This window comes from Bacillus sp. JZ109, assembly GCF_053903135.1.
Genome location: NZ_CP096388.1, coordinates 3661895 through 3719565, shown reverse-complemented (window position 1 = coordinate 3719565; position 57671 = coordinate 3661895). Strand labels below are relative to the sequence as shown.

42 protein-coding genes and 2 pseudogenes (2 of these 44 running past the window's edge) are annotated in these 57671 nt (G+C 46.3%); 26 read left to right on the top strand and 18 right to left on the bottom strand.

Annotated elements, in window-relative coordinates; all coding sequences use genetic code 11:
- Nucleotides 1–1039 carry the 5' portion of an amino acid permease gene (locus M1D94_RS19500; RefSeq protein WP_024572720.1) on the bottom strand. Its footprint begins 302 nt before the window's first position, so only the first 1039 of its 1341 coding nucleotides appear in the window; the start codon lies at nucleotides 1037–1039; the stop codon falls past the left edge of the window.
- A 129-nt stretch (nucleotides 1040–1168) separates the two neighbouring features.
- On the opposite strand from M1D94_RS19500, the gene M1D94_RS19495 reads away from it, so the two are divergent.
- Together M1D94_RS19495 and nadE are read left to right on the top strand one after the other, a co-directional pair.
- Nucleotides 1169–1765 (top strand): DUF1989 domain-containing protein, encoded by a 597-nt coding sequence (locus M1D94_RS19495; RefSeq protein ID WP_003246345.1) that lies wholly within the window; start codon nucleotides 1169–1171, stop codon nucleotides 1763–1765.
- Nucleotides 1766–1894: 129 nt separating this feature from the next.
- Complete coding sequence (gene nadE, locus M1D94_RS19490) at nucleotides 1895–2713, top strand: ammonia-dependent NAD(+) synthetase (RefSeq protein ID WP_003246440.1); 819 nt, start codon at nucleotides 1895–1897, stop codon at nucleotides 2711–2713.
- Between the two features lie 49 nt (nucleotides 2714–2762).
- Here nadE and tmrB read toward each other — a convergent pair whose 3' ends face one another.
- Nucleotides 2763–3356: a tunicamycin resistance ATP-binding TmrB gene (gene tmrB / locus M1D94_RS19485; protein ID WP_128740903.1), complete on the bottom strand. Its 594-nt coding sequence runs from the start codon at nucleotides 3354–3356 to the stop codon at nucleotides 2763–2765.
- Between the two features lie 277 nt (nucleotides 3357–3633).
- Between tmrB and M1D94_RS19480 the strand changes: the two genes are divergently transcribed.
- Entirely contained in the window at nucleotides 3634–4194 is a 561-nt protein-coding gene (locus tag M1D94_RS19480) for a shikimate kinase (RefSeq protein ID WP_003246473.1), read from the top strand.
- Nucleotides 4195–4221: 27 nt separating this feature from the next.
- Here the strand turns inward: M1D94_RS19480 and M1D94_RS19475 are convergent, their stop codons facing one another.
- On the bottom strand, nucleotides 4222–4983 hold the full coding sequence (locus tag M1D94_RS19475) for a class I SAM-dependent methyltransferase (RefSeq protein ID WP_101501843.1): 762 nt from the start codon (nucleotides 4981–4983) through the stop codon (nucleotides 4222–4224).
- A 117-nt stretch (nucleotides 4984–5100) separates the two neighbouring features.
- On the opposite strand from M1D94_RS19475, the gene M1D94_RS19470 reads away from it, so the two are divergent.
- The 7 genes from M1D94_RS19470 to putR all read left to right on the top strand — a co-directional run bounded on the left by M1D94_RS19470 (nucleotide 5101) and on the right by putR (nucleotide 13568).
- Nucleotides 5101–6075 (top strand): LysR family transcriptional regulator, encoded by a 975-nt coding sequence (locus M1D94_RS19470; protein ID WP_456270314.1) that lies wholly within the window; start codon nucleotides 5101–5103, stop codon nucleotides 6073–6075.
- A 71-nt stretch (nucleotides 6076–6146) separates the two neighbouring features.
- Nucleotides 6147–7103 (top strand): cephalosporin C deacetylase, encoded by a 957-nt coding sequence (gene cah / locus M1D94_RS19465; protein WP_015715213.1) that lies wholly within the window; start codon nucleotides 6147–6149, stop codon nucleotides 7101–7103.
- 84 nt (nucleotides 7104–7187) lie between these two features.
- Nucleotides 7188–7970, top strand: a complete 783-nt coding sequence (locus M1D94_RS19460; protein ID WP_031315677.1) for a nucleotidyltransferase domain-containing protein — start codon at nucleotides 7188–7190, stop codon at nucleotides 7968–7970.
- Nucleotides 7971–8159: 189 nt separating this feature from the next.
- Nucleotides 8160–9071, top strand: a complete 912-nt coding sequence (gene putB, locus M1D94_RS19455; RefSeq protein WP_003246421.1) for a proline dehydrogenase PutB — start codon at nucleotides 8160–8162, stop codon at nucleotides 9069–9071.
- Between the two features lie 16 nt (nucleotides 9072–9087).
- Complete coding sequence (gene pruA, locus M1D94_RS19450; RefSeq protein WP_003234655.1) at nucleotides 9088–10635, top strand: L-glutamate gamma-semialdehyde dehydrogenase; 1548 nt, start codon at nucleotides 9088–9090, stop codon at nucleotides 10633–10635.
- A 90-nt stretch (nucleotides 10636–10725) separates the two neighbouring features.
- Entirely contained in the window at nucleotides 10726–12180 is a 1455-nt protein-coding gene (putP, locus tag M1D94_RS19445) for a sodium/proline symporter PutP (protein WP_072175235.1), read from the top strand.
- 152 nt (nucleotides 12181–12332) lie between these two features.
- Nucleotides 12333–13568 (top strand): proline utilization transcriptional regulator PutR, encoded by a 1236-nt coding sequence (putR, locus tag M1D94_RS19440; RefSeq protein WP_003234651.1) that lies wholly within the window; start codon nucleotides 12333–12335, stop codon nucleotides 13566–13568.
- Between the two features lie 36 nt (nucleotides 13569–13604).
- Here putR and M1D94_RS19435 read toward each other — a convergent pair whose 3' ends face one another.
- The 3 genes from M1D94_RS19435 to M1D94_RS19425 all read right to left on the bottom strand — a co-directional run bounded on the left by M1D94_RS19435 (nucleotide 13605) and on the right by M1D94_RS19425 (nucleotide 16305).
- Nucleotides 13605–14462 carry a TIGR03943 family putative permease subunit gene (locus M1D94_RS19435; RefSeq protein WP_003234649.1) on the bottom strand — a complete coding sequence of 286 codons (858 nt, stop codon included), beginning with the start codon at nucleotides 14460–14462 and terminating at the stop codon, nucleotides 13605–13607.
- A 4-nt stretch (nucleotides 14463–14466) separates the two neighbouring features.
- The gene (locus M1D94_RS19430; RefSeq protein WP_010886400.1) at nucleotides 14467–15351 is read right to left on the bottom strand and encodes a permease; all 885 of its coding nucleotides are present in this window, start codon (nucleotides 15349–15351) and stop codon (nucleotides 14467–14469) included.
- A gap of 99 nt (nucleotides 15352–15450) precedes the next feature.
- Nucleotides 15451–16305: an alpha/beta fold hydrolase gene (locus M1D94_RS19425; RefSeq protein WP_249849596.1), complete on the bottom strand. Its 855-nt coding sequence runs from the start codon at nucleotides 16303–16305 to the stop codon at nucleotides 15451–15453.
- Between the two features lie 159 nt (nucleotides 16306–16464).
- Here M1D94_RS19425 and ffoR point away from each other — a divergent pair, with 159 nt between their 5' ends.
- Nucleotides 16465–17475, top strand: coding sequence for a ferredoxin--NADP(+) reductase (ffoR, locus tag M1D94_RS19420; RefSeq protein WP_049140231.1), 1011 nt, complete (start codon nucleotides 16465–16467; stop codon nucleotides 17473–17475).
- Between the two features lie 31 nt (nucleotides 17476–17506).
- On the opposite strand, the gene cobA is transcribed toward ffoR, so the two are convergent.
- From cobA to nasB, 5 genes are all read right to left on the bottom strand, one after another.
- On the bottom strand, nucleotides 17507–18958 hold the full coding sequence (gene cobA, locus M1D94_RS19415; RefSeq protein ID WP_456270313.1) for a uroporphyrinogen-III C-methyltransferase: 1452 nt from the start codon (nucleotides 18956–18958) through the stop codon (nucleotides 17507–17509).
- 60 nt (nucleotides 18959–19018) lie between these two features.
- Entirely contained in the window at nucleotides 19019–19339 is a 321-nt protein-coding gene (gene nirD / locus M1D94_RS19410; protein ID WP_003246252.1) for a nitrite reductase small subunit NirD, read from the bottom strand.
- Nucleotides 19340–19370: 31 nt separating this feature from the next.
- Nucleotides 19371–21788 carry an NADPH-nitrite reductase gene (gene nasD / locus M1D94_RS19405; RefSeq protein WP_426842192.1) on the bottom strand — a complete coding sequence of 806 codons (2418 nt, stop codon included), beginning with the start codon at nucleotides 21786–21788 and terminating at the stop codon, nucleotides 19371–19373.
- Between the two features lie 120 nt (nucleotides 21789–21908).
- Nucleotides 21909–24041: an assimilatory nitrate reductase catalytic subunit NasC gene (gene nasC / locus M1D94_RS19400; RefSeq protein WP_321541276.1), complete on the bottom strand. Its 2133-nt coding sequence runs from the start codon at nucleotides 24039–24041 to the stop codon at nucleotides 21909–21911.
- Nucleotides 24042–24047: 6 nt separating this feature from the next.
- Nucleotides 24048–26363 carry an assimilatory nitrate reductase electron transfer subunit NasB gene (nasB, locus tag M1D94_RS19395; protein WP_321541277.1) on the bottom strand — a complete coding sequence of 772 codons (2316 nt, stop codon included), beginning with the start codon at nucleotides 26361–26363 and terminating at the stop codon, nucleotides 24048–24050.
- A gap of 179 nt (nucleotides 26364–26542) precedes the next feature.
- On the opposite strand from nasB, the gene M1D94_RS19390 reads away from it, so the two are divergent.
- From M1D94_RS19390 to zinU, 5 genes and pseudogenes are all read left to right on the top strand, one after another.
- Nucleotides 26543–27748, top strand: coding sequence for an MFS transporter (locus tag M1D94_RS19390; RefSeq protein WP_038828500.1), 1206 nt, complete (start codon nucleotides 26543–26545; stop codon nucleotides 27746–27748).
- 116 nt (nucleotides 27749–27864) lie between these two features.
- Nucleotides 27865–28779, top strand: coding sequence for a GTP cyclohydrolase FolE2 (folE2, locus tag M1D94_RS19385; protein ID WP_116316132.1), 915 nt, complete (start codon nucleotides 27865–27867; stop codon nucleotides 28777–28779).
- Nucleotides 28776–29360 (top strand): L,D-transpeptidase, encoded by a 585-nt coding sequence (locus tag M1D94_RS19380; protein ID WP_321541278.1) that lies wholly within the window; start codon nucleotides 28776–28778, stop codon nucleotides 29358–29360. The genes folE2 and M1D94_RS19380 overlap by 4 nt, the downstream gene beginning before the upstream one ends.
- Before the next feature lie 256 nt (nucleotides 29361–29616).
- Nucleotides 29617–29763: pseudogene (locus M1D94_RS19375) on the top strand (hypothetical protein).
- A 27-nt stretch (nucleotides 29764–29790) separates the two neighbouring features.
- A complete protein-coding gene (zinU, locus tag M1D94_RS19370) occupies nucleotides 29791–30984 on the top strand; it encodes a zinc metallochaperone ZinU (RefSeq protein WP_321541279.1) in 1194 nt (397 codons plus the stop codon).
- 48 nt (nucleotides 30985–31032) lie between these two features.
- On the opposite strand, the gene M1D94_RS19365 is transcribed toward zinU, so the two are convergent.
- Together M1D94_RS19365 and M1D94_RS19360 are read right to left on the bottom strand one after the other, a co-directional pair.
- Nucleotides 31033–31713, bottom strand: coding sequence for an amino acid ABC transporter permease (locus M1D94_RS19365; protein WP_003234624.1), 681 nt, complete (start codon nucleotides 31711–31713; stop codon nucleotides 31033–31035).
- 9 nt (nucleotides 31714–31722) lie between these two features.
- Nucleotides 31723–32586 (bottom strand): transporter substrate-binding domain-containing protein, encoded by an 864-nt coding sequence (locus M1D94_RS19360; RefSeq protein WP_080474532.1) that lies wholly within the window; start codon nucleotides 32584–32586, stop codon nucleotides 31723–31725.
- Between the two features lie 161 nt (nucleotides 32587–32747).
- On the opposite strand from M1D94_RS19360, the pseudogene M1D94_RS19355 reads away from it, so the two are divergent.
- The 7 genes and pseudogenes from M1D94_RS19355 (at nucleotide 32748) to bglC (ending at nucleotide 36962) form a co-directional block, all read left to right on the top strand.
- A pseudogene (locus tag M1D94_RS19355) lies at nucleotides 32748–32944 on the top strand (hypothetical protein).
- 18 nt (nucleotides 32945–32962) lie between these two features.
- Entirely contained in the window at nucleotides 32963–33418 is a 456-nt protein-coding gene (locus M1D94_RS19350) for an RDD family protein (protein WP_064672016.1), read from the top strand.
- Between the two features lie 80 nt (nucleotides 33419–33498).
- Complete coding sequence (locus tag M1D94_RS19345; RefSeq protein ID WP_021481829.1) at nucleotides 33499–33831, top strand: YckD family protein; 333 nt, start codon at nucleotides 33499–33501, stop codon at nucleotides 33829–33831.
- Between the two features lie 126 nt (nucleotides 33832–33957).
- Entirely contained in the window at nucleotides 33958–34380 is a 423-nt protein-coding gene (locus M1D94_RS19340; RefSeq protein ID WP_170939093.1) for a MarR family winged helix-turn-helix transcriptional regulator, read from the top strand.
- Entirely contained in the window at nucleotides 34368–34709 is a 342-nt protein-coding gene (locus M1D94_RS19335) for a DUF3147 family protein (RefSeq protein ID WP_032724911.1), read from the top strand. The genes M1D94_RS19340 and M1D94_RS19335 overlap by 13 nt, the downstream gene beginning before the upstream one ends.
- Nucleotides 34710–34727: 18 nt before the next feature.
- A complete protein-coding gene (locus M1D94_RS19330) occupies nucleotides 34728–35456 on the top strand; it encodes an AAA family ATPase (RefSeq protein WP_021481826.1) in 729 nt (242 codons plus the stop codon).
- Between the two features lie 72 nt (nucleotides 35457–35528).
- Entirely contained in the window at nucleotides 35529–36962 is a 1434-nt protein-coding gene (gene bglC, locus M1D94_RS19325; RefSeq protein ID WP_123373936.1) for a 6-phospho-beta-glucosidase, read from the top strand.
- 36 nt (nucleotides 36963–36998) lie between these two features.
- Here bglC and nin read toward each other — a convergent pair whose 3' ends face one another.
- The 5 genes from nin to hxlA form a co-directional block, all read right to left on the bottom strand.
- Nucleotides 36999–37397 carry a DNA-entry nuclease inhibitor gene (nin, locus tag M1D94_RS19320; RefSeq protein WP_021481824.1) on the bottom strand — a complete coding sequence of 133 codons (399 nt, stop codon included), beginning with the start codon at nucleotides 37395–37397 and terminating at the stop codon, nucleotides 36999–37001.
- Nucleotides 37398–37423: 26 nt separating this feature from the next.
- Complete coding sequence (gene nucA / locus M1D94_RS19315; protein ID WP_070548532.1) at nucleotides 37424–37873, bottom strand: DNA-entry nuclease; 450 nt, start codon at nucleotides 37871–37873, stop codon at nucleotides 37424–37426.
- A gap of 167 nt (nucleotides 37874–38040) precedes the next feature.
- On the bottom strand, nucleotides 38041–39762 hold the full coding sequence (gene tlpC / locus M1D94_RS19310) for a methyl-accepting chemotaxis protein TlpC (protein ID WP_021481821.1): 1722 nt from the start codon (nucleotides 39760–39762) through the stop codon (nucleotides 38041–38043).
- 109 nt (nucleotides 39763–39871) lie between these two features.
- Complete coding sequence (gene hxlB / locus M1D94_RS19305) at nucleotides 39872–40429, bottom strand: 6-phospho-3-hexuloisomerase (protein ID WP_021481820.1); 558 nt, start codon at nucleotides 40427–40429, stop codon at nucleotides 39872–39874.
- 5 nt (nucleotides 40430–40434) lie between these two features.
- Complete coding sequence (hxlA, locus tag M1D94_RS19300) at nucleotides 40435–41067, bottom strand: 3-hexulose-6-phosphate synthase (RefSeq protein WP_021481819.1); 633 nt, start codon at nucleotides 41065–41067, stop codon at nucleotides 40435–40437.
- A gap of 231 nt (nucleotides 41068–41298) precedes the next feature.
- Here hxlA and hxlR point away from each other — a divergent pair, with 231 nt between their 5' ends.
- The 3 genes from hxlR to srfAB all read left to right on the top strand — a co-directional run.
- Complete coding sequence (gene hxlR, locus M1D94_RS19295; protein WP_003246265.1) at nucleotides 41299–41661, top strand: transcriptional activator HxlR; 363 nt, start codon at nucleotides 41299–41301, stop codon at nucleotides 41659–41661.
- A 575-nt stretch (nucleotides 41662–42236) separates the two neighbouring features.
- The gene (gene srfAA, locus M1D94_RS19290; RefSeq protein WP_424935135.1) at nucleotides 42237–53000 is read left to right on the top strand and encodes a surfactin non-ribosomal peptide synthetase SrfAA; all 10764 of its coding nucleotides are present in this window, start codon (nucleotides 42237–42239) and stop codon (nucleotides 52998–53000) included.
- Nucleotides 53001–53012: 12 nt separating this feature from the next.
- Nucleotides 53013–57671, top strand: partial view of a surfactin non-ribosomal peptide synthetase SrfAB gene (gene srfAB, locus M1D94_RS19285; RefSeq protein ID WP_456270312.1) — the start only. It continues 6093 nt past the right edge of the window; only the first 4659 of its 10752 coding nucleotides appear in the window; it begins with the start codon at nucleotides 53013–53015; its stop codon lies beyond the right edge, outside the window.

Here is a 57671-nt window from a genome sequence, read left to right as displayed (position 1 = left end):
GAATAATGGAGAGGACAAGCCCCGCAAACGTCAGCCCAAGTGCCGGCCAGCATATTTTTTTGCCTTCCTTTAGAGTAAAGCATTTCGGCGCGTCGCCGTCATCAGCCATTGTACAAAGCAATGTCGTAACCGCAAATAGCGAAGCGACAAGAGTCGAGAACCCTGCGATGATGAAAATCCCGTTAAATATATCAAGGATGATCTCAAGGTTATATCCTTTTAATGACGTAATGAACGGACTGTCCTGTTCAGTAAACGCGTGTAACGGAACCAAAAGCAGAGCAAGCCCGATTGAAATGATATAAATAATCGCCAGCGTCGCCAGCATCAGTTTCCCTGATTTTGACGCTTCCTCAGGTTTTTTTAAGTGAACCGCCATCAGCCCCATGACCTCAATTCCGCCAAAAGCGTAAAACGCGTAGATTAAACCTGTCCACAGCCCCATGGCGCCGTATGGGAAAAACTCACTCGTCTTATTTGGAACATGTATGCCATGATTTCCGCCGGACAGGATACCGCATAAAGCCAGGATGGCAATGACAATAAACATAAAAATAGCAGCTGTTTTAATGACTGCCAGCACGTTTTCTGTTTTTTCAAAGACGGACAGGCCGGTGAAAATAATAAGGAGCCCCAGTACTGCGTAAATTGAGGCAAACACCCATAGCGGCACTTGAGGAAACCAATGCTTCGTAAAGAGCGAAATGGCTGTCAGCTGGCTTCCGGTAATCAGCATTTCTGATGTCCAGTACACCCAGCCGTTGCTGAAGCCTGCCCATTTGCCGAATGCTTTTCGGGCATACGCACAAAACGAGCCCTTTTCCGGCTGCTTCGCCGACAGCTTGGCGAGCTGTTCAAAGACAAAATACGTACCGATCCCTGCGATCAGAAATGAAAGGAGAACGGAAAAACCGCTTTTTACAATTGCGATGCTGGAACCGAGAAAGAAGCCTGTTCCAATCGTGCAGCCGACTCCGATCAGTGACAGCTGCCACCAAGCCAGATTCCCTTTTGGCTGGTCTTTTTTTGTTTGGCTCATTATTTATTCAACCCCTTTTATCTAAGGTTAGATTGTGATCTGTCCGAAGCTTATATACATCGGATTTTTGCCTCTTTTTACATGGAGAAGGAAGCGGACGCTCATACTAATGAAAAAAGGAGCAAACCAATGACACAGCAATATATTGTGGAGCCGAAAAAAGGGCTTGGGCTGAAGCTGAAAAAGGGGCAGATTTTAAAAGTGGTTGATGTAGAAGGGCAGCAGGTGGCTGATTTTGTCGCATACCATGCCAAGGATTTTTATGAACACCTTGATCAGGGAGCGACGATAGACGCCAATCACTCCATTCATGTGAAGGTCAACGACCATCTCTACTCCAACCTGTATAAGCCGATGTTAACCCTGATTGAAGATACGGTCGGCAAGCATGATCTGCTGCTGCCCGCCTGCCGCCCTGATATGAACAGGCTCTTATATGGGAAGCAAAAGGATGAGTTTCAGGATACGTGCTATGACAATATGAACCGTGCGCTTGAGCAGTTTGGCGTACCGAAGCCTCACATGCATTACCCATTTGCGATTTTTATGAATACTGTCCTTGATGAGAAAGGGAATCTGTCTGTGGAAACGCCGCTTTCGAATGCCGGAGATTATGTAAGGCTCAGGGCGGAGATGGATTTAATTGTCGCGTTTTCTTCCTGCCCGATTGAAAAAGGGAAATGCAATGGCGACAGTGTGACATCCATACGGGTTGAAGTCAGCTGATCTCTCTTGTTCACTGTGAATGAAGACCTGTGCTATATTTAATAGGGATACATAACAGTCATGATTCATTTTCATTGATTTGGGGAAATGATCAGTAATAAGGGAAAATGTACAGGAGGAATGATTGGGATGAGCATGCAGGAAAAGATTATGCGTGAGTTACATGTGAAGCCCTCAATTGATCCAAAGCAAGAAATTGAGGACCGAGTCAATTTTTTAAAACAATATGTAAAGAAAACCGGTGCTAAAGGCTTTGTATTGGGAATCAGCGGCGGCCAGGATTCAACACTTGCGGGAAGACTCGCTCAGCTTGCGGTGGAGAGCATTCGCGAGGAGGGCGGAGACGCTCAATTTATCGCTGTCCGTCTTCCGCATGGCACACAGCAGGATGAAGACGATGCCCAGCTTGCTTTGAAGTTTATTAAGCCGGATAAATCATGGAAGTTTGATATTAAATCAACAGTCAGCGCTTTTTCTGATCAGTATCAGCAGGAAACAGGCGATCAGCTGACTGACTTTAATAAAGGAAACGTAAAAGCAAGAACAAGAATGATCGCGCAATACGCGATCGGCGGCCAGGAAGGCCTTCTTGTGTTAGGAACAGACCATGCTGCTGAAGCAGTGACTGGTTTCTTTACGAAGTACGGTGACGGCGGAGCAGACCTCCTGCCGCTGACAGGCTTGACGAAGCGCCAGGGAAGAACCCTGCTGAAAGAGCTGGGTGCACCGGAACGCTTATACTTAAAAGAGCCGACTGCCGATCTGCTCGACGAAAAACCGCAGCAGTCGGATGAAACAGAGCTTGGCATTTCCTACGACGAGATTGACGATTATCTCGAAGGAAAAGAAGTATCAGCGAAAGTATCAGAAGCGCTGGAAAAACGCTACAGCATGACTGAACATAAACGCCAGGTTCCGGCGTCTATGTTTGATGACTGGTGGAAATAAGTTGAAGAAAGCCCGCTCTCGGAGCGGGCTTTTGTCGTGTACAGAAGCTTTATTTGATACGGATATGATTCAGCTTTATCATTAATCTGTCGGTGAACCTTCGGAGGCTGCCTCTCGTATCAGGATCTAATGGGAGTTCGGCTCTCGCGGCAATGTTCTCTGCCACATCCTGAATCGACAGGTTGTCTGTTTGAATGTGGTCCTCAAAAATGGGTGATGATAAACCTTCAACGCAGCGGTCAATTTGTTTGGCGGCCCATGAGTTTTTTCCTTCTGCTCTGGTGCGCAGCCTTTTTAACAAGGTTTCCTTTGAAGCCATTAATGTAAAGTGGTGAACGATCCTGCCTTCATGTCTGAGCCTGCCGATGATCTCATTGAAGTATTCAGGATGTACAATCGTCATAGGCACAATAATGATGCCGCGGTATGTATCTGTCAGAGAAGCTAGCAAACTGTAATTGAACGCCCGCCATAAAGGATAGCTTTGAAAATCGTCCTTTGCGATCTCCTTCGGCACCATGGAGCGCAGCGCAAAACCCATTTTCTCGGGATCATACACGTAAGATGGGTTCAGCCTTCTGTGCAGTTCGAAGGCTGTTTGTGTTTTTCCGGAACCGAATGCCCCGTTTATCCAAATGATCATCGCCATTTCTCCCTTCCTATTTATCATACAGAAAAAGACCCTTCCATCGAAGAGTCAGCTGGAAAAACAATAAAGGCAGAAGGTTTTAACGCTTTTTTGCGTCGAAGTATTAAAATACCTGCAGAAATGTTGTACAATGAATGTCATTCAGGCAAAAATGGCTAAACAACAAAGCGCACTATAAGCTTGACCGGTAAAGCCGGTATCTATATAAATATTCGCTAAATAAGCATATAATGAATATAAAATTTCATTCCTTAGGAGGATTTCGCCGAAGATGAACGCTAAACGAGCCATCCCAGTAAGAGAAAGAAATATCGTCCTGATCGGATTCATGGGTGTAGGAAAAACAACAATCGGCCAATTGGTCGCTAAAAAATTATATAGAGATTTTATTGATATTGACCAGCAGATCGAAAAGGATTTCAATATGTCAATTCCTGAGATATTTGAGAAAAAGGGAGAAGACTTTTTCCGGAAAACGGAGAAGGAATATATTTTAGACATCTGCCATCATAAACGATTCAAAATCGTATCTCTGGGCGGGGGATCTTTTAAACAAGAAGAAATCAGGAATTGCTGTCTGGAAAACTGTCTCGTGCTTCATCTGGACCTGTCATGGGAGAACTGGAAGCAGCGCGCGGATTTATTGATCGAAAGCCGCCCTGTACTGCATAACCGTTCAATGGATGAAATGGAACAGCTGTTTAACGAAAGAAAAGTCATTTATGACAAGCACAATTCAAAAGTGGCAACAGACAACCTTTCCCCGGAAGAGGTTGCCGATTACATTGTTGAGACATTAAAAATTGGCTGGGATCTTTATCAGCCGATGTAAAAAGCCGTGCGCAGCGCACGGCTTTTTTTATCGTTTTATCCCTTGTATCAAAATCGCTTTTAAACAAAAGGAGATGGGCTGTCCGTTTTGGTTCAATGTAATACAGAACGTGTCGCGTGCTTCGTCTGATGCGTGATTCAAGTGGGTAATGATTTGTTTTTCTCGGTCAGCGGGAGTTCCGCCTCGTTTGATCCAGCTATCGTATTGAATCGGCAAATTCCACTTTTGGATGTCTTGATAGGCCAGTTGATTGGCGCTGAACATCGCCTGCCATTCTGATAATGAGCTTTCTCGAACATGGGAAGGGTCTCGAAGCCGGTTCAAATGATTGACAAACTCATCAAGAACGGGATCTTCAGGCGCGTAATGATCAACTAAGAGAAAACGTCCGTCCTGTTTTAGTACGCGTGCAACCTCTCTGACAGCTTTGCGGACATCTGAAAAATGGTGGGCTGCGTATCGGCAGGTGATGATGTCAAATGATTCGTCGGGGAAGGGGAGTGACTCTGCCGTTCCTTGCTGAAAGCGTACGTTTTCAGATCCTTTTTCTTGCGCGAAGGAGGACGCAACCTCAACCATCTCTTTCGTTGCATCAACACCGATGCACTCCTGTACATAAGGAGAAAATGCCAGGGCCGTATGGCCGGCGCCCGCTCCGATATCCAGCACCCGATGCTCTGCCCGGCATTCCGCTGTTTTGATCATCAACCCCAAATCTTCCCCCTCGGCAAATACCTTTTCATCCCGATACATCTCGGCGTTTTTAGAAAACGGTGTTTCATTTGTCATTTGAACCAGCTCCTTCTTTTCGTAAATGATGATATGGATTATGTTAGCAATTTCTGTTATGATTCGTCCAAGATATAAAAATGATGAAAACGATAGGTTCAACCTATGGAGGCTGAAATGGATATTAAAGTGATGGAATATGCAGCGGAAATTGCCCGGCGCCAAAGCTTTACAAAGGCGGCGGAACATCTTCATATCGCACAGCCGTCTCTCAGCCAGCAAATCAAAAAGCTTGAGGCTGAGCTGGGGCTTACCCTTTTTCACAGATCCCATGGCTCTGTTACACTGACACCCCACGGCAGGCGTTTCATTGAAAAAGCCGAGGACATCATTCGTTCCAGAGATGATTTGCTTCGGGAAATGCAGGAGCGATCACAGGGAATCGGTCATAAATTATCCATCGGGATTCCTGCTGTAACAGGGAGATATCTCTTTCCTCCGCTGCTGAAGCAGTTTTTGGCGCGCTATCCTCATGTGGAGGTTCAGCTTGTTGAAAAAGATCCGGTTTCATTAGAGGAGATGACGGCAAAGGGAGAAGTTGACCTTTCTGTTTTATCCTTGCCGATCGAGGATGAACGGCTCTCCATTACACCCTTGCTCACGGAACCGATTGTTCTCGCAGTACCGAAGGAAAAACAAAGGTGGATGCCGCCGGAAATGGTCGCGCTGATTGAGAAAGCGCTGGAAGGTAAGGAGGGACGCCAGCCGTGTGTGCCGATTGACATGGTAAGGAACGTGCCATTTATTCTGTTAAAAGAAGGCTTCGGCTTTCGCAGGACAGTTCTCGATCTCTGTGCGGAAAGCGGCTTTAAGCCGAATGCCGCCTTTAAGACGAGCCATATTGAAACCGCCCAATCTCTTGTGGCTAACGGATTAGGTGTGACAATGGCGCCGAATATGGTCAGAAGGGATAAAGATCCGGGTGTGATCTATTTATCGATTCAATCCGCGCCATCACGAACCCTCGTCTTCGTCTTTTTAAAGAACCGCTATGTCAGTCTGACCGCCCGGGCCTTTATGGAACTAAGCCGGGAAAGTCTTAAACAAACGTTTGATGAAGGCTGTCTGGGAAACAATGATGAAAATATTTAGAAAACAAAGCCGAAACGTGGTAGTATAGGAATACAAACTATATCTTATAAAACAAAGGGGAATAATCGGAAATGCAACTATTCGATCTGCCGCTCGACCAATTGCAAACATATAAGCCTGAAAAAACAGCACCGAAAGATTTTTCTGAGTTTTGGAAATTGTCTTTGGAGGAACTTGCAAAAGTCCAAGCAGAACCTGATTTACAGCCGGTTGACTATCCTGCTGACGGAGTAAAAGTATACCGTCTCACATATAAAAGTTTCGGAAACGCCCGCATTACCGGATGGTACGCGGTGCCTGACAAGGAAGGCCCGCATCCGGCGATCGTGAAATATCATGGCTACAATGCAAGCTATGATGGTGAAATTCATGAAATGGTAAACTGGGCACTCCATGGCTACGCCGCATTCGGCATGCTTGTCCGCGGCCAGCAGAGCAGCGAGGATACGAGTATTTCACCGCACGGTCACGCTTTGGGCTGGATGACGAAAGGAATTCTGGATAAAGATACATACTATTACCGCGGTGTTTATTTGGACGCCGTCCGCGCGCTTGAGGTCATCAGCAGCTTTGACGAGGTTGATGAAACAAGGATCGGTGTGACAGGAGGAAGCCAAGGCGGAGGTTTAACCATTGCCGCAGCAGCGCTGTCAGACATTCCAAAAGCCGCGGTTGCCGATTATCCTTATTTAAGCAACTTCGAACGGGCCATTGATGTGGCGCTTGAACAGCCGTACCTTGAAATCAATTCCTTCTTCAGAAGAAATGGCAGCCCGGAAACAGAAGTGCAGGCGATGAAGACACTTTCATATTTCGATATTATGAATCTCGCTGACCGAGTGAAGGTGCCTGTCCTGATGTCAATCGGCCTGATTGACAAGGTCACGCCGCCGTCCACCGTGTTTGCCGCCTACAATCATTTGGAAACAGAGAAAGAGCTGAAGGTGTACCGCTACTTCGGACATGAGTATATCCCTGCTTTTCAAACGGAAAAACTTGCTTTCTTTAAGCAGCATCTTAAAGGCTGATAAAATGTGAAAAGCCGCCGCATATCATCAGGCGGTTTTTTTCTGCAAACTGCCGGAATGAGAACAGACTGGAGACGAATAGATATGAAACAAAGAATCATTGATGAATTAAAACGGATCGAGCAGTCATACGGAGTCAAAATCGTGTATGCCGTCGAGTCAGGAAGCCGCGCATGGGGATTTCCCTCGCAGGATAGTGATTACGACGTCCGCTTTATTTATGTGCCGAAAAAGGAGTGGTACTTTTCAATTGAGCAGGAGCGTGATGTCATTGAGGAACCGATTCACGATTTGCTGGATATCAGCGGCTGGGAGCTGAGAAAAACGCTTCGGCTTTTCAAAAAGTCAAACCCTCCGCTCCTTGAATGGCTGTCCTCAGACATTGTGTATTATGAAGCATTTACGACCGCAGAGCAGTTAAGAAAACTGCGCACGGAGGCATTTAAGCCTGAAGCAAGCGTGTATCACTATATCAATATGGCGAGAAGGAACGTCAAGGATTATCTACAAGGACAAGAGGTCAAAATTAAAAAGTACTTCTACGTTCTTCGGCCTATTTTGGCCTGCCAATGGATTGAAAAGCACGGAACCATACCGCCAATGGACTTTACTGTTTTGATGAATGAACTTGTTGCTGAACCCGAACTGAAGGCTGAAATGGAAACCTTGCTTGAACGGAAAAGAAGAGGGGAAGAGCTTGACCTCGAAGCAAGAATCGATGTTATTCACCAATTCATTGAAACGGAAATCGAAAGAATCATGGAAGCGGCAAAAGAACTGAAGGCAGAGAAAAAAGATATGACACCTGAGTTGAACCGTTTGCTTTTGAATACGGTTGAAGAAGTGTGGAAGGATGGAGGAAGCTGATGTTTTTTGTCGCTTCCTTTTCTGCTTTATTCGACAGAATCCCCCCCGACTTTCTAACTATCTGATTGTGGCAAACCCACAAAAATAATCAGAATCTTTGTATTTTGAGAATATTGTGAACGTCGGTTTTGTCCATTTACAATAAACTCATACAAATACTTCTTAGATTGCGGGGTGTTGAGGTTGGAAGTGATCACAAGAGATTTTTTCTTATTTTTATCCAAAAGCGGCTTTCTCAATAAAATGGCGAGGAACTGGGGAAGCCGGGTAGCAGCGGGTAAAATTATCGGCGGGAATGACTTTAACAGTTCAATCCCGACCATTCGACAGCTTAACAGCCAAGGCCTGTCAGTTACTGTCGATCATTTAGGCGAGTTTGTGAACAGCGCCGAGGTCGCACGGGAGCGTACGGAAGAGTGCATTCAAACCATTGCGACCATCGCGGATCAGGAGCTGAACTCACACGTTTCTTTAAAAATGACGTCTTTAGGTTTGGATATAGATATGGATTTGGTGTATGAAAATATGACAAAAATCCTTCAGACGGCCGAGAAACATAAAATCATGGTCACCATTGACATGGAGGACGAAGTCAGATGCCAGAAAACGCTTGATATTTTCAAAGATTTCAGAAAGAAATACGAGCATGTGAGCACAGTGCTGCAAGCCTATCTGTACCGGACGGAAAAAGACATTGACGATTTGGATTCTTTAAACCCGTTCCTTCGCCTTGTAAAAGGAGCTTATAAAGAATCAGAAAAAGTAGCTTTCCCGGAGAAAAGCGATGTCGATGAAAATTACAAAAAAATCATCCGAAAGCAGCTCTTAAACGGTCACTATACAGCGATTGCCACACATGACGACAAAATGATCGACTTTACAAAGCAGCTTGCCAAGGAACATGGCATTGCCAATGACAAGTTTGAATTTCAGATGCTGTACGGCATGCGGTCGCAAACCCAGCTCAGCCTCGTAAAAGAAGGTTATAACATGAGAGTCTACCTGCCATACGGCGAGGATTGGTACGGCTACTTTATGAGACGCCTTGCAGAACGTCCGTCAAACATTGCATTTGCTTTCAAAGGAATGACAAAGAAGTAAAAAAGGAGAGATTATCATGACAACACCTTACAAACACGAGCCATTCACAAATTTCCAAGATCAAAACAACGTGGAAGCGTTTAAAAAAGCGCTTGCGACAGTAAGCGAATATTTAGGAAAAGACTATCCGCTTGTCATTAACGGCGAGAGAGTGGAAACGGAAGCGAAAATCGTTTCAATCAACCCGGCTGATAAAGAAGAAGTCGTCGGCCGAGTGTCAAAAGCTTCTCAAGAGCACGCTGAGCAAGCGATTCAAGCGGCTGCAAAAGCATTTGAAGAGTGGAGATACACGTCTCCTGAAGAGAGAGCGGCTGTCCTGTTCCGCGCTGCTGCCAAAGTCCGCAGAAGAAAACATGAATTCTCAGCTTTGCTTGTGAAAGAAGCAGGAAAGCCTTGGAACGAGGCGGATGCCGATACGGCTGAAGCGATTGACTTCATGGAGTATTATGCACGACAAATGATCGAACTGGCAAAAGGCAAACCGGTCAACAGCCGTGAAGGCGAGAAAAACCAATATGTATACACGCCGACTGGAGTGACAGTCGTTATCCCGCCTTGGAACTTCTTGTTTGCGATCATGGCAGGCACAACAGTGGCGCCGATCGTTACTGGAAACACAGTGGTTCTGAAACCTGCGAGTGCTACACCTGTTATTGCAGCAAAATTTGTTGAGGTGCTTGAAGAGTCCGGATTGCCAAAAGGCGTAGTCAACTTTGTTCCGGGAAGCGGAGCGGAAGTAGGCGACTATCTTGTTGACCATCCGAAAACAAGCCTTATCACATTTACGGGATCAAGAGAAGTTGGTACGAGAATTTTCGAACGCGCGGCGAAGGTTCAGCCAGGCCAGCAGCACTTAAAGCGTGTCATCGCTGAAATGGGCGGTAAAGATACGGTTGTTGTCGATGAGGATGCGGACATTGAATTAGCGGCTCAATCGATCTTTACTTCAGCATTCGGCTTTGCGGGACAAAAATGCTCTGCAGGTTCACGTGCAGTAGTTCATGAAAAAGTGTATGATCAAGTATTAGAGCGTGTCATTGAAATTACGGAATCAAAAGTAACAGCTAAACCTGACAGTGCAGATGTTTATATGGGACCTGTCATTGACCAAGGTTCTTATGATAAAATTATGAGCTATATTGAGATCGGAAAACAGGAAGGGCGTTTAGTAAGCGGCGGTACTGGTGATGATTCGAAAGGATACTTCATCAAACCGACGATCTTCGCTGACCTTGATCCGAAAGCAAGACTCATGCAGGAAGAAATTTTCGGACCTGTCGTTGCATTTTGTAAAGTGTCAGACTTTGATGAAGCTTTAGAAGTGGCAAACAATACTGAATATGGTTTGACAGGCGCGGTTATCACAAACAACCGCAAGCACATCGAGCGTGCGAAACAGGAATTCCATGTCGGAAACCTATACTTCAACCGCAACTGTACAGGTGCTATCGTCGGCTACCATCCGTTTGGCGGCTTCAAAATGTCGGGAACGGATTCAAAAGCAGGCGGGCCGGATTACTTGGCTCTGCATATGCAAGCAAAAACAATCAGTGAAATGTTCTAAGCGGGACTAAATGGGCATCCTCCCTGCGGGGGTGTCCATTTCATCCATATACTATAAAAAAGAGGAGGAAGTGCCATAGAAAACACACAGCTGATTATTTCGATTTGTATTTATATGGCGGGAATGTTGCTAATCGGCTACTTTGCTTACAAGCGTACGTCGAATCTGACGGATTACATGCTGGGAGGACGCTCTTTGGGTCCGGCAGTAACTGCTCTCAGTGCCGGCGCTGCCGATATGAGCGGCTGGCTGCTAATGGGGCTTCCGGGCGCCATGTTTTCTACTGGTCTGAGCGGCGCTTGGATCGTCATCGGACTTTGCCTTGGAGCGTGGGCGAACTGGCTTTACGTCGCACCGCGGCTGAGAACCTATACTGAAAAAGCGGGGAATTCCATTACAATTCCCGGATTCCTGGAAAATCGCTTCGGAGATCAAACAAAGCTTCTCAGACTGTTTTCAGGAATTGTCATTTTAGTCTTTTTCACGTTTTATGTATCGTCCGGAATGGTGTCCGGCGGCGTCTTATTCAACAGCATCTTGGGGATGGATTATCACACCGGCCTGTGGATTGTGACGGGTGTTGTTGTGGCATATACCCTGTTTGGCGGCTTTTTGGCAGTCAGCTGGACAGATTTTGTTCAGGGGATCATTATGTTTGCCGCACTCATTCTTGTGCCGATCGTTACGTTTTTCCACACGGGAGGAGCAGGTGATACAGTTGCTGAAATCCGCTCTGTAGATCCTGATATGTTTAATATTTTCAAAGGAACGAGCGTCCTTGGCATTATTTCTTTGTTTGCCTGGGGGCTGGGATACTTTGGCCAGCCGCATATTATTGTGCGTTTTATGGCGATCACGTCTGTCAAAGAGATCAAAAGAGCGCGCAGAATCGGGATGGGCTGGATGATTTTGTCTGCAGTAGGCGCAGTGCTGACCGGTTTGGGCGGAATCGCTTATTACCATCAGCGCGGCATGACACTGAAGGACCCAGAGACGATTTTTATTCAATTAGGGAATATCTTGTTTCATCCGATTATCACGGGTTTTCTGATTTCAGCGATTTTGGCTGCGATTATGAGTACCATTTCTTCTCAGCTGCTTGTGACATCAAGCTCTCTGGTAGAAGATTTGTATAAGTCGATGTTCAGACGCTCAGCTTCAGATAAAGAGCTGGTGTTTTTAGGCCGTCTGGCTGTTCTGGCTGTTTCAATTGTCGCGTTGGTTCTGGCTTGGGAGAAAAATAACACTATCCTTGGATTGGTCAGCTACGCGTGGGCGGGCTTCGGTGCATCATTCGGGCCGGTTGTACTGCTCAGTCTGTTTTGGAAACGAATGACCAAATGGGGGGCACTCGCCGGCATGATTGTGGGAGCAGCGACTGTAATCATTTGGGCGAATGCCGGTCTTTCGGACTTTCTGTATGAAATGATACCTGGTTTTGCTGCGAGTCTATTATCTGTGTTTTTTGTCAGCATATTGACGCAGGCTCCGTCACAAGCTGTCACAGACCAGTTCAACGACTACCAAGATACAATGTCACAATAAAGATTGAAAGGAGGAGGAAGGGGCTGTCCCTTTTTCCTCTTTTCTCCTTTTAAGCGGCCATTTTTTTCTTTTGGAAACAAACGTATTTTTTTCTATACAAAAAGACCCCGTATGGATATGATTAAAGTAAAAAAAGTATAGGAGAAAAAGGTATGGAAGAGCTTTTAGAGAGAGTTTTTTCATTTTCAGATGTTGATAAACTGATTGATTTTATTAGCTATGAGCTGCAAAAGCCAGTGATACTGGAAAGCGCGGATTTCTTTTTGTTAGCCTATAATTCTTACTATATTAACCATTTTGATTCTGCCAACCAGCAGACTATTTTTTCGAAAAAGTGTCCGGTCCAGATTTTTGAGAGGTTTCTGAAGGACGGAATTATTGAAAAATTGAAAACAGAGCCTGAGCCTTTTCGCGTCAATAAAATTGAAAGCATTGGGTTAAACCAGAGGGTGGTCGTGAGTGCAAAGCACAAAGGGGAAGTCATGGGCTACATCTGGATTCAGGAGCTGGACCAAAATCTGACGGATGAAGAGCTCGACTTTTTGTACGAGACCTCCTTCCATGTCGGGAAAATCATTTATAAAACGAATAAATTGAAACAGGAAAAGGAAGAAAAAGCAGAGGATCTCATCAAACGGGCGATCTATCAGCAATTTACCTCTGAGAAGGAACTCAGACGGGAAGCTGAAAGGATCAACACCGTGCTGCCTTCCATGTTTTCAGTTGTTATCCTGCACGCCGCAAATGGGGATGGGGAAGCGGTAGAGGATTTAAAGGAAAATATCAGGTCGTACCTGAATTTACGGGATAAGGTCAGTCATGTCTTAACGATCGAATCAAATATTGTCATCGTCGTAGCGAGTTTTTCCCAAAAAAGCTCCGTCTCCTCAGCAGCTTCTGAGTTTATTAACAAGCTGTTAACACATTTTCACTTTCAGAAAATACCTACCCCTATTTATATCGGTATCGGAAACGAATATAATCACCTATTAAAACTTGGCAAGAGCTACACAGAAGCACTTGAAGTCATCAAAGCCGCAGAAATCACCGGCAATCAGGAAAACATTCCATATGAATATGCCAAACTCGGCATTTACCGCTATTTAGAAAGCATCGAACAGAAAAATGAATTTTTAGAATACGAGAATAAAGATTTAGCTTTATTAAAAGCGAAAGACGAAGAAAGCAGCACTGAGCTGCTCAAAACCTTGGAAATCTATCTCCTCAACAACTGCAAAACAAAACCAGCGGCAGAACAGCTCTTTATTCACCAAAATACATTGAATTACCGCATCAAACAGATTACTGAGATGACGTCGATCGATTTAAGCGATTTCAGAACGCGGTGCCAGCTCTATCTCGATTTGATGCTGATGAAAAAGAAATAAAAAAGAAACCAGTACTTGTACTGGTTTCGTCTTCACTTAAAATCCTCTGTAAACATACGGATCATCAGGTTTTTTAATGGTATTCCAGTCAGTTACTTTGACGACAGGGAGAGTTGACTTGAATGGCTGGTAATATTCTGAGGCCAGAGTGCCCTTAATGTGAATCCATTCATCATCCTTGATGTCCATGTCCTTCGGAAATTCCACAAGCATCCCGTACACGCCGGAATCAGCGATACAGTGAATGATGCCAAACCTTAATACGAACAACTGATTTTTGTTAATTGCGTTTCCTTTGTAAGCAAATCCATGAAATTCTATCGTCCGTCCGAGAAATTCACCCGGATAGTTATAGATGGTTTCCATTCCTTTTAGGAAATCGTCATCGGTCAGAGAAATCTCTTTTTTGCTGGAATACTTATTAAACAGCTGTTTCATTTGTTTGTCATAGCTGTCTTGCGCGTAATAAAGGCTGGCATCAGGCCGCAAATACTGAGTTTGGGAGTAGTGATCTCCGCTCTCCATCGCCTTAAACGAGAACCCTTTTGTTTTGACTATGGATGAGTCAAGCGTTGCAATCGGGAAGAAGATGCCTGACACCAAAGGAAAAAGAAAAACAACATAAATCAAATAACGCTGATAAAATGGCTTGTTTTGTTCATGGTCATGCTCGTGATCATGGCCGCACCCGCAATCATGGTCATGGTGATGCCCGCTTTTTTCAGGCGACTTGATAAATAGATATGCTTGGACGGCGGTCAGAATGGCCAGCAGGAAAATCGCAATAAAGGAAAGATAGGCATATTTCATATTGATATATTTTGTTAGATTTCCTGAGGCATGCAGATGATAAAAGAAAAACGTAAATCCCATCAGCACCAATAGACGAAACATCCAATCACCCCTTTACCAGTAGTGATCCCGCTAAAACAATCACGACAATGTATGTAATCAGCAGGAAAACAAATCGTTTTTTGAAGGCCGCAAGCATCATCAATAGATTCTTAATATCCACCATTGCGCCAAAGACGAGAAAGGCGATTAACGATCCTAATGAAAATGTGCTGCTGAAGGAAGACGCGATGAACGCATCAACTTCTGAACAAAGCGACAGGACAAACGCCAGACCCATCATCACGAGGGAAGAGGATACATCATTCTGCCCGATCGCAAGCAGAGTGGATGTTTTGACATACGTCTGCATAGCGGCTGCGATAAAGGCGCCGATGATTAAATATTTCCCCACGGAGAAAAATTCATCAATGGCATGCCGCAAGGTCCCGCCCAGTTTTTGGAGCAAGGTGCCGTGATGATGATGGTGGTGCCCGGGTTCATCAGGCTTTAAAAGCTGGTTATCCTTAAATTGATAGGATAAAATGACCCCGATGATCAGCGAAACGGCGAGAGCCAGTCCGCCTCTGTAAAAGACCACGCTCCATCTATTCCCGAACGCAATATAAGTAGAAAATAAAACGATAGGATTAATGATAGGCGCGGTCAGCATGAAAGCAACGCCCGCATGCAGAGGAACTCCCTTTAACAGAAGCCGCCTCGTAATCGGGATGATGCCGCATTCGCAGGCGGGAAATAAAACGCCGGCCAGCGCACCGAATAAAACGGCGAGAAAACGGTTTTTCGGCATGATTCTTGCAATCATTTCTTCAGAAACAAACATTTGAATGATTCCGGAAAGTATGACGCCAATCAGAATAAACGGAATGGCTTCTATTAAAATGCTGATAAAAATAGAATTCAGCTGAAGAAAAGATGATTGTGCTGTCACAATAAAACCTCCGCTCATGTTAAGCTGCCTTTCTTATGATACCAGAAAAAAAGGCACTGCTTGTTTGACGGAGGAAGGGAAAGGATCGTTTCACTTTGGTTAGGATTCCAAAAAACCGAGTAGGATACTGTCTGTTTCTGCAGCTTCTTTTCCGAGCCAAATCAGGTGTCCCCATGAGTGAAGCAAACAGAGAACAGCGCCACGAATGTGCTCTTTTGCATGATGTGCATGTGACAAGTCAACCAATCCATCATAAACACTTTGCATAATCAGCACGGGACAAATGATGGCTTGCAGGTCTTTTAAAGAGACAGCGGCGGTTTGTGACAAGTCAATCAGAAATCCTTCACCCGAGCGCTGCCGGCTGTTCATTTTCCGAAATGCTTCTATGTCTTTTTCATTCATCAAGGACTTGATTCGCTGAAACGGAAGCGTGCTGAATTTGGGGCTCATAGCTCGAAACATCAAACGCGGGAAAGCGTTATTCAAGGAAGAAATCAGCTTCCATATCCACTTTTCCACCGGCGGGCGGAAGAGAATTCTCCCCAATTTATATTCAGTGTCTTTTGGGGTGAGCCACTCTTTGGTGACCGCGGATTGCAGGGTCAATGTATTTACTCTTTCCGGATAATGTGAGGCAAAGCATATGCCGCTCGGCCCTCCTGCTGAGATGGCGATCACATGGACACTCTCGATTTGTAAATGATCTAATAATTTCACATAGAAACGGCAGGCATTGGCAAGACTTTTTCCAATTTCTTTTGACGTCCGTCCATAGCCAGGCCTTGAAGGCGTAATGATGGAATACCCTTGCTCAATCAACGCTGTGTATCCGAATTCCTCGTAACAATTTGAATGCCCGCCATGCATGATAAGGATGGGGGCACCCTTTCCAGCCACTGAATATTCTAGTGTATGTCCTTCGAAGGTGATCGTTTCGACTCGTCTTTTCATCTGTTTCACCCAATTGGTTTTTGCCTATTATAGAGTTTTCAGCAATTGACCACAAGGAGAAGAAATGAATAAACAAAGGCCCTTGAATATGATATACTTTGTATTGATATTCATTCTCAATTAAAACTTTGATATAGATGTGAACGGGAGGCAGGACGGATGGCTGAGAATCAAGAGGTATATGACGTTACGATTATAGGCGGGGGGCCGATTGGGCTGTTTACTGCTTTTTACTGCGGGATGCGGGAGCTGAAAACAAAGGTAATCGAATTTTTGCCGAAGCTCGGAGGGAAGGTGTCTTTATTCTTTCCTGAGAAAATCATTCGCGATATCGGCGGCATACCGGGGATTGCGGGAAAGCAGCTGATCGAGCAGCTGAAGGAGCAGGCGGCAACGTTTGATCCTGATATCGTATTGAATCAGCGTGTGACCGGGTTTGAACGCCTAGATGACGGCACCATTGTTCTGATGGGTTCTGAAGGCGAAAAGCACTATACAAGAACTGTGATTTTGGCTTGCGGCATGGGTACACTTGAGGTCAATGAGTTTGACAGCGAGGATGCGGCCCGATATGCGGGCAAAAATCTTCATTACGGAGTGGAGAAGCTCGATGCGTTTAAAGATAAGCGCGTGGTGATATCAGGCGGCGGAGATACTGCGGTCGATTGGGCTAATGAACTTGAACCGATTGCGGCGTCTGTGACTGTCGTTCATCGCCGCGAGGAATTCGGCGGAATGGAAAGCAGCGTGACGAAAATGAAGCAATCATCGGTGCGGGTGCTTACTCCTTATCGGCTGGAGCAGTTGAACGGAGATGAAGAGCGCATCAAAAGCGTGACCGTTTGTCATACTGAGTCTAGCCAGAGGGAAGACATAGAAATTGATGAGCTGATCATCAATCATGGGTTCAAAATTGATCTCGGGCCGATGATGGAGTGGGGGCTGGAGATTGAAGAAGGCAGGGTGAAAGCTGACAGACATATGCGAACGAATCTTCCGGGCGTGTTTGTGGCGGGTGATGCGGCTTTTTATGAAAGCAAGTTGAGATTAATTGCCGGCGGCTTTACCGAAGGCCCGACAGCAGTCAACAGTGCCAAGGCTTATTTGGATCCTAAGGCCGAGAATATGGCGATGTATTCCACCCATCATAAAAAATTGGTACATAAATAAAACAGCCCTTGGGGGAAAGGGCTGTTTGCCATCAGCTGTGAAGGAGTTTTTTTTCCGCTTGTTGATTTTGGATGAAAGCAAATAATTCATCCTGTTCTTGGATGGCTGTGAATCCATAAGCCCCGGCAGCTGAGTCATCGCCTATACAGACGATAGGAGGCCGGCTTGCTGACAATTCCGGCGAAATGCCAATTTGTTCGCCACCATTGATCAATTGCTGAACGGACAGCTTGTTCGGGCAAATGACCATGTGCAGCGGGGATTCACTGATGGTACGCTGAATCATGTGGGTGAACCGGTCATCTATGACGTTTTCATGAGTGATATAAAACGAACAGGATTCATGCTTTTGCATGAATTCCACTGCATGGCGGCTCCCGACAACAAGACATTTCTCTGAATCAGGCTGAATGGCGGTGACAAGAAACCCCCGTTTTTCAAGCTCCGTCTTTGCTTGTTCAGATGCTGCACTCAGTTTGGCTGTCAGCTGGCGGATGTCGATTTTCTGAGAAGCCAGTGCTCTGAAAAATTCACAAACTGCCCGGCGCGATGTGAAAAAAACGTCTTCAAAGGTGCCAATCTTTCGAAGAATGTCTTCATTGACAGGCATGTTTTCGGTCCGCCATTTCGGCCACTCGATGACATCGGCGCCGGAATCGCGCAGCTTGTCTGCAAGCGGGTCTTCATCTTCGCCATGAGTCACAACCATCAAATGCCGTCCGATGAGCGGTTTGCTTTCAAACCAGCTGTGTGTTTGAAAGTTGACGATGTCTCCGATGACGATAATCGCAGGGTTTGTAATCTGGTGTTCCTGCACTTTTTGCTGGATGTTCTCAAGCGTTCCTTTCACACTCCGCTGGCGGCCCCACGTTCCCCATTGGATGACAATGACAGGGACAGAAGGTGATTTCCCGTATGAAATAAGCTGCTGGCAAATATAAGACAAGTTCTTGACACCCATGTAAAAAACAAGGGTTTGTACGCTTCGTGCAAGCCCTTCCCAGTCAAGGTTCGGCGTGCCTTTTAATGATTTATCATGCGCTGTAATCATGGCAAAAGACGATGCGAAATCCCGATGCGTGACGGGGATGCCCGCATATAGCGGCGCTGCAATTCCAGAGGTGATTCCCGGCACCATTTCATAGCGAATGCCGTGCTCATGAAGAGCATCTGCTTCCTCGCCGACTCTGCCGAATACGCTCGGATCTCCGCCCTTCAAGCGAACGACGGTTAACCCATTTAATGCTTTTTCAACCAGCAGGGCGTTAATTTCTTTTTGTTTCATAAAATGGCGGTTTGGCAGTTTTCCGCAATAAATAAACTGGCAGTCCGGTGATGCAAATTCGAGCAGCTTCGGGTTGGCGAGCCGGTCATATAAAATCACATCTGCTTCCTCGAGCGCCTGTTTTCCTTTGATGGTGAGCAGGCCTGGGTCGCCGGGTCCGGCTCCCACGAAATATACGATTCCGTTCTTCATGATCATGTCATCCTTCCGTCACTGTAAAAAATGAAGGACCACTAGAAAAGTGATCCGGTCTTTTGATCAATATACGAGATAAACATGTTCTCCTTCGATCAGCGTTTCATATGTTTTGACGCATCCGTGGTCAGGTTCTTGGACGATTCCGTCTTCTAAGGAAATTTTCCAGTCGTGCATCGGGCAGAAAACATATTGACCGCTGACAATGCCTTCTGCCAGGACGCCGCCTTTATGCGGACAGCGGTTTTCGATGGCGCGGATGCTTCCGTCTGAAAGCTTGAAAACCGCGAGCTCCTTATCTTCAATATACACTGTTTTACCTAATTGTTCAGGCAATTCTTCAATTTTTCCGATACATACTTTTGTTACGTCTTTGTTTACCATGCCCATTCCTCCTCAATGATTGTTTTTGTCATTATGATGTGGTCACGACATTTTCAAATAATTCTTTCGAGGTTTGTTTATCCTCTAAAAAGTCTTTCCACGGATCCTTGTGGACAGAGAGTGTTTCATTCATTCGGTCGTTCAGCTCCTGCCGCTTTTCCGGATCGTTTAACACGGATTGGACATGGGATAAACCGACGCGCTCAAGCCATGCGGACGTACGCTCCAGATAGTTTGCGGTTTCCCTGTAATATTGCAGGTAAGCGCCTGCGTATTCTAAGACTTCTTCATTTGTTTTCACCTTCATCAGCAAATCGCCGGCACGCAAGTGGGTTCCGCCGTTTCCGCCGACATAAAGCTCCCAGCCTCCGTCGATGCCGACAACGCCAAGGTCCTTAATGCCGGATTCCGCACAGTTTCGCGGGCATGCAGACACGGCCATTTTGACTTTGTGCGGCGTGTTTAGCCCTTCGAATTTTTTCTCAAGCGCAATGCCCAGTGCCATGGAGTCTTGTGTGCCGAAGCGGCAGAATTGCTCGCCTACACAAGTTTTCACTGTGCGGAGCGTTTTTCCGTACGCGTAGCCCGACGGCATATCAAGATCTTCCCATACCTTCGGAAGGTCTTCTTTTTTCACGCCGATAAGATCAATTCGCTGGCCGCCTGTCATTTTCACGAGCGGGATCTCATATTTGTCAACGACATCGGCGATCTTGCGCAAATCTGCGGAGTTAGTCACGCCGCCGTACATCCGAGGAACGACTGAGTATGTTCCGTCTTTTTGAATATTGGCGTGCATTCGTTCATTAACAAAGCGGGATGTCCGGTCATCCTCGTATTTGGTTGGATTGATCATGCCTAAGTAGTAGTTCAGAGCGGGCCGGCATTTGGAACAGCCTTCTGGCGTTTTCCAGCCGAGCACATTCATGACTTCTCTTGTATGTGACAGCCCTTTGGCTTTGATTTCTTCTACGACTTCATCTCTCGACAATGTGGTGCAGCCGCAAATGGATTCTTTTTGCGCTGACGCATCAAAGTCTGATCCGAGCGTATGCTGGAGGATTTCTTCTACGAGTGGCTTACAGCCTCCGCATGAGCGGGATGCGCCGGTGCATGCTTTGATCTCGTCCGTTGACGAGCAGCCCTTTTCCTGTATGGCTTGAATAATCGCACCTTTTGACACGCCGTTACAGCCGCAGATGATTTCATCGTCGCTCATCGCTGCGGTTATGCTTGTGCCTGCTTGTTGGTCGAGAGGCTGTAAGATTGATATTTTTGAGGTTTCAGAGATATCGGCTTCTTTTTGAATCATAGAAAACAGGCGATTGCCTTCGCTGCTGTCGCCGAATAAAACAGCACCGACTATTTGATTGCCTCTCAGGACGATTTTTTTATAGATGCCGTCCTGCTCATCGAAGACTTTAATCGCTTTTTTCTCTTCTGATTCGTTAAAGTCACCGGCAGAGAAAACCTCGACGCCTGATACCTTTAACTGTGTGGAGAGAACGGAGCCCTCATACGGTTTTGTTTCGATGCCGCAAATATGCTTCGCCAGCACTTTTGCCTGTTCATAGAGCGGTGCCACAAGCCCGTAGGCGATACCTCGGTGCTCGGCACATTCGCCGACCGCGTAAATGTGCGGGATTTCAGTCTGCATATAATCGTTGACGATGATGCCGCGGTTAACCGGAATGCCGCTCTCGGCGCCGAGTGTTGTATTCGGACGGATGCCGACAGCCATGACGACTAAATCGGCTTCAATGCTTGTGCCATCTTTGAAGCGAAGGCCTTCGACACGGTCATCACCGACAATTTCTTCTGTTTGCTTTTCAAGTAAAAAGGTCATACCTTGTTTTTCTAACTCGTTTTGCAGCAGGCGTCCTGCCGTTGCATCAAGCTGGCGCTCCATCAGGAATGGGGCAAGGTGGATGACGGACACGTCCATGCCAAGATTCAGCAGTCCGCGAGCTGCTTCCAAACCAAGAAGTCCTCCGCCGATGACGGCAGCTTTTTTATATTGTTTTGACGCGGCGAGCATTGTGTCTGTATCTTTTATGTCCCGGAAAGCTGTGACGCCTTTTTTGTCTGCGCCCGGAATCGGAAGGATAAAAGGGACCGAGCCTGTCGCCAAGATCAATTCATCGTAAGGCTGGATTCTGTCTGCATCTGTGATGACTGTTTTGTTTTCCGTGTCCACTTTGATGACTGTTTCATTTGTATACAATTGAATGTTGTTTTCTTCGTACCAGTCCCAATCGTTTAACGTAATATCTTTAATATCTGTATCGCCTTGAAGCACTTTTGACAAAAGGATTCGGTTGTAATTGGGATGCGGTTCGGCACCAAAAATTGTGATCTGAAACTCGTCTTTAGCAACACTCAGTATCTCTTCAATGGCCCTTACCCCGGCCATTCCATTACCAACAAGAACTAGCTGTTTTTTTCCCATCAGATGATCCGCTCCTTATCAATGTTTTTTCCAGCGTAGCACAGCAAAAAGGAATATTTAAGATACATGTTATAAAATGTAACAAAATATACGAAAAGTTCTAAAAATTTTATGAAAAATTTAAATGGGTCTGATTCGGACGGCACATACCTTAAAACCGGGCATTTTACAGGCTGGATCTAAGGCTTCCCCGATTAAATCATTCACATTTTGAGCGTCTGCCCAATGGATGGGAACAAAAACAGTATCTTTTCTGATTTGTTCTGATAATTTGCTGCGGACGGTGATGCTTCCCCGCGGCGATTCTATTTTTACCAGTACACGGTCCTCGATATTGTAGGTCGCTGCTGTTTGCGGATGGATTTCCATAAACGATTCAAAATGTCTCGCGGCAAGGGCGGCGCTTTTTCTTGTTTGGACGCCTGTTAAGTAGTGAGACATGACTCTGCCTGTCGTTAAATAAAGCGGATAATCGGCTGTCGGCTTCTCTTTTGGAACAGGTGGTTCGTTTGGAATCACACTTAATGCCGCTTTTTGATCCGGATGAGCAAATGATTCTGTAAACAAGCGCCCAGTTCCGGGATGATCAGATTCCGGACACGGCCAATGAATGCCGCCTTCACGTCTGAGCCTGTCGTATGAGATGCCTGAATAATCGGCAATCCCGCCTCGGCTCGCTTCTCTCAATTCATTAAAAATATCCTCCGCTGACGTATAAGAAAAGTAGCGGCCCTTGCCGAGAGCGGATGCGAGATCACAAATGATCTGCCAATCATGCTTTGCTTCGCCGGGGCATGGCCGGCTTGCTTCTCTTAATGTCACGCGTCCTTCTACATTTGTCATGGTGCCTTCATCTTCTAAGTAAGAGGAGGCAGGTAAAATCACATCTGCGTATTTCGCAGTCTCAGAAATAAACAAATCGATTGCAACAAAGAATGTCAGTTTCCTTAAAGCCTTTTTCACGAGATTCGCATTTGGGCTGGAGACAGCAGGATTGGAGCACATGAGGAACAATCCTTTGATGTCGCCGTCGTTGATTTTTTCCATCATTTCATAGGCTGAGACACCTTTTCGCGGCAGATCATCCTGATGGATTCCCCACACTTTCGCAACATGTGCCCGGTGTTGTTCGTTTTCAATAGATCGATAGCCCGGAAGCTGATCGGCTTTTTGGCCATGCTCTCTTGCACCTTGCCCGTTGCCTTGTCCGGTGATCGCCCCGTAACCTGAGTAAGGCTTGCCGATTTTTCCTGTGATCAGCACCATGTTTAAGAAGCCTTTCACAGCCGCTGTTCCATCGGTTTGCTGTTCAATCCCGCGGGCTGTAAACAGCATGCCGGACGTTTCCTTGGCAAACTTTACAGCAGCTTTTCTTATATCCACCAGGGGGACACTCGTCTGTTCGGCGATGTCATTCAGGTCCAACGAGTCAGTATGCTGCTTCAGCTCTTCGAATCCATTTGTTCGTGATTGAATGAAATCCTCGTTTATAAGCTGTTCGTCAATGATGATTTTGACGAGACCGTTGGCAAGGGCGGCGTCTGTGCCGGGTTTGATTTTCAAATGAAGATCGGCGATTTTTGTTGTCGCTGTTTCACGCGGATCAATGGCAATGATGTAAGCTCCGTTTTCTTTCGCTTTTTCAAAATATGGCATAATCGTAGGCTGGCACTCCGCGATATTGGTGCCGGCCAGAATGATCACACGGGTGTGGGGAATGTCTGATAAGGGATTCGTTAAGCCTCTGTCGGCTCCGAATGTTTGGTTGGCTGCGGTTGCTGCGGCGGACATACAAAGCCTCCCGTTGTAGTCGATGTATTTTGTCTGTAAGCCCACCCGTGCGAATTTCCCTAACAAATACGCCTCTTCATTTGTAATCGAGGCGCTTCCGTATACCGCCATGGCGTCATGGCCGTGTTCTGCTTGGATCATTGTCACTTGGTCTTTAATGTAATTCAATGCTTCTTCCCAGGAAACAGGGATAAACTCGCCGTTTTTCTTCAGCAGAGGGCGGGTGATGCGAGAGGAGTTCAAGGCATGCTGGTGAGCATTCATGCCCTTCATGCATAGCCTCCCCTGTGTTGTAGGATTATCAATCCCGATCGCAGTGTACTTTTTGCGCGTGACGATGGTTTGTTCCACGAGCTGCATTTTGCACTGCATGCTGCAAAACGGGCATTGAGTGTCATATGTTTTTTCTGATTGGACGTCTTGCTGTTTATCACGGAAATATCTAAGCAGTCGTTCAGTCAAAATGCCTCATCCTTTCTTATATGCACCCGTCTCTACAGTCGGGTTTTGAATCAGTGACAGATCTGTTTGGAGGCTTTCCAGCAGCTGTGCCCTTAGGTCTTCTTCGAATAGCACTTCTCTGATATGAACGATCCCGAGACGGTCTATCCACTGATGAACAGCTTCTAAGTAATGAGCCGTTTCCCGATAATACTGGATCAGTCCTTTGATCATGCCGGCAGTGCTGTCTTCGTTCTCAGTCACGCAAAACAGAGCTCCTGAACGGGCATGAGTTCCCCGGACGCCTCCGATGTAAATGTCCCAGCCAGCTTGTGTCCGAATTGCGCCGACATCTTGCAGGGCGGCATCGGTGCAGTCTGTTTCACATGATAAGCTGATAGAAATGGGAGCGGGTAAGGGAAGCGTCTCAAGTTGTCTTTCGATTTGGGCTGCCAGCTGCTGAATCGATCGATTTTGCCCGCATGTACATGCTTTGATGCTTTGCAGCGCGTGTCGGTGTTCATTAGTGTAAACGGGCATCTTCAGGTCTTTTTTTATGTTCGGGAGATCCGCAGGCTTGATCCCGGAAAGCTTCAGCCTTTGGCCGTGAGTGATGGATACGTCGGGAATGCTGTATGCCTCAATGATGTTGGCGATGGTTCTTAGCTGCTCCGCGTTTGTCCGCCCGCCGTACATTTGCGGAATCAGGATGCATGTCTCTTCAGTGGCTGGCTCAGGCTGGACAAACCCGGGGTACAGCATTTCCAGATAGTATTGAATCGCAGGAACACAAGTACTGCATCCTTTTTTTGTTCTCCAGTCAAGCTGGTCCATCACTTCTGCCGGATTAGTGAATGGCCTGCGCTGAAGCTCAGCGATGATGTCGTCTTCTGTAAAATCAGTACAGCTGCAAAACGAAGGTGTGCCGGCGGGCTTCGTATATTCGCTGTTGGTCATGTATCTCAAAAGGTCTTCAACGAGCGGTTTGCATCCTCCGCAGGACCCAGTGGCTTTGGTGCAGTGCTTGACTTCCTCAACAGTTGTTAAGCTATTCGTGTGCACCGCGTCTTCAATCGCGCCTTTCGTCACTGTGTTGCATTGGCAAATCGTTTCACTGGAAGGCATGGATTCTAATAAAGGGCCGCTTGTCTCCGGTTCGATGATCTGCTTTTTGACAATGGAGATGTCTCGTTGTTTAAGCAGGCTGTCGAGAAGCCGCTGCTTGTCACGGGTGTCTCCGAATAAAATAACACCGGCCAGTTTGTCATCTACAAAAAGCGCTTTTTTATAAACGCCTGCTTGTTCGTCGTAGATTTTGATGCTCGTCGTGCGTTCATCCTCTTGGATCTTTCCTGCTGACCACACATCGATTCCAGCTATTTTTAAAGCCGCAGATGGTGCTGAGCCTTGATATTCCTCACATGGAACGCCGCAAATATGACTGGCGAGCGCTTTTCCCTGCTCATAAAGCGGTGCCACCAATCCGTACACCGTTCCGTTATGTTCGGCGCATTCACCAACGGCGTAGATATTCGGTTCGCTTGTCTGCATGAAGTCATTCACGATGATCCCGCGGTTCACTTTGATTCCAGCGGATACAGCTAATTCAATATTCGGTCTGACGCCGGCCGCCATCACAATCAAGTCTGCTTTTAATGAAGAGCCATCTTTAAAATGGATTCGGTCTGCCTTGGTGGCGCCGGAAATGGAGACGGTGTCTTTCTCCAGAAGAAAGGTTAGGCCTTTTTGTTCCAGCTCTGTTTGCAGCAGCCGCGCCGCTGTTTGATCGAGCTGTTTTTGCATAATGCCGGCGGAGTGGTGAATGACGCTGACATCCATACCGAGATGCTGTAAACCGACTGCAGCTTCCAGTCCTAATAAGCCGGCTCCGATTACCGCAGCCTTTTGAAAGTGCTGAGCCATCTTCATCAGCGCTTGGCAGTCTTCTATTGTCCGAAATCCATAGACGCCTTTTTTGTCTGCCCCGGGGATAGGGAGAATATGAGGGGAGGAACCTGTTGCCACTATTAATTTGTCATACGACAGAGTACGTTTCCGATCTGTGATGACCTGCTGCTGATCTGTATCAATCTGAATAACCGTTTCGCCTGTGTAAAGCGTGATCCCGTGCTTGTCGTACCAATCCTTGCTGTTCAGTGTAATATCATCGAGTGACGCTTCACCCTGCAATACAGAGGATAAGAGAATGCGATTGTAATTGGGATGCGGCTCGCTTCCGAAAATGACAATCTCAAACATGTGGCGATTCAGCTTTAATACTTCTTCAATACAGCGGATTCCGGCCATGCCGTTTCCCGCTAACACCAATCTTTGTTTCTTCATGTATCAGACCTCCTTTGGCGAAGCTCGTAAGTTTTCTCCTATTAAAAATTATGTCACAATGCACTGTTAACGCATTAAACGTGTCACAAAAACTTACACATGTCTTTTCCAGAAAATAAGGGTCCTATATCCTTGATTCAGAAAATGTAAAATAATGAGGGTCTAGAAAGGGGAATCTTATGAAGCTGTCGGAACTGAAAACTAGCGGTCATCCACTCACTTTGCTCTGTTCCTTTTTATACTTTGATGTCAGTTTTATGATATGGGTTATGCTAGGGGCGCTGGGTGTTTATATTTCTCAGGATTTTGGCCTGTCTCCTTTTGAGAAAGGGCTTGTCGTAGCTGTGCCGATTTTATCTGGATCAGTGTTTCGTATCATTCTTGGTATTTTAACGGACAGAATCGGACCGAAAAAAACGGCAGTGATCGGGATGCTGGTGACGATGATTCCGCTGCTTTGGGGGACATTCGGCGGCCGTTCCCTGACTGAGCTGTATGCCATCGGGATTCTGCTTGGCGTGGCGGGGGCAAGCTTTGCTGTAGCGCTGCCTATGGCCAGCCGCTGGTATCCGCCTCATTTGCAGGGACTTGCGATGGGGATTGCCGGAGCGGGGAACAGCGGCACGTTGTTTGCAACCCTGTTTGGCCCTCGTCTGGCAGAGCAGTTCGGCTGGCACATTGTCATGGGAATTGCGCTAATTCCATTATTGATCGTCTTTATTCTTTTTGTATCCATGGCAAAGGATTCTCCTGCACAGCCGGCTCCGCAGCCGCTCAAAAGCTATCTGCATGTGTTCGGGCAAAAGGAAACATGGTTTTTCTGCCTGCTGTACAGCGTCACATTTGGCGGATTTGTCGGGCTCTCAAGCTTTTTATCTATTTTCTTTGTTGATCAATACCAGCTGTCAAAAATTCACGCGGGCGACTTCGTTACATTATGTGTAGCGGCGGGGAGCTTTTTCCGGCCTGTCGGGGGCTTGATTTCGGATCGTGTCGGCGGCACGAAAGTTCTTTCTGTACTGTTTGTCATCGTGGCACTGTGTATGGCCGGAGTCAGCAGCCTGCCATCTCTCTCAATGGTTATTGTTCTATTGTTTGTCGGAATGATGGGGCTCGGAATGGGAAACGGCGCAGTATTCCAGCTCGTGCCGCAGCGTTTTCGCAAAGAAATTGGCATGGTGACGGGAATCGTCGGTGCGGCCGGAGGAATCGGAGGGTTTTTCCTGCCGAACATCTTAGGATCTCTCAAACAGATGACAGGCACATATGCTATCGGTTTTATCACGTTTTCCTGTATCGTGCTGCTGGCGTTTGCACTTGTCCTTGCCGCAGGCTATTACTGGCGGAAAAGCTGGAGCGCGGAAAGCAGCCCGGCGGATGTTTAGGATTTTGACGGACACGCATTTGTGCGTGTCTTTTTTATTTTCTCTTGATTTCCAACAGTGAACCGATCAAAATAAATAGTAATTATTACGATTTGTTAGTGAGAGGAGTTTTCTGAATGAATCAACATACGCTGCTCCCGAAAAAAACGGAGCGTCTTCAATACTTTGGATCGGTCAGTCCGATCAAAGGCGAGAAACCAGTGGAAAAAGAGAAAATGAAGGACCTGCAAAATATCAGGAAGGATTATTTTTTTGACATTCAGCATGTAGGTGTCGCTAATGTGTCCCATCCAGTGACAATCACTTCTGCCATGATGCCTGCCGAGCAAACAACGGCTGCGAACTTTACAATGACTTGTAATTTGCCGAGAAATCAGAAGGGGATTAATATGAGCCGGTTAACAGAGCTGCTGCAAGTCTATCATCAAAACGGCTGGGTTCTCTCATTTTCCTCTCTTCAGCAATTTACGAAAGAGCTTGCAGAAAACATGGACATATCATCTGCCACAGTTGAAGTGAGGTTTCCGTGGTTTTTCGAACGGAAAAGCCCGAAGCTTGAGAAAGCGGGTTTGATGCATGCTGATATATTCATGTCTGTCACCTATCGCAAAGATCAGCCGTTTAAACAGCGTGCCGGCATCTCAGCAAAAGTAACGACTCTGTGCCCTTGCTCCAAGGAAATCAGCGAATACAGTGCCCATAATCAGAGGGGAACGGTCAGCATTTGGGCCGATATTCATCCGGCCGCATCGCTGCCAAGTGATGTTAAAGCTGATTTGCTTCACGCCGCAGAATCAAATGCCTCTGCGAGACTGCATCCGGTATTGAAGCGCCCTGATGAAAAAGCGGTGACAGAAACGGCCTATGAGAATCCGAGGTTTGTTGAGGATCTCGCCCGGCTGATTGCTGCAGATTTGTTTGAGCTTGAATGGGTGTCAGCCTTTGAGATTGAATGCCGCAATGAAGAATCGATCCATCTCCACGATGCCTATGCGAAGCTGTGTTTTTCGAAGGAAGTGGATAAAATATGAAACTCTCATTATTCATTGTTGCAGTTCTTATGCCAGCCATCCTGCTGTCAGCCTGCTCCGATCATGCAGAAGAACACGCAAGTATCAATACAAAGAAAACGGTCGAAAACATAACGGACGTTCGAAAAACAGCAAAAACAAGCATTGATTGGACAAAGCCTTCGGGCGGAGAGTACCCGGATATTAAACAGAAGCATGTCTGGATTGATGTGAATGTGAAGGAGCAGAAGGCTTACATCAAGGAAGGAAGCAACACCATCTATACAATGATGATCTCTTCTGGTCTTGATCAAACAAAAGATGATGCTACGCCAAAGGGCACCTTTTATGTAGAGCCTGAACGGGGAGAATGGTTTTTCTCCGAAGGATACCAGGAAGGCGCAGAATACTGGGTATCATGGAAAAATCACGGTGAATTTTTATTTCATAGTGTGCCAATGACTAAGGATCAAAAAGTCATCAAAACGGAAGCAGAACAACTAGGAACGAAAGCATCTCACGGATGTATCAGGCTGACCATTCCAGATGCGAAATGGGTATATGAAAATATCCCTGAACATACAAAAGTGGTGATCAGCTGAATTGAAAACCGTTGACAAAAAGGAAAAAAGACCATACAATTTAAATCGTAACAATTACGTTTTGCGATAAAGGGCTTATCATTGGCTGTATCTGTGAAAAGCGGAAAGGCTAAGGATCTTGCTGTCATTGATCCCCATGAAGCGTCTCTTGAAAACTGGAAACGAAACCCAAGCTACTTTCTGATGAGATATTTGCGCTTTCCATCGGTTCAGCAACGCAAGTGGAGCAATTGCCCTATGAAGCTGCTGTTTTCCGATTGTCGGCAAGGATTTGCGATGGGGAAAAAGGATTAAACGCGGTTGGAGCCTTTACTGATTTAGAAATCGGGTGGAGCGAGAAAAGAGCGCGAAAAGCTGCTCTACACCATTGTACATACGGCGAAGTATTCAATTTAAATCGTAATCATTCTATTTTAATGGAGGCACTATTATGAAAAAAATTCCGGTTACCGTACTGAGCGGTTATCTAGGTGCGGGAAAAACAACATTGCTGAACAGCATTCTGCAAAATCGCGAAGGCTTGAAAATAGCGGTTATCGTAAACGATATGAGCGAGGTGAACATTGACGCGGGCTTGGTTAAGCAGGAAGGGGGCCTTTCCAGAACAGATGAAAAGCTTGTGGAAATGTCAAACGGCTGCATTTGCTGCACGCTTCGCGAAGACTTATTAATTGAAGTTGAGAAGCTGGCAAAAGACGGACGGTTTGATTATATCGTCATCGAATCGACAGGAATCAGCGAACCGATCCCGGTGGCCCAGACTTTCTCTTATATCGATGAAGAGATGGGAATCGATCTTACAAAATTTTGTCAGCTGGATACGATGGTGACGGTGGTTGATGCCAACCGTTTTTGGCATGATTATCAGTCAGGCGAAAGCCTTCTGGACCGCAAAGAAGCATTGGGGGAAGAGGATGAAAGAGAAATCGCCGACCTCTTGATCGATCAAATTGAGTTTTGCGATGTACTGATCTTAAATAAATGTGATTTGGTCAGCGAGCAAGAGCTCGAACAGCTTGAAAACGTTCTTCGTAAACTGCAGCCAAGAGCCAGGTTCATTCGTTCCGTCAAAGGAAATGTAAAACCGCAGGAGATTTTGCATACAGGGTTATTTAACTTCGAGGAAGCGAGCGGATCGCCCGGCTGGATTCAAGAGCTGACGGCAGGCCATGCGGAACACACCCCGGAAACAGAAGAATACGGTATCTCTTCATTTGTATATAAGAGACGTTTGCCGTTTCATTCTACACGGTTTTATCAATGGATAGATCAAATGCCAAAGAACGTGGTTCGTGCCAAAGGAATCGTCTGGTGCGCATCTCATAACAACCTCGCTTTGCTGATGTCGCAAGCAGGTCCGTCGGTTACGATTGAGCCTGTATCTTATTGGGTGGCGGCGCTGCCGAAGCTTGAGCAGGAGCAAGTCAAACAGCAGGAGCCGGAAATCCTGGAGGAGTGGGACCCGGAGTTCGGTGACCGCCTAACGCAGCTAGTTTTTATCGGAACTGACCTAGATGAAGAAACGATTACGAAAGAGCTTGATCAATGCCTGCTGACTGAATATGAATTTGATTCCGACTGGTCGCTGTTTGAGGACCCGTTTAAATGGAAGCTGAATCAATAGAAAAAAAGCCGTCCCCTGGGGAACGGCTTTTTTTAATGAAACGTTTGTTTAAACATAATGAGCGTATTTTTTCTCAAGGATATTCTGAAAGACCGCGGCAATGGAGCAGATGGCCCAATAAATGAGAGCGGTCAGAATATACATGGTCATATAATCAAACTCTCTGCCCCCGATGATTTTCGCATGCTGGAGCAATTCCGGCACTGTAATCATCGCAGCGAGAGATGATGCCTTGATTAAGTCGAGCAATACATTGGCAAGCGGAGGCAGCGCAATACGTATCGATTGCGGCAAAATGATGCCCCTCATCGTCTGCCAATAGGAAAGACCCAGCGAGGATGCGGCTTCCCACTGTCCTTTTTCGACGGATGAAATGGCTGAACGGTTAATTTCCGCAATGTAGGCGGCGCTGTTTAGGCTAAAGCCGATTAAAGCAGCCGTGACAGCGGAAAATTCAATGCCGATATAAGGAAACCCGAAATAAAGGATAAACAAAATCACCAATATCGGAACGCCCCGCATAAATGAGATATAGAGCTTCGCCGGCCATCTTAACAAAGCAAGCTTTGACATTCTGGCGAGTGATATGAACAGGCCGATCACAGTTCCCGCAAACATGCTTACAAAAGAGATGAGCAGTGTATACCCAATGCCTTTTATGACATAAGGGAACGATTCAATAGCCAGCTTTGTGTTGAAAATATATTCCCATTGAATGCTATTGATCATGGCGTCCGATTACAAATCAACGTCCTGAACGTCGGCATCAATTTTTTTTGATACATCTGCTTTATTGAAGAATTGTTTCGACAGTTTAGTCAAAGAGCCATCCTTGCTCATCTCTTTCAATGCTTCGTTCATCTTTTTCTGAAGTGCCTCATTGCTTTTTTTCATGACAAGGGCCTGTTTGTTCGGCATGTACTTGATGTCAGGATGAATTGTAATGTTGAGATCCGGGAATGCCGCGAGCGCAAGTGTCTGCAGGTAATAGTCGTTTAAAATGACGTCAGTGCGTCCGTTGGCAACATCTTTTAAATATTGCTCATTCGTCGCATTATCATAAATCACTTCTTTGGCGCCGTATTTTCTCGCGACCTCCATGTAGACGGTTGTAGCCGCGCCAGCCGCTTTCTTCCCTTTTAAATCCTTAAGCGTTTTAATCCCTGATAAATCGTCTTTTCGGACAATTGCCGTACCGTATGAATATTTATATGGAGTAGAAAATGCGAACTTCTTCTCGCGGTCCTTCGTCACATCGATGTCATTCGCGGCTGCGTCAACCTGTCCGCTGTTCACCGCTGTCAGCATCCCGTCAATGCCCATCTCCTTGAACTCAACCTTCAGTCCCAGGCGTTTTGCCGCTTCACGAACGACTTCAACCTCGTAGCCCGTCAGCTTATCGGAGCCAGAGTCGGTATCATGATAAGAAGTGGGATAAAGCGTGCCTGATGTAGCGACTACGATTTTCCCTTTATCCTTAATCTGCTCCCAGCCTGTATCCTTGGAATCGGCTTCATTTTTGCCGGAACAGGCTGCCAATATAAGAAAGAAAGCCATTGTGAAACTGAATATAACGGCTTTGGAATGCATGAATGATTTCACCTATAGTTCCCCCAATCTGTTAATCAACTAAAAAGATAGCATTGAACATAAGGGGTTGCAATATGTTGATCGCGTTTTCAAAAAGTTCGAATTGTGTATACAAAAGGCATGTGTGGGTGTTTAAAAGCGTCTATGAAGGGAAGAGGTGATGAAAAAAGGAGTTGTCCAAGGATGAATGCCAGACGTACCAAGGAAACGCATGTGAAAGTGAAGGATGCAGCAGACCCGTCACTCATCTATGCCAATACCGGAAGAAATGGTCAAGAGACATGAAACCGATCTTCAGAATAATTTAAGTCTTGCTGATGCCCCTAAGGCATATGATATATTCGATGAGAAAGAAAATGGAAACATTTAAACCATAATGGGGAGTCAAATGAACATTTACAAACCAGCTGGATTTTGGATCAGACTTGGAGCAGCATTGTTAGACTACATTATAGTCTCCGTGCCTCTTTTGCTGATCTATTGGCTGATTACAGGAAAAGACCCGAATGACAGCATGTTCATCAGTTTGGTTGTTCTGCTGTACTCTATTTTGCTGCCGGTGTTTTGGCGCGGCTACCTTATCGGAAAAAGAATCTGCGGAATCAGAATCGTAAAAAAAGACGGATCACAAGTCAGCTTGTTAACAATGTTTTTACGGGTTATTGTAGCCGGCCTGGTTTACGTTATAACCTTCGGACTCGGCTTGATCGCCAGCCTGATTCTGATTGCCGTACGAGAAGACAAACGGACCCTGCATGATTTAATCGCGGGAACGTATGTCACTTATGCGACGCCAGGTGAAGAAGAACTTAATGCTGACGAAGAGATTAGAAAGAGCGAATAATGGTTCGCTCTTTTTATTTTTATGCATAAAAAATACAAGGCAGCAAAACATATGAAAAATAGATTGGAGGAATAAACTGGATGAAACGAATAACCATCAACATCATCACAATGTTCATTGCAGCGGCTGTCATTTCTCTGACCGGTACAGCTGAGGCCGCTGAAAAACAGCAGCAGCCTCCCGCAAATGTTACACTGACAGATCAGCAAAAGAAAGAGATTGAACAACTGGAAGCAGAGATTCTTAAAAAGCGCAAAGACGTGATCTCAAAGTATGTACAATATGGTGTCCTGCCTAAAGAAAGAGGAGAACACATCAAAAATCACTTGGACAAACACTTTGAAATGATGAAACAAAACGGCTTTGTTCCAAAGCACCATCCTCATCCGCATAAATTTGAAAAAAGACATTAAAATGGTAAGCATCCAATGGGAATTGGGTGCTTTTTTATTGTTAAAAGTTACTGAATGAATTTTCCAAAAAATATATCGCTTTTGTTGATTATATCTTATAATAAGATATAAATGGGGTGTATAATGATGGAGATGGATTTAATCTCTAAACTTAATCAGCAGTGGACAGATATTTATTATTTATTACATTATCAACATAAAGATAATATTTCTCACCAGGCAATACGGATTATGCAGCATATTGAAAAGCAAGGTGAGGCGACAATAGGAGCTTTGGCTGAATACTTGTCTGTCTCTCACAATACAGCGTCAGAGCATACTAAACGTTTGATTCAAAAGGGATTTATAGCTAAACGGCGAAGTCAACAGGATGAACGAAAAGTTTTAGTTTTCTTAACACAAGAAGGAAGATCTGTTCTTGAACAGCATACACAGCTAGATAAAGAGAAATTAAAAGAAATAATTGAACGAATGAGCACATCAGAAAAGAAATTACTTGAACAGGCATTTGAACTTTTAAGTAGGGAAGCTAAACAATGGCAGTTTTAAGTAAAGTAATCATCTCTGCGTTGATTATCGGTTTTGTTACTGAAATATCAAAAAGACATCCGACCTATGGCGGCATCATTGCTGCTTTGCCCTTGGTCAGTTTATTAAGCCTTTTTTGGATGCAAATACAAGGTGAAAAAACAGCTCAATTAAGTCAATTTGCATCTGGTGTGCTTACAGGAATCCCAGCTACAGTTTGTTTACTAGCTATTTTGGCTTTTTTGCTGAAAATTCATGTGCCGTTTTGGTTTGCATTATGTGTTGGAATACTAGGATGGGCTATGTTTTTATGGATGCAGAAGATCTTTCTCAATATATTATTTAACTGAGTATAGAAAGGAGATGCTATGTTTTTAAAAAAGGTTACTCTTCTTCGAGATAAGATTTTGGACTTTGACAGATTTCCTTTTACTATCCCGGCTATAAGTCAATTAAATGACATCTTATTTACTAGCCAAGTGACTTTTTTTGTGGGGGAAAATGGATCTGGAAAATCTACTTTGCTTGAAGCGATAGCAGATAAGTGTGAATTCAATACAGCGGGCGGAAGCCGAAATAATGTCTATGAATTACGGGAGTCAGATTCCCATTTAGGAGATTATATACGTTTATCTTGGCTTCCAAAGGTAACAAATGGCTTCTTCTTAAGGGCTGAATCGTTTTATCATCTTTCTCTTCATCTGGATGAGATGGAACTAGATGCTCCTCAGCCATACCGTTCCTATGGAGGGAGGCCGCTACACAATCAATCACATGGAGAGTCCTTTATGTCTCTATTCCGTCATCGTTTTAAAGAGAAAGCGATTTACCTTTTAGATGAGCCAGAAGCAGCACTTTCTCCAGCTAGACAATTAGCTTTTTTGAGAGTTATACATGATTTGGTGAAGGGCGGAAATGTACAGATGATCATTGCGACTCACTCCCCAATCCTACTGGGCTATCCCAATGCTAATATTTTAAGCTTTGATGGTGGAAGAATACATCATATTGAATATGAGAATACAGAGCATGTTCAATTAACACGATATTTTCTTGGACAAAGAGAAAAAATATTAGCTGAGCTGTTCCGCGACTAACTTCAAGTTGATATGAAACGCGTTTCATAGCCTATGATAGGTTTATCAAATAATTCAGGAGTGATAAACACTATGATCCACCAGCATCCAGAATCTTTTCCGAAACATTTTTTGTGGGGCTCTGCTTCTGCAGCGTACCAGATTGAAGGCGCTTGGAATGAAGATGGCAAAGGCCCTTCTGTTTGGGATGTGTTTACGAAAATACCGGGCAAAACGTTTAAAGGAACCAATGGCGACATTGCGGTTGACCATTATCACCGATTTAAAGAAGATGTCGCTCTGATGGCTGAGATGGGGTTAAAAGCGTATCGATTTTCCGTCAGCTGGCCACGGGTTTTTCCAAAAGGAAAAGGAGAGATCAATGAAGCAGGTCTAGCGTTTTACGATAGACTGATTGATGAATTGCTTTCTCATCACATCGAGCCGGTTCTGACTTTATATCACTGGGATTTGCCTCAAGCGCTTATGGACGAATACGGCGGGTTTGAATCCAGAAACATCATAGAGGATTTTAATCACTACTGTATTACTCTTTATAAACGTTTTGGAGACAGGGTGAAATATTGGGTTACGTTAAACGAACAGAACTACAATTTTAATCACGGATTTATTACAGCCATGCATCCGCCTGGAGTGAAAGACAGAAAACGATTTTACGAAGCAAACCATATTGCGTTTCTGGCTAATGCAAAAGCCATCGAATCATTTAGAGAATATGTGCCTGAAGGCAAAATAGGTCCTAGCTTTGCTTATTCTCCGGCTTACCCTTTATCAAGCCATCCAGAGGATATACTGGCATTTGAAAACGCCGAAGAATTTACGAACAATTGGTGGCTTGACATGTATTGCTGGGGAACCTACCCGCAAATTCCATTCCGCTACTTGGAAAAACAGGGATGGGCGCCGACAATTGAAGCAGGAGATATGGACCTGCTCGCCAAAGGGAAGCCTGATTTTGTAGGTGTCAATTATTATCAGACGATCACCTATGAACGAAATCCGCTTGATGGTGTGTCAGAAGGGAAAATGAATACGACAGGCCAAAAAGGAACCAATCAGGAGACGGGGATACCCGGAGTGTTCAAAACGAAAAAAAATCCGCATCTGACAACGAGCAACTGGGATTGGACAATTGACCCAATTGGGCTGCGTATCGGTCTTCGCCGAATTACAAGCCGCTATCAGCTTCCAGTGTTTATAACAGAGAACGGTTTGGGTGAATTTGATAAAGTTGAGGACGGCACTGTACAGGATGATTATCGAATTGATTATTTGCGTTCGCATCTTGAGCAATGCAGACAAGCCATCAGTGACGGTGTCGATTTAATCGGCTATTGCAGCTGGTCGTTTACTGATCTGTTAAGCTGGCTGAACGGCTACCAAAAAAGATACGGATTTGTATATGTCAATCGTGATGAAGAAAGCACATCCGATTTAAAACGCTTGAAGAAAAAAAGCTTTTATTGGTATCAAGATGTCATCAAGACAAACGGAGAAAGTTTATAAAGAGTCCCTGAGAGTTATTCTCTCAGGGGTTTTTCATTACACAGAAACAGCATCAATAATATAAGTGTCGGCGTGCAAATCTGACATTTCAGCCGGCACAGTCCAACATGTCAATTGATAGTCTCCTTTAGGCAGATCAAAGGACAGTCTTTTAGACATAATGCTTTCAATATGAATTCCGTTTTCTGTGACATGAAAAGGAACAGTCACTTTTTTTTCGTAGGAGTTTACTGTTTCTGAACTGTTCAGGCGCAAAAGAATAAAGGCCTTTGTATTTCGCTGTGCCTCAAAGGAAATGGCTCCGTCTGCCGCAGCATATCCTTTTTCAATCGCTTCGTCAGTCCAATCCATTACAGGAGGTGTAGAATCCTTTTGAAATACAGTAAATTGATGATATGAAATCGAAAGTTCTTGCGGCTTCCATGATTTGATCAATGTGCTGTTCCTCCTCTATGTACTGTTTACTGAATTGTGAATAAAACCTTTGTGCCGTCTGGGTAATCGGTAAGCTGATGCCCGACCCAAGAGCCTGCTCCGCGGTTGTCAGCGGGAGAAATGTATTCTACAGAAGCTCCCTCACCGCCTTCTTTGCACATGGCCATTGGCCATTCATCTCTGTCATACCCCTTTTTGGAAGGTACGTCCTGTAATGATTGCTCGCGGCGTTCCTCAGCTCCGTCTCTGTCGATAGTGCACACCTCTGAGTGCCCCTCATTTATCGCATCCTTAATATGCTTGGCCGTTTCGGGATACCGGTCAGATGGGAAGGCGATTGTTTCATCATATTCTTTCGTTTGAGACGTTTTTTGATCAGCTGAGAAAAAGTCTCCTTTTATCAGGCCGACAGCTGCAGCTGCTATGATGACGATGACGAGAAGTATTGTTTTTATGATGTCCGTCGTGATGTTCACCTCCCGCTTTTAAAACTGACACAAGAGTAATCCAGAAAGCATTTGGTGTAAAGGTTTAAATTTTATGTTTTACGCTCAGTTTATTGCAGAAATCGTAATTTTAGCAGAACGAAATATTTGTTTTCAGCAAAATACGATTGCCAATTTACAATAATGATAGTAAGTCATCAGCCGTTTTCGGCTTGATTAATCATTTTAAATTGGCTTATGATACCGGTAAGCTCCTCAGCTAATTGAGAAAGTGTTTCAGAAGCTGCGGTAATCTCCTCCATTGCAGCAAATTGCTCCTCTGTTAATGCAGCCGCTTGCCGGGTATTTTTAGTAGATTCTTTAATGTCGGCCGTATTGGCTGCAAAGGAATCATTTATTTGATGTGCACTGGCTGAAATGTTTGTTACAGATGCTGATAAATCACTAATCTCGGCGCTGATTTCACCTGTTGCAGCTGCAATTTCCTTAAATGCATCTCTGGTGCGCTGGATCATGGTGACTCCTTCTGCAGCTTCTGTTTTCACATGCTCAACAGATCTTGCAGACCGGTTCATATCCTTTTGTATTTCTATGATCAGTTTTGAAATCTGTCCCGCAGACTGTTGAGACTCTTCCGCTAATTTACGTACTTCATCAGCAACAACAGCAAAGCCTTTTCCTTGTTCACCGGCTCTGGCAGCTTCAATCGCTGCATTCAGCGCAAGCAGGTTTGTCTGATCGGCAATTTGGGTGATGACCGATAAAATTTGCTCAATTTGTTTAGAGCGGCCGTCTAACTGGTGTATGATTTCTCCGCTTTTCTGAATTGACTGGTGAATCGCATCCATTTGCGCCTGTACATTTGCAATTTCCTTTTGTCCAATGTCTGCTTTTGATTGCGCGAGCTGCCCTTTGTCAGCGATAGCGGCAGTATTTGCAGAAATATCCCGGATGTCTGCTGAAGCTTGTTTTAATGAGCTTTCACTGTTTTCAATTCGGGTGATCTGATCTTGGGCTCCATTTGCAATCTGCTGTACAGCTTCTGTGATTTTTTCTGAAGCTTGATTTGTTTCCTCTGCTCCGGCTGAGAGCTGCTGAGAGGCTGACGCAAGCTGAAGGGCTGATTGTTGTACGGTTTGTATGGTATCGTTCAGCTTCATTCTCATCTTATTATAATAGACGCTTAGTTCTGAAAGCTCGTCACCGGTTTTGTCTGACACCTCTATTGTCATATCTCCGTTTCCGGCACTTTCAAAGGCGCTTTTTAAAGCGTTCAGCCGCTTGTTGATTTTTCTGGTGAAAACCAAAACAAGGATGACTGATACTATAATGACGATAACAAGAACGATAGCGAATTGAGTGAAAAGTGATTGTGTAAGTGATGCTAAAATACTTTGATTAGCTCCGGTATACAGCATGCCGATGATGTTCCCATTTTGATCTTTTAACGGCATGTATGCAGTCTGATAAGAAGAACCTGCTACATCTGCTTGTCCGTAAAAACGCTTTCCTTTCTTTAAAACAGCGGCAATAACTTCAGAAGAAGCCTGGGTGCCGACAGCTCTTTCGCCATTCTTCATGACATTGGTTGCAACACGAGTATCGCCTTGGAAAATGGTAATGGTATCACCTGTTTTTTCACCAAGCAGATCAACAATATCTTCATTTCCATTGATTTGTGTTTGCCCTTTATAGAGCTTATTGTTTTTCACCTGCCAGTCGCCTGACATGACATCATCAATATATGTGCTGCTTAAAGCGAGATCACCTTTCGCTTTTTCAGTTGCCATTTGTTTCATGCTTTCTGTAATTTCTTTAAGCATCACAGTGCCAACTGATGCCGAAAACAAAAGAATCACCACGAAAACGAGGCAAAGAATTTTAGTTCCTAGCTTCATCTTAAATCGTTTTATCAACATAATTCCTCCTTTTATGATTTATAGGTCATATTACTTATCGGGTTTTTGGGTTTAAAGTTTTATTTTTAAAAAATAAAACCGGCCTGATTTTCAGGCCGGTTGTGTGATGCTATTCAAGGTTTGCGTGGTGAGTGAACATAGTTTCAGAATCGAGTGCTTTTTTCTCCATGAGTTTTAAAATCACTGCATCATAGAAGAGCAGCAAAGTTTGTTCAAATAATGATCCCATTGGCTGAATGGTTTTATAGCTTCCGTTTGACTGGTCTTTAGGAGAACCAGGCATTCTGATGATGAGGTCCGCTTGTTTTCCGATGCTTGATTCCGGATTGATGGTTAAAGCTGCAACAATTCCGTGTAAGCTTTTTGCTTTTGCTGCGGTATGAATCAAGCTCTTTGTCTCGCCTGATCCTGAGCCGATAATAACTAGATCTCCTTCGGCGAGCGGCGGAGTGAGAATCTCACCTACTATATGGGCGTTGAAGCCCATGTGCATCAATCTCATCGCGAAGGATTTTGCCATCAGGCCAGACCGCCCCGCACCCGCAGTGAAAATTTGGTGGGATGAAAGAATGTGATCGGCAAGCTGGTCAGCCTCTTCATTAGAAATATAAGCTGCTGAACGGTGTAACTCATTGAGAATTTCCGCTACGTATTCAGTCGTTTTCATCGGAGTTATCCTTGGGCAATCAGCTGCTTCATTTTTGAAGCTGTTTCCGCCTTATCAGCTGCGCTTGTAATTCCGCCCCCGACAATGACAAGGTCAGGCTTTTGCTGGATCACTTCTGGTAGTGTATCAAGTTTGATGCCGCCCGCGATTGCGGTTTTTGCGTTTTTTACGGTGTTTTTGATTGTCGTTAATTCTTCGAAAGAGTTCTTGCCCTCTGCTTGAAGATCATAGCCAGTGTGGACGCAGATGTAGTCAACACCGAGTGCGTCAATTTCTTGCGCACGGGACTCGATATCTTTCACGTTAATCATGTCCACTAAAATTTTCTTCTTTTGTTTTTTGGCTTCTTCTACTGCGCCTTTAATCGTTGCGTCGTCTGTAGCCCCTAAAACGGTGATGATGTCAGCGCCTGCTTCCGACGCTTTCATAATTTCGTAGCCTCCGGCATCCATGATTTTCAGGTCTGCAAGAACCTTCAATTGAGGAAATGCTTCTTTTATTTCTTTAACGGCTCTTAGGCCTTCATTAATGACGACCGGTGTTCCGATTTCAACTACGTCGATGTATTGTTCTACCTCTTTGACAAGCTCAATGGCTTCTGGAATGTTGACGAGGTCTAATGCAAGCTGTAATTCCATTGTTGATCCACTCCCTTTTTCGAATTATTGTTCATTCTATAGGTTCCCTCTTTTGTTGAGAAGTAGGCACTTTGAAGTCAACAAGTTACTTGGAGGATACTGTGAGGAGAGGCAATCAGATTTCTTTCGCTTGATTTTATGAGTGAGTATAATGAAAAAAGAGTCTGCAAAAAAGTAAGTAAGTGATGATACGTATCTAACATACAAAAAGGTTACTAAGGGGGGATTCTATTGAGCCGGATGGACGACAAAAGGTTTAATTGTGAGAAGGAATTAACGCTTGCAGTGATTGGCGGTAAATGGAAAATGCTCATTTTATGGCATTTAGGAAAAGAAGGCACAAAACGGTTCAATGAATTAAAAACATTGATTCCTGATATTACGCAGAAGATCCTCGTGAATCAGCTGAGAGAGCTTGAGCAGGATATGATTGTTCACAGGGAAGTGTATCCGGTTGTCCCGCCGAAGGTTGAATATTCTCTGACCCCGCACGGAGAAAGCCTCATGCCTATTCTTGAAGCCATGTATGAGTGGGGGAAAGGCTATATGGAATTGATTGATATCGACAAAAATGTCATGAAAGAATCGTTGTAAGACGCTCTTCGCAAGGGTGTCTTTTTTTTGCCTTTTTTTCGGTTTTTGCGCGGTACACATAGTCATGTAAAGATTGTAAATTGCAGTCAGCAATAAAAAAAGATTGAACGCAGCAGTTCGGTTTAAAAATTTTTATTTTTCTGTAAATAATGTTTAGTGGAAATGATTGCGGCATCCCGCAAAAATATCCCTGTAAATAAACTGGAATCTTTCGGCATCCCGCATGAAACTTTTCACCCATTTTTCGGTGATAAAAACATTTTTTTCATTTAAAGTGAACGGTAGTAAGATAAAAAATATTGAAAACAATGAATAAATAGCCAAAATTGTTTCCTATTAGGATAGGGGATCTTGCGGTCTTTATCCGCTTATGTTAAACGCCGCAATGCTGACTGACGGCTGCCCGTTTTTATAGCGGCAATCTGTTTTTTTGTTTGGAAGTACTGCTTTTTAAGTGTAGTACTTTGGGCTATTTCGGCTGTTAGTTCATAAGAATTAAAAGCTGATATGGATAAGAAAGAGAAAATGCGTTGCACATGTTCACTGCTTATAAAGATTAGGGGAGGTATGACAATATGGAAATAACTTTTTACCCTTTAACGGATGCACAAAAACGAATTTGGTACACAGAAAAATTTTATCCTCACACGAGCATTTCAAATCTTGCGGGGATTGGTAAGCTGGTTTCAGCTGATGCGATTGATTATGTGCTTGTTGAGCAGGCGATTCAAGAGTTTATTCGCAGAAATGACGCCATGCGCCTTCGTTTGCGGCTAGATGAAAACGGGGAGCCTGTTCAATATATTAGCGAGTATCGGCCTGTTGATATAAAACATACTGACACTACTGAAGATCCGAATGCGATAGAGTTTATTTCACAATGGAGCCGGGAGGAAACGAAGAAACCTTTGCCGCTATACGATTGTGATTTGTTCCGTTTTTCCTTGTTCACCATAAAGGAAAATGAAGTGTGGTTTTACGCAAATGTTCATCACGTGATTTCTGATGGTATCTCCATGAATATTCTCGGGAATGCGATCATGCACATTTATTTAGAATTAGCCAGCGGCTCAGAGACAAAAGAAGGAATCTCGCATTCATTTATCGATCATGTTTTATCTGAACAGGACTATGCTCAATCGAAGCGGTTTGAAAAGGACAAGGCGTTTTGGAACAAGCAATTTGAATCGGTGCCTGAACTTGTTTCCCTGAAACGGAATGCATCCGCAGGGGGAAGTTTAGATGCTGAGAGGTTCTCTAAAGATGTGCCTGAAGCGCTTCATAAGCAGATTCTGTCGTTTTGTGAGGCGAATAAAGTCAGTGTTCTTTCGGTATTTCAATCGCTGCTCGCCGCCTATTTGTACAGGGTCAGCGGCCAGAATGATGTTGTGACGGGAACCTTTATGGGCAACCGGACAAATGCGAAAGAGAAGCAGATGCTTGGCATGTTTGTTTCTACGGTTCCGCTTCGGACAAACATTGACGGCGGGCAGGCTTTTTCAGAATTTGTCAAAGACCGGATGAAGGATCTCATGAAGACACTCCGCCACCAAAAGTACCCGTATAATCTTCTGATCAACGATTTGCGTGAAACAAAGAGCTCTCTGACCAAGCTGTTTACTGTTTCTCTTGAATATCAGGTGATGCAGTGGCAAAAAGAAGAGGACCTTGCCTTTTTGACTGAGCCGATTTTCAGCGGCAGCGGATTAAATGATGTCTCGATCCATGTGAAGGATCGATGGGATACTGGGAAACTCACCATCGATTTTGATTACCGCACTGATTTATTTTCACGTGAAGAAATCAACATGATTTGTGAGCGCATGATTACGATGCTGGAGAACGCGTTAACGCATCCAGAACATACAATTGATGAATTAACGATGATTTCTGATGCGGAGAAAGAGAAGCTGCTTGCGAGGGCCGGCGGTGAATCTGTGAGCTACCGTAAGGACATGACGATCCCGGAACTGTTCCAAGAAAAGGCTGAGCAGCTTTCAGATCATCCAGCGGTTGTATTTGAAGGTCGTACATTGTCCTATCGAATGTTACATGAACAATCCGCACACATCGCCAATGTGCTGAAACAGAAAGGGGTTGGCCCGGACAGTCCTGTTGCGGTTTTGATTGAACGTTCTGAACGGATGATTACAGCTATCATGGGGATTTTAAAAGCCGGCGGAGCCTATGTGCCGATTGATCCGGGTTTTCCTGCTGAGCGCATTCAATATATTTTGGAGGATTGCGGGGCGGACTTCATCCTGACTGAATCGAAGGTTGCGGCGCCTGAAGCCGATGCTGAGCTGGTTGACTTAGATCAGGCGATTGCGGAAGGTGCAGAAGAAAGCCTGAATGCAGATGTGAACGCACGGAACCTTGCCTACATTATTTACACATCGGGGACAACCGGACGCCCGAAAGGCGTTATGATCGAGCATCGCCAGGTTCATCATTTGGTTGAATCTCTGCAGCAGACGATTTATCAAAGCGGCAGCCAAACCCTGCGGATGGCATTGCTTGCGCCGTTCCACTTTGATGCGTCAGTGAAGCAGATCTTCGCGTCGCTTCTTTTGGGACAAACCCTTTATATCGTACCGAAGAAAACAGTGACGAACGGGGCCGCCCTTGCTGCATATTATCGGAAGAACAGCATTGAGGCGACGGACGGAACACCGGCTCATTTGCAAATGCTGGCAGCAGCAGGCGATTTTGAAGGCCTAAAACTGAAACACATGCTGATCGGAGGAGAAGGCCTGTCATCTGTTGTTGCGGACAAGCTGCTGAAGCTGTTTAAAGAAGCCGGCACAGCGCCGCGTTTGACTAATGTGTACGGGCCGACTGAAACGTGCGTTGACGCGTCTGTTCATCCGGTTATCCCTGAGAATGCAGTTCAATCAGCGTATGTGCCGATCGGGAAAGCGCTGGGGAATAACCGCTTATATATTTTGGATCAAAAAGGCCGGCTGCAGCCTGAAGGCGTGGCGGGTGAGCTTTATATCGCGGGAGACGGTGTGGGCCGAGGCTATTTGCATTTGCCTGAATTAACGGAAGAGAAGTTTTTACAAGATCCATTCGTGCCGGGCGATCGCATGTACCGGACCGGGGATGTGGTGCGCTGGCTTCCAGATGGAACAATCGAATATTTAGGCAGAGAGGACGACCAGGTCAAAGTCCGCGGATACCGGATTGAGCTTGGGGAAATTGAAGCCGTGATTCAGCAGGCGCCAGACGTTGCAAAAGCCGTTGTTTTGGCACGCCCTGACGAACAGGGAAATCTTGAGGTTTGCGCATATGTTGTGCAGAAGCCTGGAAGCGAATTTGCGCCAGCCGGTTTGAGGGAGCATGCGGCCAGACAGCTTCCTGACTATATGGTGCCGGCTTACTTTACAGAAGTGACAGAAATTCCGCTTACGCCAAGCGGCAAAGTCGACCGCCGCAAGCTGTTTGCACTAGAGGTGAAGGCTGTCAGCGGCACTGCCTATACAGCGCCGCGAAATGAGACTGAAAAAGCAATCGCAGCCATTTGGCAGGACGTGCTGAACGTTGAGAAGGCGGGGATTTTTGACAATTTCTTTGAAACGGGCGGGCATTCATTGAAGGCCATGACCCTTTTAACAAAGATTCATAAGGAAACAGGCATCGAGATTCCGCTTCAATTTTTGTTTGAGCATCCGACGATTGCGGCTCTTGCAGAGGAAGCTGATCACAGAGAAAGCCGGGCATTTTCGGTGATTGAACCTGCTGAAAAACAGGAGCATTACCCGCTTTCATTGGCACAGCAGCGAACATATATCGTCAGCCAATTCGAGGATGCAGGAGTCGGCTACAACATGCCTGCGGCAGCAATTCTGGAAGGGCCTTTAGATATTCAAAAGCTGGAGCGCGCATTTCAGGGGTTAATCCGACGCCACGAGTCTTTGAGAACGTCATTTGTTCTTGAAAACAGCACGCCGAGACAGAACATTCACGACAGCGTTGAATTCAACATTGAGATGATTGAAAGAGGCGGCCGCTCAGATGAGGCAATTATGGCTTCATTCGTTCGGACATTTGATTTGGCGAAAGCTCCGCTGTTCAGAATCGGTTTGCTGGGGCTTGAAGAGAACCGTCATATGCTGCTGTTTGATATGCACCATTTGATTTCTGACGGTGTATCCATTGGCATTATGCTGGAGGAGTTAGCACGCATTTATAAAGGCGAACAGCTTCCTGAGCTTCGTCTCCAGTATAAGGACTACGCTGTATGGCAAAGCAGACAGGCTGCTGAAGGGTACAAGAAGGACCAGGCTTATTGGAAGGAAGTCTTTGCAGGCGAGCTCCCGGTGCTTCAGCTTCTGTCCGATTACCCAAGACCACCTGTTCAAAGCTTTGAAGGAGATCGGGTGTCAATCAAGCTGGATGCGGGGGTAAAGGATCGCCTCAATCGTTTGGCTGAACAAAACGGCGCCACTTTATATATGGTGATGCTGTCCGCTTACTATACGCTTTTGTCAAAGTATACGGGACAGGATGACATCATTGTCGGGACACCGTCAGCGGGCAGAAATCACTCCGATACAGAGGGCATTATCGGGATGTTCGTCAATACGCTTGCGATTCGCAGTGAGGTGAAGCAGGACGAGACGTTTACCCAATTGATCTCGCGTGTCCGCAAACGGGTGCTGGATGCCTTTTCTCATCAGGACTATCCGTTTGAGTGGCTTGTTGAAGATTTGAACATCCCGCGTGATGTTAGCAGGCATCCGCTGTTTGACACGATGTTCAGCCTTCAAAACGCGACAGCAGGCATTCCGGCTGTCGGCGATCTGTCCTTGTCTCTTCATGAGACCAATTTCAAGATTGCCAAATTTGATTTGACCGTGCAGGCGAGAGAAACCGATGAAGGCATTGAGCTTGATTTGGATTACAGCACAAAGCTGTTTAAACAAAGCACGGCAAACAGGCTGCTTACGCATTTTGCGCGTTTGCTTGAAGATGCTGCGGCTGATCCAGAGAAGCCGATTTCTGAGTATAAGCTTCTTTCTGAAGAGGAGGCCGCTTCGCAAATTCAGCAGTTTAACCCGGGCAGAACACCTTATCCTAAAGATAAAACAATTGTTCAGCTGTTCGAGGAGCAAGCGGCGAATACGCCAGACCACACTGCGCTTCAATATGAAGGCGAATCACTCACTTATCGTGAGCTGAATGAACGGGCCAATCGTTTAGCCCGCGGCATTCTTTCTCTTGGAGCTGGCGAAGGCAGAACTGCGGCTGTCTTATGCGAGCGGTCAATGGATATGATTGTGTCGATCTTGGCAGTATTAAAATCAGGTTCGGCTTATGTTCCGATCGATCCGGAACATCCGATTCAGCGGATGCAGCATTTCTTCCGTGACAGCGGAGCAAAGGTGCTTCTCACTCAGAGGAAATTAAAGGCTTTGGCGGAAGAAGCGGAATTTAAGGGCGTTATCGTGCTAGCCGATGAGGAAGAAAGCTATCATGCCGATGCGCGAAATCTCGCACTGCCTCTTGATTCTGCAGCAATGGCCAACCTGACGTATACTTCCGGAACGACTGGAACACCTAAGGGGAATATCGTGACACATGCCAATATCCTCCGCACGGTGAAGGAAACGAATTATCTCAGCATTACAGAACAGGATACGATTCTCGGTCTTTCCAATTACGTGTTTGACGCGTTTATGTTCGATATGTTCGGCTCTTTGTTAAACGGAGCCAAGCTGGTGCTGATACCGAAGGAAACCGTTTTGGACATGGCTCGCCTGTCCCGCGTCATTGAACGGGAGAACATCAGCATTCTCATGATTACAACCGCTTTGTTCCACTTGCTTGTGGACTTGAATCCGGCATGCTTGTCAACGCTTCGCAAGATTATGTTTGGCGGGGAACGGGCTTCGGTTGAGCATGTCAGAAAAGCTTTGCAAACGGTTGGAAAGGGCAAGCTCCTTCACATGTATGGACCGTCTGAAAGCACGGTTTTCGCGACGTATCATCCGGTTGATGAATTGGAGGAGCACACGCTGTCTGTTCCGATTGGAAAACCGGTCAGCAATACGGAAGTATACATTCTTGACCGTACGGGACACGTGCAGCCTGCCGGGATTGCCGGAGAGCTTTGCGTCAGCGGCGAAGGACTCGTGAAAGGCTATTACAACCGTCCAGAACTGACTGAGGAGAAATTTGTTCCCCATCCGTTTACATCCGGCGAACGCATGTATAAAACGGGAGACCTTGCGAGATGGCTGCCGAATGGCGACATCGAATTTATCGGGCGAATCGACCATCAGGTGAAGATTCGCGGACAGCGCATCGAGCTTGGAGAAATCGAACATCAGCTGCAAACCCATGATCGTGTTCAGGAAAGTGTTGTGCTTGCCGTTGATCAAGGAGCGGGAGATAAACTGTTGTGTGCTTACTATGTCGGAGAGGGAGACATCTCATCACAAGAGATGAGAGAGCATGCTGCGAAGGACTTGCCGGCATATATGGTTCCTGCGGTATTTATCCAAATGGACGAGCTGCCGCTGACAGGGAACGGAAAAATTGACCGGAGAGCGCTGCCGATTCCTGATGCCAACGTTTCAAGAGGTGTTTCATATGTTGCGCCACGCAATGGAACGGAACAAAAAGTCGCAGACATTTGGGCACAGGTACTTCAGGCAGAACAAGTCGGCGTTTATGACCACTTCTTTGACATTGGCGGACATTCATTAGCAGGCATGAAGATGCTTGCCTTGGTTCATCAGGAACTGGGCGTTGAGCTGTCACTCAAGGATCTCTTCCAATCACCGACGGTTGAGGGCTTGGCACAGGTGATTGCCTCTGCTGAAAAAGGGACAGCCGCAAGTATCAGCCCGGCAGAGAAACAAGATACGTATCCTGTTTCTTCACCGCAAAAACGGATGTACGTGCTTCAGCAGCTTGAGGATGCGCAAACGAGCTATAACATGCCGGCGGTTCTGCGCCTGACAGGTGAGCTTGATGTTGAAAGGCTTAACAGCGTCATGCAGCAGTTAATGCAGCGTCATGAAGCCTTGAGAACCACGTTTGAAATAAAAGATGGAGAAACGGTGCAGCGGATCTGGGAAGAGGCTGAGTGCGAGATAGCCTATTTCGAAGCCCCGGAAGAAGAGACAGAGCGGATCGTTTCTGAGTTTATTAAGCCTTTCAAAATCGACCAACTTCCACTGTTCAGAATAGGGCTTATCAAGCATTCAGACACTGAGCATGTGCTGCTGTTCGATATGCATCATATTATTTCTGATGGTGCATCTGTCGGTGTGCTGATTGAGGAGCTTTCAAAGCTGTACGACGGAGAAACCCTTGAGCCGCTCCGTATTCAATATAAGGATTATGCCGTGTGGCAGCAGCAGTTCATTCAGTCTGAGCTTTACAAGAAGCAAGAAGAGCATTGGCTGAAGGAGCTGGACGGAGAGCTGCCGGTGCTGACGCTTCCGACTGATTACAGTCGGCCTGCCGTTCAAACATTTGAGGGAGACCGCATTGCATTTTCATTAGAAGCAGGCAAAGCTGATGCTCTGCGCAGGCTTGCAAAAGAAACGGATTCCACGCTTTACATGGTGCTTCTGGCTTCATACAGTGCATTTTTATCAAAACTTAGCGGGCAAGACGATATCATCGTCGGTTCACCTGTGGCCGGACGATCTCAAGCGGACGTCAGCCGCGTCATCGGAATGTTCGTCAATACATTGGCGCTTCGCACGTATCCGAAGGGTGAAAAGACCTTTGCTGACTATCTTAACGAAGTGAAAGAAACGGCACTCAGCGCATTTGATGCGCAGGATTACCCGCTTGAGGATTTGATCGGAAATGTTCAAGTTCAGCGTGACACAAGCAGAAACCCGTTATTCGATGCAGTTTTTTCAATGCAAAATGCGAATATAAAGGATTTAACAATGAAAGGGATTCAGCTTGAGCCGCATCCGTTTGAACGGAAAACAGCCAAGTTTGACCTCACGCTGACGGTTGACGAAACCGACGGAGGGCTTACATTCGTACTCGAATACAATACAGCTCTGTTTAAGCAGGAAACGATTGAACGATGGAAGCAATATTGGATGGAGCTTTTAGATGCAGTTACTGGGAACCCGAACCAGCCGCTTTCCAGCCTGTCACTGGTCACAGAGACAGAAAAGCAAGCGCTTCTTGAGGCATGGAAGGGCAAGGCGCTGCCTGTGCCGACAGACAAAACGGTTCATCAGCTATTCGAAGAGACTGTCCAGCGCCACAAAGACCGCCCGGCTGTCACATACAACGGCCAGTCTTGGACGTACGGCGAGCTGAATGCGAAGGCAAACCGTCTCGCGCGGATTCTGATGGACTGCGGCATCAGCCCGGATGACCGCGTCGGCGTTCTCACGAAGCCGTCGCTTGAAATGTCCGCCGCGGTGCTCGGCGTCTTGAAAGCCGGAGCGGCGTTTGTGCCGATTGATCCTGACTACCCGGATCAGCGGATTGAGTATATTTTACAGGACAGCGGCGCGAAGCTCCTCTTGAAACAGGAAGGCATTTCAGTGCCGGATAGCTTCTCAGGAGACGTCATTCTTCTCGACGGAAGCCGCACGATTCTAAGCCTGCCGCTTGATGAAAACGACGAGGGAAATCCAGAGACGGCTGTAACCGCGGAGAACTTGGCGTACATGATTTACACGTCTGGAACGACCGGACAGCCGAAGGGTGTCATGGTCGAGCACCATGCGCTTGTGAACCTGTGCTTCTGGCACCACGACGCGTTCAGCATGACAGCGGAGGACCGCAGTGCGAAGTACGCGGGCTTCGGGTTCGACGCTTCCATTTGGGAGATGTTCCCGACCTGGACAATCGGCGCCGAACTTCACGTCATTGATGAAGCGATCCGCCTCGATATCGTCCGCCTGAACGATTATTTTGAAACGAACGGCGTAACGATCACGTTCCTGCCGACACAGCTTGCGGAACAGTTCATGGAGCTTGAGAACACATCACTTCGTGTATTGCTCACTGGAGGAGACAAGCTGAAGCGCGCAGTGAAAAAGCCGTACACACTCGTCAATAACTACGGGCCGACAGAAAATACGGTCGTTGCCACAAGCGCAGAAATCCATCCGGAGGAAGGCTCGCTTTCCATCGGACGGGCCATTGCCAATACGAGAGTATACATTCTCGGCGAGGGCAATCAGGTGCAGCCGGAAGGCGTAGCCGGAGAGCTTTGCGTGGCGGGGCGCGGACTGGCACGAGGCTATCTGAATCGAGAAGACGAAACCGCGAAGCGGTTTGTCGCTGATCCGTTTGTGCCGGGTGAGCGCATGTACCGCACCGGCGATTTGGTGAAATGGACGGGCGGCGGCATCGAATACATCGGCCGGATCGACCAGCAGGTCAAGGTCCGCGGCTACCGGATCGAGCTCTCAGAAATTGAAGTCCAGCTCGCCCAGCTTTCTGAGGTGCAGGATGCGGCGGTGACAGCTGTCAAAGATAAAGGTGGCAACACAGCGATCGCAGCGTATGTCACCCCGGAATCAGCTGACATAGAAGCACTGAAATCAGCACTGAAGGAAACCCTGCCGGATTACATGATCCCGGCGTTCTGGGTGACGCTGGACGAGCTTCCGGTTACGGCAAACGGCAAAGTGGACCGCAAAGCCTTGCCTGAGCCGGACATCGAAGCGGGAAGCGGAGAATACAAAGCGCCGACGACCGACATGGAAGAACTGCTTGCCGGCATCTGGCAGGACGTGCTTGGAATGTCTGAAGTCGGTGTCACCGACAATTTCTTCTCGCTTGGCGGAGATTCCATCAAAGGAATTCAAATGGCGAGCCGCTTGAACCAGCACGGCTGGAAGCTGGAAATGAAAGATCTCTTCCAGCACCCGACGATCGAAGAGCTTACCCAGTATGTAGAGCGTGCCGAAGGCAAACAGGCAGACCAAGGCCCGGTGGAGGGCGAAGTCATCCTGACGCCGATCCAGCGCTGGTTCTTTGAAAAGAACTTCACGAACAAGCACCACTGGAACCAATCGGTGATGCTTTACGCCGCGAAGGGCTTTGATCCTGAACGGGTGGAGAAAACGTTGCAGGCGCTGATCGAGCATCATGACGCGCTCCGTATGGTCTACCGTGAGGGACAGGAAGACGTCATTCAATACAACAGAGGTCTTGAAGCTGCTTCAGCTCAATTGGAGGTCATCCAGATTGAGGGCCAAGCTGCAGATTACGAAGACCGTATAGAGAGAGAAGCGGAGCGTTTGCAAAGCAGCATCGACTTGCAGGAAGGCGGCTTGTTAAAAGCAGGCTTGTTCCAAGCGGAAGACGGAGACCACTTGCTTCTTGCCATTCACCACTTAGTGGTTGACGGCGTGTCGTGGCGGATTTTACTGGAGGATTTCGCCGCAGTATATACACAGCTTGAGCAAGGCAATGAACCGGTTCTCCCGCAGAAAACACATTCATTTGCAGAGTATGCAGAGAGATTGCAAGACTTCGCGAACTCCAAAGCCTTTTTGAAAGAAAAAGAGTATTGGAGACAGCTTGAAGAACAAGCTGTCGCGGCAAAGCTTCCGAAAGACCGCGAATCTGGTGATCAGCGAATGAAACATACAAAGACAATTGAATTCTCGCTGACTGCTGAAGAGACAGAACAGCTCACCACAAAGGTGCATGAGGCATATCACACAGAAATGAATGATATTTTGCTGACGGCATTCGGATTGGCAATGAAGGAGTGGACGGGACAAGATCGAGTAAGTGTTCATTTAGAGGGGCATGGACGTGAAGAAATCATAGAAGACCTGACCATTTCCCGCACAGTCGGCTGGTTTACAAGTATGTACCCAATGGTGCTCGATATGAAGCATGCGGATGATCTGGGCTACCAGCTGAAGCAAATGAAAGAAGATATCAGACATGTGCCGAATAAGGGAGTCGGATACGGCATTCTGCGCTATTTGACAGCGCCCGAACATAAAGAAGATGTGGCGTTCTCGATTCAGCCGGATGTCAGCTTCAACTATTTAGGTCAGTTTGACGAAATGTCGGATGCAGGTTTGTTTACGAGATCAGAGCTGCCGTCAGGACAGTCATTAAGCCCTGAAACAGAAAAACCGAATGCGCTGGATGTTGTCGGATATATCGAAAACGGAAAACTGACGATGTCACTGGCCTATCATTCTCTTGAATTTCATGAAAAAACAGTACAAACATTCAGTGACAGCTTTAAAGCGCATCTTCTCAGAATCATTGAACATTGCCTATCTCAAGATGGAACGGAACTGACCCCGAGTGATCTTGGTGACGACGATTTGACGCTGGATGAGCTGGATAAATTAATGGAAATTTTCTAATAGAGGTGGCATATGAGCAAAAAATCGATTCAAAAGGTGTACGCACTGACACCAATGCAGGAGGGAATGCTGTATCATGCGATGCTTGATCCGCATTCTTCCTCGTACTTCACACAATTAGAGCTTGGGATTCACGGCGCTTTTGATCTTGAAATCTTTGAGAAAAGCGTCAATGAACTGATTCGGTCATACGATATTCTCCGTACGGTATTTGTGCATCAGCAGCTGCAAAAACCGCGTCAGGTCGTGTTAGCGGAACGCAAAACAAAGGTGCATTATGAGGATATCAGTCATGCAGACGAGAACCGCCAGAAAGAGCACATTGAGCGTTACAAACAAGACGTTCAGCGCCAAGGCTTTAACCTGGCAAAAGACATATTGTTCAAGGTAGCGGTTTTCCGCCTTGATGCAGATCAGCTGTATCTTGTCTGGAGCAATCATCATATTATGATGGACGGCTGGAGCATGGGCGTCCTCATGAAAAGCCTGTTCCAAAACTATGAAGCGCTCAGAGCAGGAAGGACACCGGCAAACGGTCAAGGCAAGCCTTACTCCGATTACATCAAGTGGCTTGGAAAACAGGACAATGAAGAAGCGGAGAGCTACTGGAGCGAGCGCTTGGCGGGTTTTGAACAGCCAAGCGTGCTCCCGGGCCGCCTGCCTGTGAAAAAAGACGAATACGTCAATAAAGAATATTCATTTACATGGGACGAAACACTGGTTGCCCGTATTCAGCAAACCGCAAATCTCCATCAAGTGACAGGGCCTAACCTATTTCAGGCCGTTTGGGGCATTGTTCTCAGCAAATACAACTTTACGGATGATGTGGTCTTCGGAACGGTCGTCTCGGGACGACCGTCTGAAATCAACGGAATCGAAACGATGGCGGGGCTGTTTATCAACACCATTCCAGTGCGGGTGAAAGTTGAAGGAGATGCTGCATTCGCTGATATTTTCACAGCTGTTCAGCAGCATGCAGTAGAGGCAGAGCGTTACGATTACGTGCCGCTCTATGAGATTCAAAAACGCTCAGCTCTTGATGGCAATCTCTTAAACCATCTGGTCGCGTTTGAAAATTATCCGCTTGATCAAGAGCTTGAAAACGGCAGCATGGAAGACCGCCTCGGGTTTTCGATTAAGGTAAAAAGAGCATTTGAACAAACGAGCTTCGATTTCAACCTGATTGTGTATCCGGGCAAAACGTGGACCGTCAAAATTAAATATAACGGAGCCGCCTTTGATTCCGCTTTTATCGAACGGACAGCGGAGCACCTTACCCGCATGATGGAAGCAGCTGTCGATCAGCCGGCCGCTTTTGTGCGTAAGTACGGGCTTGTTGGAGACGAAGAGCAGCGGCAAATTGTCGAGGTGTTTAACAGCACGAAAGCCGAACTCCCTGAAGGAATGGCTGTTCACCAAGTGTTTGAAGAGCAAGCGAAACGGACGCCGGCGAGCACTGCCGTCGTATATGAAGGAACCGAGCTGACGTACCGCGAGCTGAATGCAGCCGCTAACCGTCTGGCGAGAAAGCTTGTCGAACAAGGCCTTCAAAAAGGGGAAACAGCAGCGATTATGAACGATCGCTCAGTAGAAACCGTTGTCGGCATGCTGGCTGTGTTAAAAGCAGGTGCCGCATATGTGCCGCTTGATCCAGCGCTTCCGGGGGATCGTCTTCGTTTCATGGCAGAGGACAGCTCCGTTCGAATGGTTTTGACCGGAAATTCTTATACAGGGCAGGCACATCAGCTGCAAGTGCCGGTTCTTACACTGGACATAGGCTTTGAAGAGAGTGAAGCGGCTGACAATCTCAACCTGCCATCCGCCCCGTCTGATTTGGCGTACATCATGTACACATCCGGTTCAACGGGCAAACCGAAAGGCGTCATGATCGAACATAAAAGCATTCTGCGCCTCGTCAAAAATGCCGGGTACGTTCCTGTTACTGAAGAGGACCGCATGGCGCAAACGGGAGCTGTCAGCTTTGATGCCGGAACGTTTGAGGTATTCGGCGCACTGCTGAATGGCGCAGCGCTTTATCCAGTCAAAAAAGAAACGCTGCTTGATGCAAAACAATTTGCTGCATTCCTGCGTGAGCAAAGCATCACAACCATGTGGCTGACATCACCTTTATTCAACCAGCTTGCTGCAAAGGATGCGGGTATGTTCGGCACACTGCGCCATTTAATCATCGGCGGAGATGCCCTTGTCCCGCATATTGTCAGCAAAGTAAAACAGGCATCGCCGTCGCTTTCATTGTGGAACGGATACGGCCCGACAGAAAACACGACATTTTCAACCAGTTTTCTGATCGACCGCGAGTATGGCGGCTCTATCCCAATCGGGAAGCCGATCGGTAATTCCACTGCCTACATCCTGGATGAGCAGCAATGCCTGCAGCCAATCGGCGCGCCTGGTGAGCTTTGCGTAGGCGGAATCGGTGTAGCGCGTGGGTATGTCAATCTCCCTGAGCTGACAGAGAAGCAATTTCTCGAAGATCCGTTCAGACCGGGTGAGAGAATTTATCGCACTGGTGACTTGGCAAGATGGCTGCCGGACGGCAATATCGAATTTTTAGGCAGAATCGACAACCAAGTGAAGGTGCGCGGCTTCCGAATTGAGCTTGGCGAAATTGAAACAAAACTGAACATGGCTGCGCATGTGACAGAGGCTGCGGTGATCATCCGCAAGAACAAAGCGGATGAAAATGAAATTTGCGCGTACTTTACGGCGGACCGTGAAGTGGCTGTGAGCGAGCTGAGAAAAACACTGTCTCAGTCTTTGCCTGACTATATGGTCCCTGCCCACCTGATTCAAATGGACAGTCTGCCGCTCACGCCAAACGGGAAAATCAACAAAAAAGAACTGCCTGCACCGCAATCAGAAGCCGTGCAGCCGGAATACGCAGCACCAGAAACAGAGAGTGAAAAGAAATTAGCGGAGATCTGGGAAGGAATACTCGGCGTCAGAGCAGGCGTTACCGATAACTTCTTTATGATCGGCGGCCATTCTTTGAAAGCGATGATGATGACGGCGAAAATTCAAGAGCATTTTCATAAGGAAGTTCCGATAAAAGTGCTTTTTGAAAAGCCGACTATTCAAGAACTGGCACTGTATTTGGAAGAGAACGAAAGCAAGGAGGAGCAGACGTTTGAACCGATCAGGCAAGCATCTTATCAGCAGCATTATCCTGTATCCCCGGCCCAGCGGAGAATGTATATCCTCAATCAGCTTGGACAAGCAAACACAAGCTACAACGTCCCCGCTGTACTTCTGCTGGAGGGAGAAGTAGATAAAGACCGGCTTGAAAACGCGATTCAGCAATTAATCAACCGGCACGAAATCCTCCGTACATCGTTTGACATGATCGACGGAGAGGTTGTGCAAACCGTTCATAAAAACATATCGTTCCAGCTGGCGGCTGCCAAGGGACGGGAAGAAGACGCGGAAGAGATAATCAAAGCATTTGTTCAGCCGTTTGAATTAAACCGCGCGCCGCTCGTCCGTTCGAAGCTTGTCCAGCTGGAAGAAAAACGCCACCTGCTGCTCATTGATATGCATCATATTATTACTGACGGAAGTTCAACAGGCATTCTAATCGGTGATCTTGCCAAAATATATCAAGGCGCAGATCTGGAACTGCCACAAATTCACTATAAAGATTACGCAGTTTGGCACAAAGAACAAACTAATTATCAAAAAGATGAGGAATACTGGCTCGATGTCTTTAAAGGCGAACTGCCAATACTGGATCTTCCCGCGGATTTCGAGCGGCCAGCTGAACGGAGCTTTGCGGGAGAGCGCGTGATGTTTGGGCTTGATAAGCAAATCACGGCTCAAATCAAATCGCTCATGGCAGAAACAGATACGACAATGTACATGTTTTTGCTGGCGGCGTTCAATGTACTCCTTTCCAAGTACGCGTCACAGGATGATATCATTGTTGGCTCGCCGACAGCTGGCAGAACACATCCTGATCTGCAAGGTGTGCCGGGTATGTTTGTCAACACGGTGGCACTCAGAACGGCACCAGCGGGAGATAAAACCTTCGCGCAATTTCTTGAAGAGGTCAAAACAGCCAGCCTTCAAGCATTCGAGCACCAGAGCTATCCGCTTGAGGAGTTGATTGAAAAGCTTCCGCTTACAAGGGATACAAGCAGAAGTCCGCTGTTCAGCGTGATGTTCAACATGCAGAATATGGAGATTCCTTCATTAAGATTAGGAGATTTGAAGATTTCCTCGTATTCCATGCTTCATCATGTTGCGAAATTTGATCTTTCCTTGGAGGCGGTCGAGCGTGAAGAGGATATCGGCCTAAGCTTTGACTATGCGACTGCCTTGTTTAAGGACGAGACGATCCGCCGCTGGAGCCGCCACTTTGTCAATATCATCAAAGCGGCCGCGGCTAATCCGAACGTTCGGCTGTCTGATGTAGATCTGCTTTCATCTGCAGAAACGGCTGCTTTGCTAGAAGAAAGACATATGACTCAAATTACCGAAGCAACCTTTGCCGCTCTTTTTGAAAAACAGGCCCAGCAAACACCTGACCATCCTGCGGTGAAGGCTGGCGGAAATCTGCTGACCTATCGCGAGCTTGATGAACAGGCGAACCAGCTGGCGCATCATCTTCGTGCCCAAGGGGCCGGAAATGAAGACATTGTCGCGATTGTTATG

Bases quoted from the DNA above. Each gene is read 5' to 3' on its own strand.
- M1D94_RS19340 (WP_170939093.1), top strand. From the start codon at position 33,958: ATGGAGATGGATTTAATCTCTAAACTTAATCAGCAGTGGACAGATATT.
- M1D94_RS19495 (WP_003246345.1), top strand. From the start codon at position 1,169: ATGACACAGCAATATATTGTGGAGCCGAAAAAAGGGCTTGGGCTGAAG.
- M1D94_RS19390 (WP_038828500.1), top strand. From the start codon at position 26,543: ATGAAGCTGTCGGAACTGAAAACTAGCGGTCATCCACTCACTTTGCTC.
- nasB (WP_321541277.1), bottom strand. From the start codon at position 26,363: ATGAAGAAACAAAGATTGGTGTTAGCGGGAAACGGCATGGCCGGAATC.
- M1D94_RS19380 (WP_321541278.1), top strand. From the start codon at position 28,776: ATGAAACTCTCATTATTCATTGTTGCAGTTCTTATGCCAGCCATCCTG.
- hxlA (WP_021481819.1), bottom strand. From the start codon at position 41,067: ATGGAATTACAGCTTGCATTAGACCTCGTCAACATTCCAGAAGCCATT.
- M1D94_RS19460 (WP_031315677.1), top strand. From the start codon at position 7,188: ATGAAACAAAGAATCATTGATGAATTAAAACGGATCGAGCAGTCATAC.
- M1D94_RS19365 (WP_003234624.1), bottom strand. From the start codon at position 31,713: ATGATCAATAGCATTCAATGGGAATATATTTTCAACACAAAGCTGGCT.
- ffoR (WP_049140231.1), top strand. From the start codon at position 16,465: ATGGCTGAGAATCAAGAGGTATATGACGTTACGATTATAGGCGGGGGG.
- bglC (WP_123373936.1), top strand. From the start codon at position 35,529: ATGATCCACCAGCATCCAGAATCTTTTCCGAAACATTTTTTGTGGGGC.
- hxlB (WP_021481820.1), bottom strand. From the start codon at position 40,429: ATGAAAACGACTGAATACGTAGCGGAAATTCTCAATGAGTTACACCGT.
- cah (WP_015715213.1), top strand. From the start codon at position 6,147: ATGCAACTATTCGATCTGCCGCTCGACCAATTGCAAACATATAAGCCT.
- M1D94_RS19480 (WP_003246473.1), top strand. From the start codon at position 3,634: ATGAACGCTAAACGAGCCATCCCAGTAAGAGAAAGAAATATCGTCCTG.
- M1D94_RS19435 (WP_003234649.1), bottom strand. From the start codon at position 14,462: ATGTTTCGTCTATTGGTGCTGATGGGATTTACGTTTTTCTTTTATCAT.
- srfAA (WP_424935135.1), top strand. From the start codon at position 42,237: ATGGAAATAACTTTTTACCCTTTAACGGATGCACAAAAACGAATTTGG.
- folE2 (WP_116316132.1), top strand. From the start codon at position 27,865: ATGAATCAACATACGCTGCTCCCGAAAAAAACGGAGCGTCTTCAATAC.
- M1D94_RS19345 (WP_021481829.1), top strand. From the start codon at position 33,499: ATGAAACGAATAACCATCAACATCATCACAATGTTCATTGCAGCGGCT.
- M1D94_RS19350 (WP_064672016.1), top strand. From the start codon at position 32,963: ATGAACATTTACAAACCAGCTGGATTTTGGATCAGACTTGGAGCAGCA.
- nasD (WP_426842192.1), bottom strand. From the start codon at position 21,788: ATGGGAAAAAAACAGCTAGTTCTTGTTGGTAATGGAATGGCCGGGGTA.
- M1D94_RS19470 (WP_456270314.1), top strand. From the start codon at position 5,101: ATGGATATTAAAGTGATGGAATATGCAGCGGAAATTGCCCGGCGCCAA.
- M1D94_RS19335 (WP_032724911.1), top strand. From the start codon at position 34,368: ATGGCAGTTTTAAGTAAAGTAATCATCTCTGCGTTGATTATCGGTTTT.
- M1D94_RS19330 (WP_021481826.1), top strand. From the start codon at position 34,728: ATGTTTTTAAAAAAGGTTACTCTTCTTCGAGATAAGATTTTGGACTTT.
- cobA (WP_456270313.1), bottom strand. From the start codon at position 18,958: ATGATCATGAAGAACGGAATCGTATATTTCGTGGGAGCCGGACCCGGC.
- nirD (WP_003246252.1), bottom strand. From the start codon at position 19,339: ATGGTAAACAAAGACGTAACAAAAGTATGTATCGGAAAAATTGAAGAA.
- zinU (WP_321541279.1), top strand. From the start codon at position 29,791: ATGAAAAAAATTCCGGTTACCGTACTGAGCGGTTATCTAGGTGCGGGA.
- tmrB (WP_128740903.1), bottom strand. From the start codon at position 3,356: ATGATCATTTGGATAAACGGGGCATTCGGTTCCGGAAAAACACAAACA.
- M1D94_RS19475 (WP_101501843.1), bottom strand. From the start codon at position 4,983: ATGACAAATGAAACACCGTTTTCTAAAAACGCCGAGATGTATCGGGAT.
- putR (WP_003234651.1), top strand. From the start codon at position 12,333: ATGGAAGAGCTTTTAGAGAGAGTTTTTTCATTTTCAGATGTTGATAAA.
- M1D94_RS19425 (WP_249849596.1), bottom strand. From the start codon at position 16,305: ATGAAAAGACGAGTCGAAACGATCACCTTCGAAGGACATACACTAGAA.
- nadE (WP_003246440.1), top strand. From the start codon at position 1,895: ATGAGCATGCAGGAAAAGATTATGCGTGAGTTACATGTGAAGCCCTCA.
- tlpC (WP_021481821.1), bottom strand. From the start codon at position 39,762: ATGTTGATAAAACGATTTAAGATGAAGCTAGGAACTAAAATTCTTTGC.
- pruA (WP_003234655.1), top strand. From the start codon at position 9,088: ATGACAACACCTTACAAACACGAGCCATTCACAAATTTCCAAGATCAA.